This is a genomic window from Lacticaseibacillus boliensis (assembly GCF_054784775.1).
The window spans coordinates 1-42,740 of sequence record NZ_BAAIHN010000025.1; the positions used below are offsets into that span (position 1 = coordinate 1).

The 42,740-nt window shown below is 53.3% G+C and carries 36 protein-coding genes, 6 tRNA genes, 1 rRNA gene, 1 riboswitch and 1 other annotated feature; of the genes, 31 read left to right on the plus strand and 12 right to left on the minus strand.

The features are described from left to right. Window positions 1-8: 8 nt before the first annotated feature. The 9 genes from rrf (at window position 9) to ACYVRB_RS10270 (ending at window position 4,113) form a co-directional block, all read left to right on the plus strand. Window positions 9-125 (plus strand): 5S ribosomal RNA (gene rrf, locus ACYVRB_RS10230). Between the two features lie 12 nt (window positions 126-137). After that, window positions 138-209 (plus strand) — tRNA-Asn (locus ACYVRB_RS10235). Window positions 210-215: 6 nt separating this feature from the next. Further along, window positions 216-305 (plus strand) — tRNA-Ser (locus ACYVRB_RS10240). Window positions 306-317: 12 nt separating this feature from the next. After that, window positions 318-389 (plus strand) — tRNA-Glu (locus ACYVRB_RS10245). 15 nt (window positions 390-404) lie between these two features. Next, window positions 405-477 (plus strand) — tRNA-Val (locus ACYVRB_RS10250). 15 nt (window positions 478-492) lie between these two features. Then, a tRNA-Asp gene (locus tag ACYVRB_RS10255) sits at window positions 493-566 on the plus strand. Window positions 567-634: 68 nt separating this feature from the next. Further along, on the plus strand, window positions 635-1,276 hold the full coding sequence (locus ACYVRB_RS10260) for a hypothetical protein (RefSeq protein ID WP_461215205.1): 642 nt from the start codon (window positions 635-637) through the stop codon (window positions 1,274-1,276). A gap of 37 nt (window positions 1,277-1,313) precedes the next feature. Then, window positions 1,314-1,395, plus strand: a riboswitch (SMK box riboswitch). After that, entirely contained in the window at window positions 1,393-2,577 is a 1,185-nt protein-coding gene (gene metK, locus ACYVRB_RS10265) for a methionine adenosyltransferase (protein ID WP_461215206.1), read from the plus strand. It overlaps the preceding riboswitch by 3 nt. A gap of 66 nt (window positions 2,578-2,643) precedes the next feature. Beyond that, a complete protein-coding gene (locus tag ACYVRB_RS10270; protein WP_461215207.1) occupies window positions 2,644-4,113 on the plus strand; it encodes an MDR family MFS transporter in 1,470 nt (489 codons plus the stop codon). 45 nt (window positions 4,114-4,158) lie between these two features. Here ACYVRB_RS10270 and ACYVRB_RS10275 read toward each other — a convergent pair whose 3' ends face one another. Beyond that, on the minus strand, window positions 4,159-4,803 hold the full coding sequence (locus tag ACYVRB_RS10275) for a phosphatase PAP2 family protein (RefSeq protein WP_461215208.1): 645 nt from the start codon (window positions 4,801-4,803) through the stop codon (window positions 4,159-4,161). A gap of 110 nt (window positions 4,804-4,913) precedes the next feature. Next, window positions 4,914-5,109 (plus strand) — a binding site (T-box leader). 65 nt (window positions 5,110-5,174) lie between these two features. Here ACYVRB_RS10275 and leuS point away from each other — a divergent pair. The 3 genes from leuS (at window position 5,175) to ACYVRB_RS10290 (ending at window position 10,064) form a co-directional block, all read left to right on the plus strand. Then, a complete protein-coding gene (leuS, locus tag ACYVRB_RS10280; RefSeq protein ID WP_461215209.1) occupies window positions 5,175-7,586 on the plus strand; it encodes a leucine--tRNA ligase in 2,412 nt (803 codons plus the stop codon). A 139-nt stretch (window positions 7,587-7,725) separates the two neighbouring features. Next, window positions 7,726-9,363 carry a putative polysaccharide biosynthesis protein gene (locus tag ACYVRB_RS10285; protein ID WP_461215210.1) on the plus strand — a complete coding sequence of 546 codons (1,638 nt, stop codon included), beginning with the start codon at window positions 7,726-7,728 and terminating at the stop codon, window positions 9,361-9,363. 5 nt (window positions 9,364-9,368) lie between these two features. Then, on the plus strand, window positions 9,369-10,064 hold the full coding sequence (locus ACYVRB_RS10290) for a pseudouridine synthase (protein WP_461215211.1): 696 nt from the start codon (window positions 9,369-9,371) through the stop codon (window positions 10,062-10,064). A 719-nt stretch (window positions 10,065-10,783) separates the two neighbouring features. Here the strand turns inward: ACYVRB_RS10290 and ACYVRB_RS10295 are convergent. Next, window positions 10,784-10,867, minus strand: a tRNA-Leu gene (locus ACYVRB_RS10295). Between the two features lie 134 nt (window positions 10,868-11,001). Between ACYVRB_RS10295 and ACYVRB_RS10300 the strand changes: the two genes are divergently transcribed. From ACYVRB_RS10300 to ACYVRB_RS10315, 4 genes are all read left to right on the plus strand, one after another. Then, a complete protein-coding gene (locus tag ACYVRB_RS10300; RefSeq protein ID WP_461215212.1) occupies window positions 11,002-11,826 on the plus strand; it encodes an NAD(P)H-hydrate dehydratase in 825 nt (274 codons plus the stop codon). Between the two features lie 94 nt (window positions 11,827-11,920). Then, a complete protein-coding gene (locus ACYVRB_RS10305; RefSeq protein WP_461215213.1) occupies window positions 11,921-12,187 on the plus strand; it encodes an ACT domain-containing protein in 267 nt (88 codons plus the stop codon). 14 nt (window positions 12,188-12,201) lie between these two features. Next, complete coding sequence (locus tag ACYVRB_RS10310; RefSeq protein ID WP_461215215.1) at window positions 12,202-13,545, plus strand: PFL family protein; 1,344 nt, start codon at window positions 12,202-12,204, stop codon at window positions 13,543-13,545. An 87-nt stretch (window positions 13,546-13,632) separates the two neighbouring features. After that, window positions 13,633-14,682 carry a competence protein CoiA gene (locus ACYVRB_RS10315; protein WP_461215216.1) on the plus strand — a complete coding sequence of 350 codons (1,050 nt, stop codon included), beginning with the start codon at window positions 13,633-13,635 and terminating at the stop codon, window positions 14,680-14,682. 45 nt (window positions 14,683-14,727) lie between these two features. On the opposite strand, the gene ACYVRB_RS10320 is transcribed toward ACYVRB_RS10315, so the two are convergent. Further along, the gene (locus ACYVRB_RS10320; RefSeq protein ID WP_461215217.1) at window positions 14,728-15,327 is read right to left on the minus strand and encodes a DsbA family protein; all 600 of its coding nucleotides are present in this window, start codon (window positions 15,325-15,327) and stop codon (window positions 14,728-14,730) included. A 57-nt stretch (window positions 15,328-15,384) separates the two neighbouring features. Beyond that, complete coding sequence (locus ACYVRB_RS10325) at window positions 15,385-15,942, minus strand: CYTH domain-containing protein (protein ID WP_461215219.1); 558 nt, start codon at window positions 15,940-15,942, stop codon at window positions 15,385-15,387. Window positions 15,943-16,036: 94 nt separating this feature from the next. Between ACYVRB_RS10325 and ACYVRB_RS10330 the strand changes: the two genes are divergently transcribed. The 3 genes from ACYVRB_RS10330 to ACYVRB_RS10340 are packed head-to-tail and all read left to right on the plus strand — an operon-like array spanning window position 16,037 to window position 18,385. Next, a complete protein-coding gene (locus tag ACYVRB_RS10330; protein WP_461215220.1) occupies window positions 16,037-16,699 on the plus strand; it encodes a GTP pyrophosphokinase in 663 nt (220 codons plus the stop codon). A 1-nt stretch (window position 16,700) separates the two neighbouring features. After that, the gene (locus tag ACYVRB_RS10335) at window positions 16,701-17,498 is read left to right on the plus strand and encodes an NAD kinase (RefSeq protein ID WP_461215222.1); all 798 of its coding nucleotides are present in this window, start codon (window positions 16,701-16,703) and stop codon (window positions 17,496-17,498) included. Then, complete coding sequence (locus tag ACYVRB_RS10340) at window positions 17,495-18,385, plus strand: RluA family pseudouridine synthase (RefSeq protein WP_461215223.1); 891 nt, start codon at window positions 17,495-17,497, stop codon at window positions 18,383-18,385. The genes ACYVRB_RS10335 and ACYVRB_RS10340 overlap by 4 nt, the downstream gene beginning before the upstream one ends. A 70-nt stretch (window positions 18,386-18,455) precedes the next feature. On the opposite strand, the gene ACYVRB_RS10345 is transcribed toward ACYVRB_RS10340, so the two are convergent. The 5 genes from ACYVRB_RS10345 to ACYVRB_RS10365 form a co-directional block, all read right to left on the minus strand. Next, complete coding sequence (locus ACYVRB_RS10345; RefSeq protein WP_461215225.1) at window positions 18,456-19,544, minus strand: hypothetical protein; 1,089 nt, start codon at window positions 19,542-19,544, stop codon at window positions 18,456-18,458. Next, complete coding sequence (locus ACYVRB_RS10350) at window positions 19,528-20,037, minus strand: sigma-70 family RNA polymerase sigma factor (RefSeq protein ID WP_461215227.1); 510 nt, start codon at window positions 20,035-20,037, stop codon at window positions 19,528-19,530. Before ACYVRB_RS10350 ends, ACYVRB_RS10345 begins: the two co-directional genes overlap by 17 nt. A 760-nt stretch (window positions 20,038-20,797) precedes the next feature. Further along, entirely contained in the window at window positions 20,798-21,433 is a 636-nt protein-coding gene (locus ACYVRB_RS10355; RefSeq protein WP_461215229.1) for a copper homeostasis protein CutC, read from the minus strand. A 14-nt stretch (window positions 21,434-21,447) separates the two neighbouring features. Beyond that, window positions 21,448-22,269 (minus strand): undecaprenyl-diphosphate phosphatase, encoded by an 822-nt coding sequence (locus tag ACYVRB_RS10360; RefSeq protein WP_461215231.1) that lies wholly within the window; start codon window positions 22,267-22,269, stop codon window positions 21,448-21,450. Window positions 22,270-22,470: 201 nt separating this feature from the next. Continuing rightward, window positions 22,471-23,505: a lactonase family protein gene (locus tag ACYVRB_RS10365; RefSeq protein ID WP_461215232.1), complete on the minus strand. Its 1,035-nt coding sequence runs from the start codon at window positions 23,503-23,505 to the stop codon at window positions 22,471-22,473. A gap of 106 nt (window positions 23,506-23,611) precedes the next feature. On the opposite strand from ACYVRB_RS10365, the gene ACYVRB_RS10370 reads away from it, so the two are divergent. Further along, window positions 23,612-23,983: a PTS glucitol/sorbitol transporter subunit IIA gene (locus ACYVRB_RS10370; protein WP_461215234.1), complete on the plus strand. Its 372-nt coding sequence runs from the start codon at window positions 23,612-23,614 to the stop codon at window positions 23,981-23,983. Window positions 23,984-24,024: 41 nt separating this feature from the next. Here the strand turns inward: ACYVRB_RS10370 and rpsN are convergent, their stop codons facing one another. The 3 genes from rpsN to ACYVRB_RS10385 all read right to left on the minus strand — a co-directional run bounded on the left by rpsN (window position 24,025) and on the right by ACYVRB_RS10385 (window position 26,609). After that, entirely contained in the window at window positions 24,025-24,294 is a 270-nt protein-coding gene (gene rpsN / locus ACYVRB_RS10375) for a 30S ribosomal protein S14 (RefSeq protein WP_461215236.1), read from the minus strand. 143 nt (window positions 24,295-24,437) lie between these two features. Beyond that, the gene (locus ACYVRB_RS10380; protein WP_461215238.1) at window positions 24,438-25,415 is read right to left on the minus strand and encodes a GMP reductase; all 978 of its coding nucleotides are present in this window, start codon (window positions 25,413-25,415) and stop codon (window positions 24,438-24,440) included. 246 nt (window positions 25,416-25,661) lie between these two features. Beyond that, the gene (locus ACYVRB_RS10385; RefSeq protein ID WP_461215239.1) at window positions 25,662-26,609 is read right to left on the minus strand and encodes a magnesium transporter CorA family protein; all 948 of its coding nucleotides are present in this window, start codon (window positions 26,607-26,609) and stop codon (window positions 25,662-25,664) included. Window positions 26,610-26,687: 78 nt separating this feature from the next. Between ACYVRB_RS10385 and ACYVRB_RS10390 the strand changes: the two genes are divergently transcribed. The 11 genes from ACYVRB_RS10390 to rny all read left to right on the plus strand — a co-directional run bounded on the left by ACYVRB_RS10390 (window position 26,688) and on the right by rny (window position 42,523). Then, window positions 26,688-27,527, plus strand: a complete 840-nt coding sequence (locus ACYVRB_RS10390; RefSeq protein ID WP_461215240.1) for a methyltransferase domain-containing protein — start codon at window positions 26,688-26,690, stop codon at window positions 27,525-27,527. A gap of 782 nt (window positions 27,528-28,309) precedes the next feature. Beyond that, on the plus strand, window positions 28,310-28,819 hold the full coding sequence (gene trmL / locus ACYVRB_RS10395) for a tRNA (uridine(34)/cytosine(34)/5-carboxymethylaminomethyluridine(34)-2'-O)-methyltransferase TrmL (protein WP_461215241.1): 510 nt from the start codon (window positions 28,310-28,312) through the stop codon (window positions 28,817-28,819). 53 nt (window positions 28,820-28,872) lie between these two features. Further along, on the plus strand, window positions 28,873-30,930 hold the full coding sequence (locus ACYVRB_RS10400) for a DNA topoisomerase 3 (RefSeq protein ID WP_461215243.1): 2,058 nt from the start codon (window positions 28,873-28,875) through the stop codon (window positions 30,928-30,930). Window positions 30,931-31,675: 745 nt separating this feature from the next. Beyond that, a complete protein-coding gene (locus ACYVRB_RS10405) occupies window positions 31,676-33,958 on the plus strand; it encodes a DNA translocase FtsK (protein WP_461215244.1) in 2,283 nt (760 codons plus the stop codon). Window positions 33,959-33,991: 33 nt separating this feature from the next. Further along, window positions 33,992-35,245 (plus strand): EF-P 5-aminopentanol modification-associated protein YfmF, encoded by a 1,254-nt coding sequence (gene yfmF, locus ACYVRB_RS10410; RefSeq protein WP_461215246.1) that lies wholly within the window; start codon window positions 33,992-33,994, stop codon window positions 35,243-35,245. Window position 35,246: 1 nt separating this feature from the next. Further along, the gene (gene yfmH, locus ACYVRB_RS10415; protein WP_461215247.1) at window positions 35,247-36,566 is read left to right on the plus strand and encodes an EF-P 5-aminopentanol modification-associated protein YfmH; all 1,320 of its coding nucleotides are present in this window, start codon (window positions 35,247-35,249) and stop codon (window positions 36,564-36,566) included. Window positions 36,567-36,661: 95 nt separating this feature from the next. Beyond that, window positions 36,662-37,387: an elongation factor P 5-aminopentanone reductase gene (gene ymfI / locus ACYVRB_RS10420; RefSeq protein WP_461215249.1), complete on the plus strand. Its 726-nt coding sequence runs from the start codon at window positions 36,662-36,664 to the stop codon at window positions 37,385-37,387. A 100-nt stretch (window positions 37,388-37,487) separates the two neighbouring features. Continuing rightward, window positions 37,488-38,438: a helix-turn-helix domain-containing protein gene (locus tag ACYVRB_RS10425; protein ID WP_461215250.1), complete on the plus strand. Its 951-nt coding sequence runs from the start codon at window positions 37,488-37,490 to the stop codon at window positions 38,436-38,438. Between the two features lie 2 nt (window positions 38,439-38,440). Then, window positions 38,441-39,010, plus strand: a complete 570-nt coding sequence (gene pgsA / locus ACYVRB_RS10430) for a CDP-diacylglycerol--glycerol-3-phosphate 3-phosphatidyltransferase (RefSeq protein WP_461215252.1) — start codon at window positions 38,441-38,443, stop codon at window positions 39,008-39,010. Between the two features lie 507 nt (window positions 39,011-39,517). Beyond that, window positions 39,518-40,759 (plus strand): competence/damage-inducible protein A, encoded by a 1,242-nt coding sequence (locus ACYVRB_RS10435; RefSeq protein ID WP_461215253.1) that lies wholly within the window; start codon window positions 39,518-39,520, stop codon window positions 40,757-40,759. A 192-nt stretch (window positions 40,760-40,951) separates the two neighbouring features. Beyond that, window positions 40,952-42,523: a ribonuclease Y gene (rny, locus tag ACYVRB_RS10440; RefSeq protein ID WP_461215255.1), complete on the plus strand. Its 1,572-nt coding sequence runs from the start codon at window positions 40,952-40,954 to the stop codon at window positions 42,521-42,523. Window positions 42,524-42,740 lie beyond the last annotated feature (217 nt).

The window sequence follows — 42,740 nt, forward strand, 5'->3', positions numbered from 1 at the left end:
AAATACAGTGTGGTGGCGATGGCGAGAAGGATACACCTGTTCCCATGCCGAACACAGAAGTTAAGCTTCTCTACGCCGAGAGTAGTTGGTGGGTGACTGCCTGCGAGGGTAGGAAGCCGCCACGCTGTTATATTTATTCCGGATTAGCTCAGTGGTAGAGCACCTGACTGTTAATCAGGGTGTCGTCAGTTCGAGCCTGACATCCGGAGTTGCATGGAGAGTTGTCCGAGTGGCCGAAGGAGCATGGTTGGAAACCATGTATAGGGGCTTTACCTCTATCAAGGGTTCGAATCCCTTACTCTCCGTTGATTGCAAATGGCCCGTTGGTCAAGTGGTTAAGACACCGCCCTTTCACGGCGGTAACATGGGTTCAAATCCCGTACGGGTCACTTATAGACATAAATGGAGGATTAGCTCAGTTGGGAGAGCGTCTGCCTTACAAGCAGAGGGTCACAGGTTCGAGCCCTGTATCCTCCATTTTTTTGTAATTACGGTTCCATGGTCTAGTTGGTTAGGACGCCTGCCTGTCACGCAGGAGATCACGAGTTCGAGTCTCGTTGGAACCGTACCGGATGCGCTCACCACTGGTGGGCGTTTTTTGTTTGCGGTAGAATTGTAGAAAAAGGAGTCTGTGATGACGATCAATAAAGCTTCTGTGGGCGTCTTGAGTTTTTTGCAAATCATTATTCTCCCACTGTTATACCCAGGCGTAGCAACCATCGACTGGTCTTGGCAGTTAGGGTGCGCCTTGGCACTGGTCTTGGCGCTATCACTGATGCACAGCCAATGGCGCCTGAGCTGGTGGTTGATCGCCGCCGGTGGTTTCGGGGTGTTGGCTTGTGTGGGCCAATGGCGCTTATTGCCGTTGGTAATCGCCCAGATCCTCTTAACCGCATTGGTCAGCACCCAAGACTTGACACCGCAATGGGAAGCAACGGCTTGGATGCTGGTCACCTTCTTCGTGCAGGCTTTCTTATTGTATTTGGTCATGCACACCTTGACACTACAGGTGCTCGTGATGCTCGGCTTAGTGACTTTGCCGGTGGTGGTGGCAATTTGGGGAGATCGCATGCCGCTGGTCGTGATGGTGGGGTTGCTGGTCGTGATCACCGCCGTCGGCTACTGGTTGCAACAGTTTACCCTAGTGGCGGCGGTCGGAACGCTCATCGTGGCGACTGTCACCTCAAGCCGCTTTTTGCGCCCGCGGGCATCATGGTATGCTGTCAGTGGCATTGTGATTGCACTTATTTTCATCTTGGCGCGGTTACACGGGTGATAGTCGTCGCCAAAAGACGTGAACAGTGGTATATTAATTAAGTTGCAATACACTTCCCGATGGGGTCCAGATTGGACATGCCTTGTAACCGATAATCATAAGGGGGAAACACACACATGCAGGAACGTCACTTATTCACGTCGGAGTCTGTTTCAGAAGGCCATCCCGACAAAATTGCTGATCAAATCAGCGATGCTATTTTAGATGCTATTTTAGCGCAAGACCCACAGGCGCACGTCGCTTGCGAAACCACCGTCACGACCGGCCTGGTACTGGTCGTTGGCGAAATCTCCACCAGCGCTTACGTTGATATTCAACATATCGTTCGCGATACGATTCGCGAGATCGGCTACACCAAGGAATCTGGTTTCGATCCGGATTCTGTCGGGGTGCTCGTTGCGCTAGATGAACAATCACCCGACATCGCTTTGGGGGTCAACGACTCTTACGAAGCCAAGGAAGGTCTGACCGATCCGCTGGATAAAATCGGCGCCGGTGACCAAGGGATGATGTTTGGTTACGCAATCAACGAGACCAAAGAGTTGATGCCATTGCCGATCCTTTTGTCGCACCACTTGATGCAAAAAATCGCGGCGTTGCGCAAAGAAGGGACGATCAGCTACTTGCGTCCCGACGCGAAGGCTCAAGTCACTGTCGAATACGATGATGATGAAAAGCCGGTTCGTGTCGATACCGTTGTGGTGTCGACACAACACGACCCTGATGTGTCGCTCGAGCAGATCCGTAAAGACGTCGAAGATCAGGTGATCCGTGCGGTGATCCCGGCTGACTTGTTGGATGACAAGACCAAGATCTACGTCAACCCAACCGGGCGCTTCGTTCTTGGTGGCCCGCAAGCCGATTCCGGTTTGACTGGGCGTAAGATCATTGTCGATACTTATGGTGGGTTCGCTCGTCATGGCGGCGGTTGCTTCTCCGGCAAAGACGCTACGAAAGTCGACCGCTCGGCTTCGTATGCGGCCCGCTACATCGCTAAAAACGCCGTTGCGGCTGGTTTGGCTGATAAGTTAGAAGTGCAGCTGGCCTATGCGATTGGGGTTGCCCAACCGGTTTCTGTTTCTGTTAACTGCTTTGGCACCAACAAGATTGCCGAAGACGTGATCCAGCAGGCAATCCGCGAGAATTTCGATTTGCGGCCTGCCGGAATTATCAAAATGCTTGACCTGCGTCGGCCGATCTATAAGAAGACGGCTGCTTATGGTCATTTTGGACGTACAGATGTTGATCTGCCTTGGGAACACCTCGATAAAGTCGAGGCGCTGGCCAAGTACTTAGATTAAACGAGAAAAGAGGCGTTCACCCACCGCGAGGTTGGTGAACGCTTTTTTAATGGAAAAGGGAGGCCTATGAAGAAGAAATCAACGAATGTTGCCGCTGTTACCGTCGCGCTGTTCATCGCGACATTTATGACGGCGGTCGAAGGGACGATCGTGGCGACTGCACTACCGACGATCGTTTCAGAACTGCACGGCGTCGAGCTGATGAATTGGATCGTGTCCATCTACCTGCTGACTAACGCCATGGCGACGCCGGTGTTTGGCAAGTTGGCCGATCGCATCGGGCGCAAGCCGGTGTTTGAAGTGGGCTTGGCGGTTTTTGTCTGTGGGTCGTTGCTGTCGGGGCTGGCACAATCGATGCCGGTGTTGATCGTGATGCGCGCGCTTCAAGGCATCGGGGCCGGTGCCATCATGCCGGTAACCTTCACAATTATTGCAGACATTTATCCCTTTGAACAACGCGCCAAAGTTCTTGGCTTCAACGGGTCAGCCTGGGGGATCGCAGCGCTGGTGGCGCCGCTTCTTGGGGGCTTTATCGTTCAACAATTGTCGTGGCATTGGATCTACTTCATCAACGTCCCGATCGGAATCGTCACGATGCTCATCGTTTGGGTGGCGTTACAAGAAGACTATCAGCCGCAAAAAACGCCGGTCGACTACTGGGAAACGTTCTGGCTCGTCGTTGGGTTGCTCTTGTTGCTGTTAGGTTTTCAGGCGTTGGCGACGCCACACGGGGGCCTCAAATTGCTCGCCTTTTTAGTGGCCGCTGCGATCGCTTTGTGGCAATTCGTGCGCCAAGAGCGCAAGGCCCAAGACCCGATCATCGATCTGCACTTGTTTGCTAATCGCGCGTTTGTGGTCACCAATGTCGTGGCGGCGTTGGTTTCTGGTTTTGTCATCGGCTATGAAACCTATATGCCAATGTGGGTGCAAGGCGTGTTGGGCAAATCTGCGGCGTGGGGTGGTTTTGCCATCACCCCGAGTTCGCTGATGTGGATCGTCGGCTCGTTTGTCGCCGGACGCCTGCTGGTGATGACAACGCCTAAACGCATCATCAACCTGGCGCTGGCCGTCTTGCTGGTCGGCAGCCTGGTGTTGGCACTGGTGCCACAAACTACGCCGTATTGGGCCTTTTTGGTCGTTGCCTGCGGCTTGGGGTTTGGTTTTGGGACGATCATCACCACCACCACCGTTCGCGCTCAAGCCGTGGTGTCTAAAGACACGGTCGGCGTTGCGACCAGCTTCAACACGCTGTCTCGAACGCTGGGTCAGACGCTGATGGTAGCGGTGTTTGGGGTTATTTTGAACCTGCAGATGGTCAACGGTGTTGCCAGCAATCACCACTTGAGCATGGCTATGCTCAATCAGCTGATCGATCCGCAAAAGGCCAAGACGCTACCGGTGGCGTTGGTGCCGGCGCTACAAAAGATCTTGTATGCAGGGTTGCACGGCATCTTTTGGGGCACGGTGGTCGTGGTGGCCCTGGCGCTGGTCGTCAATGCCTTTGACCGCGATCAAGTCATGGTGGATGCAGATTAATGACGACAACAAAGGCGCCTTGCGAATTCGTCGCAAGGCGCCTTTTTAGCCGTGAGGCACGAGTCTTGGCGACATCAGCCACCAAATTAATTGCAACCCGCCCAATGCGATCAAGTAACCAGCCATAACGTCTGTGGGGTAGTGGACGCGCACATAGATGCGCGACAGGCCGATGGCGATGATGATGAGCGTCAGTAGCAACACCGCCATCAAGCGGCGACTGCCATGTTGTGTGATGATTGCCAAGATGATGAGACTGCCACCCAGTGCCATGGCGGCAGTGGCGTGGCCGCTAGGAAACGAGAAGCCGCCGGCGGTCGTGAGTGGGTGGATGGCCGGGTCCGCGATAAAAGGGCGTGGGCGCTGCAGCCAGGTCTTGAGCAGATGGTTAAGCAGATTCAAAGCACTGACATTGATACCGACGAACAACGCCGGCCAATACGCCCGTCGCCAGCTTAGCCACAACATGATGATGATCGTCATTCCCGTGACGGTGGCGGGATTGCCCAGGCTGGTGATGCCAAGCATCACCTGATCCAGCCAGGGGCTACGGGCACTGGTAACCACGGTGATGATCGGGTTGTCGAGAGTCGGTAGCCAGGTTGCGTGCTGATAGACTGCAAGCACTAGCGGGGAGGCCGCCAGCCACGCACATAAGGTGATGAGAAGTGGGGTTTTTGAGCGTGTCATAAGGAACTCCTTTTTTCAAGAAAAGCGGGTCGTTTCGTTCAATCGTAGCATAGTTTTGGCGGCAAAGGCTTGTTTGTCGGTTAAGAGTTTGCTATCATTGACCCAATATCAAACGAACAAAGGACTAGTAATCCGGCTGCGGGACAGCAGGGATCAGGCGGCCACTGCGAGCCTGACGGGCAGAAGATGAACTCACCTTTGCGTTGTAGACGTGAATTCAGTAGCGACTACCGGCAGACCCGTTATCCAAATTAAGCGCTGCGTCAGCAGAACTTAGGTGGTACCGCGGTGAAAGCCGTCCTAATTAATAGGGCGGCTTTTTGTATCCTCATACGCACCGTTCGTTTGACCAATCTTAGGAGGCAATATTGATGGCATACGATCACAAGGCGATCGAAAAGAAGTGGCAAAGGTATTGGGCTGAACACAATGAGTTCAACACAACAACTGATCCTGATAAGAAGAATTTTTACGCGCTGGACATGTTCCCTTATCCTTCAGGTCAAGGGTTGCATGTTGGGCATCCAGAAGGCTATACCGCGACAGACATTACTGCGCGGATGAAGCGGATGCAAGGCTTTAACGTGTTGCATCCGATGGGCTGGGATGCTTTCGGCTTGCCTGCGGAACAGTATGCCTTGAATACCGGTCATAACCCACGGGAATTCACGAAGAAAAACATCGAAAACTTCAAGCGCCAGATCAATAGTTTGGGCTTTTCCTACGACTGGAATCGTGAACTTTCTACGACCGACCCGAATTACTATAAGTGGACGCAATGGATCTTCGAGCAACTGTACAAGCACGGTTTAGCTTACGAAGCTGAGATCCCCGTTAACTGGAGCCCGGATCTGGGTACCGTGGTTGCCAACGAAGAAGTTATCGACGGCAAGACCGAACGTGGTGGTTTCCCCGTTGTTCGCAAGCCAATGCGCCAGTGGATGTTGAAGATCACCGCCTATGCAGATCGCCTGTTGGAAGACCTCGACGATCTTGATTGGCCGGAAAACATCAAGCAGATGCAACGCAACTGGATCGGCCGTTCGGTCGGGGCCCAGGTGACCTTCAAGATCGCCGATTCCGATAAGACCTTCGACGTGTTCACGACGCGCCCAGACACCTTGTTCGGGGCGACTTACACCGTCATGGCACCGGAACATGACTTGGTCGATGCCATCACGACACCGGAACAAAAGACGGCGGTCGCAGAATACAAGGCGGCGATCGAACACAAGTCTGACCTGGAACGCACGGATCTGAACAAAGATAAGACCGGGGTGTGGACAGGCGCTTATGCCATCAACCCGATCAACGGTGAAAAGCTTCCGATCTGGATCTCCGATTACGTTTTGGCCAGCTATGGTACCGGGGCCATCATGGCGGTGCCTGCCCATGATGATCGTGACTACGCGTTCGCCAAGAAGTTTGGGCTGAAGATCACGCCAGTCATCGAAGGCGGCGACATCGCAGATGCGGCTTACACCGGCGACGGTGTGCACATCAACTCCGGCTTTTTGGATGGGTTGAACAAGGCTGATGCCATCGACCGGGCGATCGCCTGGCTGGAAGACAAAGGCGTTGGCGAAAAGCACGTGAACTACAAGCTGCGCGACTGGGTTTTCTCCCGTCAGCGTTATTGGGGCGAACCGATCCCAGTCATCCACTGGGAAGACGGCGAAACCACACTGGTACCAGAAGACCAGCTGCCACTGATGTTGCCTGAAGAAGCCGACATTAAGCCGAGTGGTACCGGGGAATCCCCGTTGGCCAACCTTGACGATTGGGTTAATGTGGTTGACGAAAATGGGCGCAAAGGTAAGCGGGAAACCAACACCATGCCGCAGTGGGCTGGTTCTTCTTGGTACTTCCTGCGCTTTGTTGACCCACACAACAAGGAAGCCTTGGCTGATTACGACAAGCTCAAAGAATGGTTGCCGGTCGACCTGTATATTGGCGGTGCGGAACATGCCGTGTTACACCTGTTGTATGCCCGGTTCTGGAACCTGTTCTTATACGACATTGGCGCGATCCCGAACAAGGAACCCTTCCAGAAGTTGTATAACCAAGGGATGATCCTCGGCGACAATCACGAAAAGATGTCCAAGTCCAAAGGCAATGTCGTCAACCCAGACGATGTCGTCGAGCAATACGGTGCCGACACCTTGCGGCTGTACGAGATGTTTATGGGCCCGCTGGACGCCGGGATCGCTTGGAGTACGACCGGGTTGGCTGGTGCCCGTAAGTTCCTCGATCGGGTCTATCGCACTTTCATCGATGACGAAGGCAAGATGCGCGATCACATCACCACCTTCAATGACGGCAAGCTCGACAAGGTTTATAACGAAACCGTCAAGAAGGTCACCGAAGATTTCGAAGATCTGCACTTCAACACGGCGATCTCGCAGATGATGGTCTTCATCAACGACGCGCAAAAAGTTGACGTGCTACCTTATGAATATGTCGAAGGCCTCGTTAAGATGCTCGCCCCGATCGCACCACACTTGATGGAAGAAATCTGGAGCAAGCTCGGCCACGACCACAGCCTGACCTACGAACTATGGCCGACTGTTGATGAATCCAAGCTGGTCACCGAAACGTACCAGTTGATGGTTCAGGTCAACGGCAAGCTGCGTGGCCACATCACCGTTGATGTTGACACCGATGTCGACACGATCAAGGCGGCGGCCAAGCAGGTCGATAACGTCAAGAAGTTTATCGCTGGCAAGACGATTGTCAAAGAAATCGTTGTGCCAAAGAAGATCGTGAACATCGTCGTTCGTTAATTGAATGCCTAAACCCGTTGCTATCATGGCAACGGGTTTTTTGGTTTGACATGACAAGTCGCCGGCGTGCGTTGAAAGCCGCGGCACTTTCAATTAAAATAGGAAAGATAGTGCATTGATTGGAGCGGCGCGGAAAAATATGGATAAACAAACACAGGCGAAGCGCCCACAGCGCTCGGCCAAAGAACAAATGTTGCGCGGCTCGGCTTGGATGACCGCCGGCAGTATTTTCTCCCGGATCTTAGGGGCGATCTACATCGTGCCATGGCGGATCTGGATGGGGGCGGCGTTTTTGACCGCCAATGCGTTATTCACCAAAGGCTATCAGATCTACAGCGTCTTTTTGATCATTGGAACGGCCGGGATCCCCAGTGCGATTTCCAAACAGGTCGCGCATTACAACGCGATGAATGAATACCGGACGGGGTTGCGCCTGTTTCGTTCGGGTGTGCTATTGATGGCGGTGATGGGCGTCTTGTCGTGGGCGGTGTTGTGGCTGTTTGCCCCGATCTTGGCGGTTCACGATGTGGCGTTGACGCGCATCTTCCGCTCGTTGTCGTGGCCGCTGTTGTTGATCCCGTTGCTGTCGATCTTGCGTGGGTTCTTCCAAGGCTACAATGAGATGGCGCCTAGTGCGATCAGCCAATTCATCGAACAGGTCGCGCGCATCGTGTATATGTTGTTGATGACGTTCATCATCATGCGGCTGGGCAACCATGACGTGGTGGGCGCCGTCGCCCAATCGACGTTTGCGGCGTTTGTCGGAGCGGTATTTGGCCTCGGGTTATTGGTGTTTTATCTCATTAGCCAGCGGCAACGTTTCTCAGAGTTGGCCCAAGGTAGCAGTGATCAAATCAAGATCTCTGTCGGCCAGATCCTGATCGACATCTTCAAACAAGCGGTACCGTTCATCGTTTTGGATTCTGCAATCAATCTGTATTACATTATCGATCAGTACACGTTCAACCCGATGATGCAGTTCCGCTTTCTCGTGTCCAAACAACGTCTGGATGAGATCTACGCGTTGTTTGCCGGTAACGCCAACAAGCTGATCATGATCGTGGTCAGCCTGGCGGTTGCCATGGCGGTGACGGCGTTGCCGTTGCTCGCTGCTGCGGCGACACGCGGCGATCGCAAGGAAGTTGCCGCACAGATCACGAGCACCTTACAATTGTTTTATATGGTGATGATCCCGGCTGCGATCGGGATGGCCGCGATCGCGACGCCGCTTTACGTTGTCTTTTACGGTTACGACCAGCTTGGGATCCGGATGCTTGAATTGTCGAGTCTGCTGGCGATTTTGTTGGGGTTGTTCACGGTGTTGGCGACGCTATTACAAGGTCTGTTTCATAACAAACTGGCGATCGGTGAGATGCTGGTGGGATTTGCCTTGAAGTTTACCTTGCAGTGGCCGCTGATCTACTTTTTCAATGTATATGGCCCGACCTTGGCGTCAATGGCGGGGATGCTGGTGACGTGTGTGTTGATGATGCGCTCGTTGCGTGTCCGATACCACTACAAGGCCAGACAGACCATGCGGCGGCTGGCGGGGATCACGGCGTTTTCGCTGTTGATGTTCATCGTTGTGCGGACGATCATCATGGCACTCAGCCTGGTCGTCTCGCCACAGCGTGCGCTTTTTGCAATTATTATGCTGGTGCTTTCTTTGCCGGCTGGGGTCGCGGTCTACGGCTATGCCGTGTTGAAGACCCGCTTGGCAGACTTTGTGGTCGGCTCACGCGTCGCAGGCATCCGCCGGCGGCTACACATTAGGTGAAAAACATGCGTTTAGATAAATATCTCGCTCATCTGCAGGTGGGCACCCGTTCAGAAGTGAAGCAATTGATCAGAAACAAAAAGGTGACCGTCGATGGTGCCACTATTCGCGATCCCAGTTACGCCCTGGCAGAAGACGCAACAGTTGTTGTCGCCGGCAAACGCATTAGCGGCGAGCTCGATGTGCTGTACATCATGAACAAGCCGGCCGGCGTGATTACCGCAACGACAGATGCCAACGCCAAAACGGTACTCGATCTGATCGCGCCTGACGACCGGCGTCCCGGATTATTTCCCGTGGGTCGCCTAGACAAGGACACGACTGGTTTGTTGCTACTGACGACTGACGGTGCCTTGGGTCACGCACTGTTGGCGCCCAGCCGACATGTCGCTAAGACTTACGTGGCCAGCTTGGATGCTGAACTGACGCCTGATATGATGGCCCAGCTCGAAGCCGGCGTAGTGTTCAAAGATTTTACCAGCGCACCGGCCGAGGTCACCTTGCGCGATCCCAAGACCGCAGCCATCACCATCCACGAAGGCAAGTTCCACCAGGTGAAGCGGATGTTTCATGCTGTCGGGGTTGAGGTCATCACCTTGCAGCGCGTCGCCATGGGTGACTTGCGGTTGCCGGCTGACTTGCCTGCAGGAAGTTATCGGGCTGTTACCACCACGGAACGTGCGCAGCTGACAGCACAGTAGTATGAGTCTCAGACAATCACTGTCCGGCAGCGTCAGTGTGTCGTTGGTAGTAGACCAATAAGCTGACGGGTGCGGGCGAAAGCGACTCCAGCAGGTTTCAATCTGTCGTGGAGAGGGTGCTCGGCGGAGCTAACTTCGTCTGCGACGAAGTGGATCTCCACCTGCGCTTGGCTGTAAGCGACAAGTCGCTAACAGCAATCTCACCACGTCAGATTGACCTGCTTCCATCACTTTCACCCACACCCTAGATTCTGTGTATCAGGATAGTTTGATGTATCGGACAAGGTCTATTCATTCAATCATGAATAGACCACTCACAACTAATATCGCTGGTCGCTATTAAATTTCTCCAGTCTTGGAAACCACCACTTTGAATTTTTAGGACGCAAATGTAAGGACGGGGTGCGCGGAAGACAGATATGGCTCAGGCGCGACATTGTTGTTGGCGGTTTACCGCCTACAACAACGGCGTCGAGGGAGATCCACTCGTAGCGTAGCGGAGAGTTAGCTCCCGAGCGCCGCGCACCGTTCCAGCCATATCTGTCTGGAGTGCACACCGTCCGGCCCTATACCACCCTCCAAAACACATCCCAAAGAAGACTTACGTTGCCGGACAACGATAGCGTTGAATGTGCACCGTTATCTGGAAAGATAACGGTGTTTTTTTGAATAAGACAACAAAAAAACTCCCAGCTTTTAAAGCTGAGAGTTGAACGTTATGCCGCAAACAGGAGTCGAACCTGCACATGGATAACCATACAGCGACCTGAACACTGCGCGTCTGCCAATTCCGCCATTGCGGCATTGCATAACGTTGTTGTGAACTTAACAACGAAAACTAGTATATCAAGGTTTGTGGGGTCTGTCTAGTCCTAAGCGCAAAAAAGTTGCCGCACATGGTTGGGTCGATGCTGTACAATTGGCTTGAGGTGAGCTTATGCAAACAATCGATCGTTCAATCGTAGAAGAAGTTGTTCGCCCGCGGGCGGAAGAAAGTCATAAAGGCAATTACGGGCGGATCTTGGTGGTTGGCGGCAACGCCCAGTATGGCGGGGCAGCGATTTTATCTGCCAGCGCGGCGGTGTATGCCGGCGCCGGCTTGGTCAGCGTCGCCACTGCGGCGGTGAATCGCTCGGCGTTGCACGCACGGCTACCGGAGGCGATGATCCTGCCTTTTGATGATGCTGGTTTGCCTGCGTTGATGCAAAGCCAAGACGTGATCGTCGTCGGCCCGGGACTTGGGGTCGATGCGCAGGCGCTGTCCGTGTTACAACTCGTTTTTGCCAATGTGCAACCGCAACAGGTGCTGATCATCGACGGCTCGGCGATCACGCTGGTGGCTGAACATCACATGACACTGCCAGATGCCAAATTGGTGTGGACACCCCACCAGATGGAATGGCAACGGTTGTCAGGCATTGAGATCGCAGCGCAGACGCCGGCGGCTAATCACGCGGCCGCCGCCAAGTTGCCTGGGGTAGTCATCGTGAAGTCGCACCGGACGCAGGTGTTTGCAGCCGATGATGCGTATCGTAACTCGGTCGGCAGTGCCGCGATGGCCACAGGCGGGTCTGGCGACACGTTGACGGGGATCTTGGCCGCCTTCATCGGTCAGTTTGGTTACCACAGTCGGGTGATTGCAGCAGCGGTCTATACGCATAGCGCAGTGGCAGATGAGCTGGCAGCGACTCAATACGTGGCGTTGCCAAGTCAGGTGATTGCGGCGTTGCCGGCGTACATGGCGCGGGTCAGCGGTAAATAATTGTCGGAAAAAGCCGAACAATGGCAGAATGATGAGAGTAAACGATGCGGTTATGGTAGAATGGCTTTATCATACAAAAAGGTAGGACTACAGGATGCAAGTTATCGTAACCGTAATTGGAACCGACAAGGTCGGAATCATCGCCAAGGTCACCACGAAAATCGCCGCGTTGGATGTGAACATTCTCGATGTATCACAGACGATCATGCAAGGCGCCTTCACCATGATGCTGTTGGCAAAACTGCCTGAAACGGCAGATTTTGGGGCGTTTAAAGGCGAATTACAGACACTTGGGAAAACAATTGGTGTTGAGATCAAAGTCGCGCGCCAAGAAATTTTTGACGCGATGCACAAGCTGTAGAACAAGGAGAGCCTATGGAAACCAATCAGATCAAAGAAACCATCCAGATGATTGCCGAAGAGAATCTGGATATCCGCACCGTGACGATGGGGATCTCGTTGCTGGATTGTATCACTGGCGACACCAAGACAACCGCCCAGAAGGTGTATGACAAGATCGTTACCAAGGCTAAAGATCTGGTGCCGGTGGCAAATGCCATATCCAGTGAATTCGGGATTCCGATCGTCAACAAGCGGATCAGCGTGACCCCGGTAGCAATGCTCGCTGGTGCTGACCCTAAACCTGATTTCTTGCCGTTGGCCAAAGCGATGGACGACGCGGCCAAAGCTGTGGAGGTCGATTTGATCGGTGGCTTCTCAGCAACGGTCCAAAACGGGTGTACGCCGGCCGACTTGGCGTTGATCAGCCAAATTCCGGCGGCACTAGCGGCGACGGATCGCGTCTGCTCCAGTGTCAACATCGGTGCGAGCCGCTCCGGGTTGAACATGGATGCAGTACGCCTGATGGGCGAATGCGTCAAAGACATTGCGGCGATCGATCCCAAACTGGCGATGAAGCTGGTCATTTTCTGCAACGCAGTCGAAGATAACCCGTTCATGGCCGGCGCTTTTTGGGGCGTCTCTGAAGGAGACGTCGCGATCAACACTGGGGTTTCTGGCCCAGGGGTGGTTCAGCGCGCCATCGCTGATCAGCCAGACGCGAGCTTCGAGGTTATCTGTGAGACGATCAAGAAGACGGCGTTCAAGATCTCGCGGATGGGGCAGTTTGTCGGTAAGGTGGCGGCCGAGCGTCTCAGTGTGCCATTTAACATCGTGGACTTATCATTGGCACCGACACCAGCACCTGGCGACTCTGTGGCCGAAATTTTAGAGACTTTAGGCCTGAGCCATGTCGGGACCCCTGGGACTACGGCGGCGCTGGCTTTGCTGAACGATGCCGTGAAAAAAGGTGGCGTAATGGCTGCCGAGCGTGTCGGGGGCTTGTCTGGGGCGTTCATTCCGGTATCAGAAGATGCTAACATGATCAAGGCGGCAGAGGCCGGTCACATCACGTTGGAAAAACTCGAGGCAATGACGGCGGTTTGCTCCGTCGGTCTCGACATGATCGCGGTGCCTGGCGACACGCCGGCGACGACGATTTCTGGGATGATCGCAGACGAAGCCGCCATCGGGATGATCAACAACAAGACCACGGCGGTGCGGGTGATTCCTGTGCCGGGTAAAGGGGTCGGCGAGTCAATCGAATTTGGTGGCTTATTCGGCTCCGCGCCGATCATGGCGGTCAACACCGGCGATGCCTCTGTCTTCGTCAACCGTGGTGGTCATATTCCAGCCCCAATCCACAGCTTCAAAAATTAATTGATAGCACTGCTACACCACGACGATCGTGGTGTAGCAGTGCTTTTTTTCACCTCTGTTTGCGAATTTGTGGTTGGAGGTGAGGAGATGTTTATTGCCATGAACGCCAAGACTCAACTGGTGCAATTGCACACGCACGAAGAAGCGACCCGCTTGCGAGGCAATGCTTTTTATTGTCCTGCCTGCCGGCGCCCTGTGCGGATCAAAAACGGCGCGGTGATGCCGGCGCATTTTGCCCATATCGGGCCTGCGTGCGAAGCGGCGAGTGAAGGCGAAAGCGCAGATCACCTAGCAGGCAAGCGGTGGTTGGCGGGGTTAGGAGAGCGGTTGGGATACCACGTGGCCTTGGAGACGTATTATCCGGTAATCAAACAGCGTGCCGATGTGGTGTGGATTCGCGAAGACACGACGTTGGTGCTTGAGTTTCAGTGCAGCCCGTTGAGTGGCCCGCGGTTACAGGAACGTACCGCTGGTTACCAGAAGTTGGGATTAACGTGTGTGTGGATCATGGGACCACGCTACCACACCAAGCGCCCTGGCAACCTGCAGGCCAAATTTTTGCAGTCGCAACAACCAGGGGATTATCACCTGTGGTTCAGCAAGGGGCAGTCTCTGGCGCGCTGGCAATGGCGATCGGGTGGCTATACCATCACCCGCTATGACGGCGGCCCGGTACAGACACAGATGGTTAACGTGAGCCAGTCCCGTTATCAAGCCGCGCGCCTGGTCGTTAATCAGTTGCGTCACCGCGATCGCCGCGTCATGCGCTTGCAGGCAGAGGCGTACCAACAGCACCGAAATCTAGCAGGGGTGCCATGGGTCGTCCACGATGGCATGGCAGGTGTGCCGGGATTGCGGAAGCCGGAGTGGCAGTTGCGGACGCACTGGTTGTTGCAGTTTGGTGATGGGGATGTTGACCGTCCAAGTGAGCAAGCTTTTTGGCGGGAGGAAGCAGACCCTGCCTTGACGCCGTTGGTCGATGCGCAGGCACTGATGCGGGTCGTCGCAGATCGTTGGCATCACGAGCTGCAACGTGCAGGCTTGTTGGCAACGACGGCCACTGGCTGGCGGTGGTTGCGTCCGGCTGAGTGGTATCCGGACTACGAGCACAAGCTGGCGGCGCTCAACAAGGCATAACGCGACAAAAAAAGCCATCCGCAGATTCGCGGATGGCTTTGGCGGTTACAGGACATGTAGACGTTTTGGCTGCGTGAGCGTTGCCAGTTTGGTACAAACCGTCTTGAGACGTTGATAATTCGGGGTACAACCCAGCCGCCAGCCGGCGTTGTCATCAGCTTGGGGATTGAAGACGACGACGTTTGGTGCTTCTTGCACGCCCATCTCTTGGGCTAAGGTAAAATCGTCGTTGAAACAGTCAGTTGGTGTCAGGCTTTGACGGTCTTGAGCAAAGCCTTCTGGGTTCAGCCCCAGTCCGTGGACACAGGCCGCGGCAAACGCCGGATCATAGGTGAAATCGCCATCGAGAAACATTTCTTGTTCCGCGAGCAACAACGCTCGCGCTTTTTGGTTGCCTTGAAACTGAGCGGCCTTGAAATCCAAGGCCACTTGGGTGGCGGCATCGAAGAGTTGATTGCGTAAAATGAGATCGGTCGTATCTAGTCGTAGGGCCTGCATCAAATCGTCGATGATCCGAAAATTCAGGAGCATGACAAAATGCAAGTCGATGTGGGTATTGGTTTCTTCAGCAAGTCGGGTCACTGCCGCTTCGGTTTCGCGACACTGCGTCCCAAGGGGATTGACGAAAAGGAAAACTTCTAGCACGGCTTGGCCTCCAATGTTAGGTTACCTATACTTTACCAGATTACTGCCAGAAAACAATTATTTTGCTCGAGTGTGCACTTTTGCGCGCTGGATCTTGTTCTGCGGGGCTGAGAAAGTGAGTTGTAGTTGCTTGCCGAGACGCTTCCAGAAATTTTGGGCGGTGGCGGCATCATGATATTCAAGTTCCACCTCCCAGTCGCTAAAGCCGTCGGGATATTGTGTCTGGTCGAGGGTCAAAAGACCGGCTGGTAGTTGGGCCAGTCGGCGCGTCGTGGTCGCTTCTGCAAATGGGCGCAACGACTTGAAGTCGACGCCGAGGCTAACGACTTCCGCTTCGACCTGACCACCAGCAACCAACATGTTGCCAGCAATAGGATCAGTGTATTCCAACAGCTTGCGGTCCGGTCCTGCTGGAACCTTGAGCGTCTGCTCAGCGTGATCAACGAACTGTCTGGTGCGCAGGCCACAACCGCGTTGTCGTAGCGCTTCATCGACGGTATCGAAATACCGATTGGTCTGTGTGAATGGGTCAGCAAACGTATAGAGGGACAAAAGCGTGACGACTTGTGCCGCTGGGAGTAAGGCTTTGAATTCTTGTTCAGCTTCGATCGACATGAGACATCCCTTTCTGTCCGGTGAGAGCCGGTTTTCACGTTGATTATATGGTAAACTAATGAGAGATTAAAGCAAAAGATTCGGAGGCGCGGCAATGCAACGTGATTGGGATAGTTTTTTGATGCCGTATCAACAGGCGGTCAGCGAGTTAAAAATCAAGTTCCGCGGGATGCGCAAACAATTCCAGCAGGCGAATGAACATACGCCAATCGAATTTGTGACAGGGCGCGTCAAACCGGTGGACTCGATCATCGAAAAGCAGTCGCGCAGATTCATCTCTGACGACTTGCTCGAACAAGATATGCAAGACATCGCAGGATTGCGAATCATGTGCCAGTTTGTTGAAGACATCTATCAGGTTGTTGACTTGTTGCACAAGCGCACCGACTTAAAAATCGTCGAAGAGCGCGATTACGTCACCAATGTCAAGCCATCCGGCTACCGATCATATCATGTCGTGATCGAATATCCGGTACAACTCGTCCATGGTGAGAAGAAATTGTTGGCCGAGGTCCAAATTCGGACGATGTCGATGAACTTTTGGGCAACGATTGAACACTCCTTGAACTATAAATACCAAGGTGAGTTCCCAGATGAACTCAAGGCACGGCTGAAACGCGCGGCGGAGGCCAGTTTTATGCTGGACGAGGAAATGTCTGAGATCCGTGAAGAAATTCAAGAGGCTCAGCAACTATTCTCCTATGGCAAAGGCCAAAACGTGCCGATGGCCAGAGATCGGGATAAAAAGGATGACTAGTATGCGGATCGCCATCATCAATAATTCAAACAGTCAGTCCATGGTCGCGGCGGGCGAGCTGACAGAAAAGCTGACCGCCGCTGGCTTCACCATGGACAAAGCCCATCCCGATGTCGTGATTACCGTCGGTGGGGATGGCACCTTGTTGGGGGCGTTTCACCGGTATGCAGAACAGCTCGACACCGTGCGCTTTATCGGGGTCCACACCGGGCATCTGGGCTTTTACACCGATTGGCGCGACTATGAAATCGACGAGTTGGTGCAGGCGTTGAAGAAAGATTCCGGCCAAAGCGTGTCATATCCGCTGCTGGATGTGTTGGCGGACTACGAAGACGGTACCACGTCGCACTACTTGGCCTTAAACGAAGCGACGCTTAAGCGCCTGTCGGGGACGATGCGCTGTGACGTTTATATCAAAGAGAACTTCTTTGAAAGCTTCCGTGGCGACGGCCTCTGTGTGTCGACGCCAACCGGGTCTACGGCGTACTCGAAGTCTAATGGCGGGGCGGTCATTCACCCACGTTTGGATGCGATGCAGGTGACCGAGATCGCGTCGATCAACAACCGGGTCTTCCGGACGCTGGCCGCACCGATGATCCTGGCGCCGGATGAATGGGTGATCTTGCGCCCAGAGCCGTTTCAAGACTACTTGATGGGCATCGACCAGTTCAGCATTACACCACAATTAGTGACGTCGATTCGCTTCCGGATCGCAGATGAACGCATCCATTTTGCTCGGTACCGGCACATGCACTTCTGGGATCGTGTGGAAGATGCTTTCATCGGAGCCAAAAAGTGAGGCTGGCGTGGACTTACACCGACGCGGTGCCGGTGAAGCTGTATGCTTTTTTGCGGGCGCTGGGACTAGCACGGGCGCAGATCAAACGCGTTAAATTTCACGGCGGTGCGATTTTTGTGAACGAGCAACCGGAACATACGAACTTTATCGTACACCAAGGCGACCGCGTGGTAGTTGAACTTGCGCCGGATGTCGAGTCCGACAACGTCATTCCCTATCCGGCACCGATCGCTATCGTGTACGAAGACGAACACTTCCTGGTCGTCAACAAGCCGGCAGGGTCTGCGTCGATCCCAGACGTTGCCAAAAGCCCGGACACGATGGCCAACCGCGTCAAGGCGTATCTGCAGGCTACCAACGCGCCTAGCGCCGCCATTCACGTGGTGACGCGCCTGGATCGCGATACCAGTGGCTTGATGCTGTTTGCCAAGCACAGCCTCGCTCACAGTCTGATCGACGCGCAGTTGCACACAGACAAAATGGTGAAGCGCTATATCGCCTTGATTGCCGCCGGTCGATCCTTGGCGCCTCATGGTTGGCTGGTGTTGCGGCTGGGGCGGACGACCGATTTTTACATGCACCGCGGCGTCGTCCTTGATGGTAAGGTGTCAGTGACGGAGTATCAGATTCAACGCCGCATTGGCGACATGTTGCAGGTGTTGGTGACACTGCACACCGGACGCACACACCAGATTCGGGCACACTTTGCCGCCATCGGGCATCCGCTATATGGCGATGACCTTTACGGCGGCCAGCTCGGTGGCATCGATCGCCAGGCGTTGCATTGCGCAGAACTGACCTTCTGGCACCCGTTCCTGCAACGCCAGATCCACCTTACCGCGCCACTGCCGCCGGATATGCAGGCGCTGATCGCGGCGCAAAGCTGACATGCGAATATGATCAGAGAGCAAAGCCGCCTTAAGACATCGTGTCGCGATGTCTTAAGGCGGCTTTTGGTTATTCCAGTAGCAGCTGGTTTGCCGGGATCGAGAAGCTCGTGACTGTCTGGCGCTGATGATGGCTGGTGACGACCTCATAGGCAAATTGGACGGTCGCATTAGCAGGCAGCGCGTGGCGCTGGCCTTGCGAGTCGCGATACTGGCTGGCAAACGTCGACTGAAAGCGTGCAGTTGTGGTGGCCCCAGTCGTGACTGCCAGGGTGCTGCCACCGACACCGAGATCGAGGTCACCCACGGTGTGGCCGTTGACGAGGACTTTGCCGGTGGAGACCCAAGCGGCTTCTTTGAGGTAGCGCGCCAGCGTGGCGTCGACTGATTGGAAGCTGGTTTGGTAATCCAAGACGAAGGTTTCGCTGGCAGCTTGGACTCGGGTCAAGGCAACCGTCACCGGTTGATGATCGAGCGTGAGCGTTTTGGTAGCGTTCAATAGCCGAGTTTGGGTGCGGTAGTCCGCGGTTTGCAACCCGTTAAAATGCAGCGCGTTATCTGAACCATTGATGTGGCTTAGGGTAAGGTCGAAGTGGGCGAGTTTGACGTTACCAGTAGTCGGCGGATAAAAGGCTAACACTTGGCGGTAGTGACCGACGCTGACCTTGCCAGCAGTGCTTCCGGAGATGTCGTACAGCTTGGCCATGCCAGGGGCGTGGACATCCACGACTGGTGACTTCAACGCATCGGGGTCAATGCCTTGGCCTTGGTAGTCCACCAACACCGCGATCACGCCGGCGGTTGCCAACGTGCCGATCGGTTGGACCTTGATCCCGTTGACAGATTGGGCGGGAACCTTAAGCGCGTGATAATGCTGGGGATTGTCTAGATCACCCAGCACATGGTTGATTGTCGGGTCGAGATGCTCTTCAGTTGTTAACGGCTGATCGAGGAGTTGCTTGTACGCCGGCACAAGGCCACCGGCTTGTAGCGTCACCGGTGCCATCAGTCCGACGGTCGCCATTAAAATCGCGGTGACTAGCAAACCACGACGGATGCGTCGCTGATGGCGCCGCGGCTGGGCCTGGCCGACGCCAGTGGCGATCGCCGCATTGACCAGATTTTCTGGGACGGGAATTTTATCAAAGGCCGTACTCATGATGGACCGCTCCTTCCTTGCGCAAAAGTGCCAACCCACGGTTCAAGCGACTTTTCACTGTGCCTAACGGTAGGTGTAGACTTTTGGCCACCGCCGCTAGCGGCAAGTCGTTGTAGTAATACAAGACGATGACTTCTTGATACCGTCGTGGTAGGCGGGCGAGATCCCGCGTCAGATCCGCGTGCAAGTCGCTGGCCGCTGCCGTGTCTGTGACCGGTGCAGGCGACTGATATGGGGGCTGGCGCCGGTACATTTTGAACGCACAATTCATGACGATACGGATCAGCCAAGTGTCAAAGTATTCGGGATGTTTCAGTTTATGAATATTCAACATCGCCTGCAACGATGCCTCTTGCACGGCATCTAAGGCGTCAGCCTGATTGTGTAAGTACAGATAGGCGGTGCGGTAAAGCTTGTCATTGCGCGCTTGCAACAACGCTACCAAAGCGGCCGTATCGCCTGCTTGCGCGCGGTGGATCAATGCAAGATCCATAGGCTCACCTCCAAGTGATTCAAACACACATTAGTACCACCAATGGTCCAAAAGGTTCCCAATCCTACTCAATTCTTTCGCAAATAAATGATCACTGTCCGGCAGCGTAAGTGTCTGTTGTTTTGTAGACCGGTAAGCTGCCGGGTGCGGGTGAAAGTGACTCCAGCAGGCTTCAATCTGTCGTGGAGAGGGTGCTCGGCGGAGCTAACTCAGCTTCGCTGAGTGGATCTCCACCTGCGCCTTGCTGTAAGCGACAAGTCGCTAACAGCAATCTCACCACGTCAGATTGACCTGCTTCCGTCACTTTCACCCACACCCTAGATTCTACGTATCAGGATAGTTTGAGGTTATGGACAAACGGGTCAACTCGGTGATTATAACTAATCCGTTCTTAGTTAGATGTACTGTCAGCCACTAGTCCATTTCTACTCTCTTGGAAATTGCCGCTTCTGGTGACGCAGGACGCTAATGTCAGGGTTTGGGGTGTGGAGGCCCGAGATGGCTCAGGCGCGGCTTTGTTGTTAGCGGCTTGCCGCTTACAACAAAGGCGTCGAAGGAGATCCACTCGTAGCGAAGCGGAGAGTTAGCTCCTGAGCGCCTCGCACCGTTCCAGCCATCTCTAGGGCCGGAACACACCAAACCCGACCTATACCACTATCTCAAACACATCCCAAAGAAGACTGACGTTGCCGGACAACGATTGCAAGAGTATCTTGGTATGAAAAAACCTCGGGAATCGTTTTCCCGAGGTTGGTTGAAATTAGAATTTGAGGATCTTGGTGCCGTGGGCTTCGTTGACGCCGAGGGTGGAGGTGATTTGCTCGACGTTGGCGGCGGTGATGCCGCCGCCTGGTAAAATAGTCAGCTTGCCTTTGGCCATCGCGACTAGTTCTTGCAGATGAGGGATGGTGGCGTCGATCGATTCTGTCAGCGGTCCACCATGAGTGAGAATGCGCACGACATCGTGGTCTGCCAGCCAGTCGATGGCTTCTTGTTGACGTTGCGGCGTGATGGCATCAAAGGCCATGTGCATGACGACTTCCATGCCGTTGGCCGCAGCAATCAGGTTTTCCATGGCTTCTTCGTCTAGCCACCCGTCAGTGGTCAAAGCGCCGAACGTGACAGCGTCGACCCCAAGCGCTTGGGCTTCGAAGAGATCAGCTTCCATGATCTTCAGCTCAATGTCGTTGTAGACAAAGTTGCCACCGCGCGGACGGATCATCGCGACAACACTGGCATCGTGGTCGTGGATATAGCGTGTGGCTTCTGCCATCACGCCTTTGGAAACCGTTGTGCCACCCGCGGCGAGGTTATCGTTGAGCTCGATACGGCGAGCGCCTGCGGCCAGGGCTTTAGGCAGTTGTGTAAAGTTTTCCACACAGACTTCTTTTAACATGAGAACCTCCTAAATTATAAGAAGAGCACTAACAAGACGACGATCCCCAAGGCGATCCGGTACCACCCAAACGGTTTGAAATCGTGGGTCTGCACGAACTTCAGCAACCACTTGATGGCAATAACCGCGACGATGAACGACACGATCGTGCCAGTTGCTAAGATTGCCCACTGCTCGCCGGTGAAGGTGTTGCCGTTGAGCAGAAACTTCCCAATCTTGAGAATGGAGACGCCAACCATGGTCGGAATCGCGAGGAAAAAGGAGAATTCGGTGGCGACATAGCGGCTGGTCCCGAGCAAAATCGCGCCGAGGATCGTGGCGCCGGAGCGGCTGGTCCCAGGAATGATCGACAAGGCTTGGAAGATCCCGATGAACAATGCAGTCGAGTAGCCGAGGTTGGCTAGCGAGGTCAGTTTTGGGGATTTGTCTTTGAAGTAGTTTTCAATGACAATGAACAAAATCCCGTAGACAATCAAGGTCGTCGCAACGACCAGAGGAGTATGCAGATGCGCATCCATCCAGTCGTTCAGCGGTAGGCCGATGATGATCGAGGGGATGCAGGCGATGATGACTTTGACCCACAACACCCAAGTCGATTTGCGCTCCGCCGCGGACTTTTTGAAGCTGAACGGGTTCAGCTTGTTGAAGTACAACAAGATCACGGCTAAGATCGCCCCGAACTGAATGACGTATTCGAACATCGCCATAAAATCGGCATTCTGTTGGATCTTAACGACTTGGCTGACCAAGTCGATATGGCCGGTAGAGCTGACCGGCAGAAATTCGGTCAGCCCTTCGACGATGCCGATGATAATGGCTTTGAAAATGTCTAACATAATTTCCTCCTGAAGTAGTGGCTCGACCTGCATAGTCCAGTGGGTAAGGTTGAGCACAGATGAAAACCCAGCATTTTCAGTATACCGGTCTTCGTCAATTTTGCCACTAGTCTCTAGGGGGATTTACAGAAATTAAACATTAAATAGCGCCGGCCCCTCACCCTGTTGAAAACTGGGTGATAAGGCGCCGACGCTTGGCGGCTATTCTGCTGGTAAGAAGGTGACGTTCACCGCTTCTGGGGCGGGGATATCAGCTAACAACCACGACAGCTTGCCAGTTGCTTCATCGCGACGGTATAGTGTCGCGTTGTTGGTGTTTTGGTTGGCAACAAGCAGATATTTTTGGGTGAGGTCAAAGTTGAAGTCGCGAGGGAAGGCGCCTTGGACCGGGATCTGTTGGATCAACTCGAGGTGTAAGCCGGCGTCTTTGAGGGCGAAAACGGCGATCGAATCGTAGCCGCGATTGGAGACATAGATGAACTTGCCGTCGTTGGTGATGCGAATCGCGGCAGCACCGTTATGTTCTGTCCAGCTTGCGGGAATCGTCGAGCGGGTGTCGCCAATGGTGAACGCGCCGTCATGATAATGCAAGACGCTAATCTGGCTGGAGAGTTCACCGACGAGATAAGCGCGGTGGGGATCTCCTGGCAAAAAGGCGAGGTGGCGGGGGCCGTAGCCGACCGGCAGGTGTAGCGTCTGCGGCTTGCCCAGCTTGCCACTGTCTGCTAGCGGATAAGTCGTCAAGGTGTCGTTGCCAAGGTCGACGATGACAAGTCGGTCATCAGGCGCAAGAGCGGCGTAGTGAGGATGGCTGGCTTCTTGTTCTGGGCGCGGGCCGCTGCCACCGTGGATAGCGCGATCAGCTTCCACCAGTGTGTGGTCGCTTTGAATCTTGTAGACGTTCACGCGAGCGTCATGATAGAAGCTGGCAAACACCAGCTGACGTTGCTCATCGATGCTGATGTGGGCAGGCGAACCGCCTTTGGCCATGGCGGTCGCGACCACTTTGGCAGGTTGCTGGTTCAGATCGATCGTTGCCACGCCGCCAACGCCGTCGCCTGCCGCACAAGCGTAAGCAAAGTTTGCTTGGGAAACTGCCAGGTAGGTCGGGTTCTTCAGATCGGTGATGTAAGGTTCTGGCGTTGAGATGCTGCCATCAGCGGAATCGAAGGCGGCGCGGTAGATGCCGTCACCACCGTTTTTGGTATACCCGCCAAAAAGTACAGTTTGTTTCATAAGAAAAAGCCTCCCAAGTTTTTGTCTTTATTATATCACGTGCTGAAACCGGATACTGAGCGCATAAAGATGGTAAACTAGAGAAAACAGGTTCTGGAGGTCAATGATGGAGATTACAGCAACGGTAACTGCAATCGGGTCACAGGCGCTCGTCGCCGACGATCCCTTGGTGATTCTCTTCGACGAAAGTGCGACCGTAGCTTTGCGGGATATTGCCGTGGTTCAGCAGTTTGTTTCAGCAACAAACCAGGCTGCGATGGTTTTGGCGGTAGGCGATCAGCTGATGATCGATGCGACAACATACACAATCGCGTATGTCGGCCAGCTTGCCAACACCAATTTGCAGACAATCGGGCATGTCAGTCTGATTTTTGCGCCGGTTCCAGCGCAACCGCTGGCCAACGCCTTGTATTTAACGCCAACCGTCAAACCCAAGCTGGCTGTTGGCAGTCAGCTAACCTATATCACAGCAGACTAAAAAACGAGGTCGATCTCAAATGAGATCGACCTCGTTGTAGTTTACCATGAAGCTTTGCGAACGCCTGGGATCTGACCATCGTGCGCGAGCTTGCGGAAGTTCAACCGTGATAGGTGGAATTTGCGCATGTAGGCATGTGGCCGGCCGTCGAGCACGTCGCGGTTGTGCATGCGCACAGGACTGGCGTTGCGCGGTAAGGTCTGCAAGGCGGCATAGTTGCCTTCGGCCTTGTACTGGGCGCGCAAGTCGGCGTATTTGGCGACCGTCGCCGCGATTTTATTTGCTTTAGCGATTTTTGATTTCTTAGCCATCAAAAGACTCCTTTGTAATCATTTAGATTTACTTACTTCCCGTTAGTAACAACGACACTAGATTACCATGACTGTCTGTCAAATGCAATGCCGGCAACAAAAAACCATCTGTGCCGGAAAAAACTGGGCCAGATGGTTTTGGATTAGTATTGGTCGCCGTTAAAAATTGAGTTTTTGACGATGACGTAATCGACCTTGCGCAATGCTGGCAGGTCGCGGCCACCGGCGTAGGAAACGGCGGATTGGAGGTCTTCTTGCATCTCGGTCAAGGTGTCTTGAATGTGGCCTTTGATCGGAAGCAAGATCTTCTTGCCTTCGACGTTGTGGTGGGCGCCTTTTTGGTATTCAGACGCAGAGCCATAATATTCTTGGAACATCTTGCCGTCTTTTTCGACCTTCTTGCCGGGAGTTTCGTAATGGCCGGCAAAAAGGCTTCCGATCATGCACATGGTTGCCCCGAAGCGCAGGGATTTGGCAATATCACCGTTGTTGCGAATCCCGCCATCGGTGATGATCGGCTTGCTGGCGGCTTTAGCACACCAGCGTAAGGCCGCTAACTGCCAGCCCCCGGTGCCAAAGCCGGTCTTGAGTTTGGTGATGCAGACCTTACCAGGGCCGATGCCGACTTTGGTGGCGTCGGCTCCGGCGTTTTCGAGTTCCCGAACGCCTTCAGGGGTGCCGACATTACCGGCGATGACGAAGGTGTCTGGGAGATATTTCTTAATGTGTTGGATCATGTCGATGACGATCTGAGAATGGCCGTGGGCGATGTCGATCGTGATATATTCGGGATCGAGTTGGTGGCCGGCGAGCTCTTTGATGAAGGCGAACTCTTCAGGTTTGACGCCGACGGAAATCGACGCGAACAGGCCTTTGGCATGCATGTCAGCGACAAAATCCGCGCGCCGTTCTGGGTTGAAGCGATGCATCACATAAAAGTAATCGTTTTCCGCAAGCCACTGGGCCAGCGGTTCGTCGATGATGGTCTGCATGTTGGCCGGGACGACCGGCAGTTTGAAGGTACGGCCGCCAAAGACAACAGTCGTGTCGACCTCTTTGCGCGAGCGCACAATGCACTTGTTGGGGATCAGTTGAATATCTTCATAGTCAAAAATTTGCATGCCGGTCATCCTTTCAGTGAAATACGAACATTCTAACAAAATCGGCGACTAAATCATCACCACGAGCTAATATAGGCTATGTTCGGATAAAAGTCAAACTGCAGTGTGCAAATTATACCAATGTTCGTGATTAATCGACGATTGCCACTTTTATAATTAATTTTAAGATTAATTAACGAATAATCATCGTCAAATAAAAAAGCGATCATCATATGATGATCGCACCGAAAACACGACTGATTCGGATTAGAAGTACTTTTTACGCCAGAATTGGAAGCCAAGCAAGACGCCAATGACAACTGAAATGATGATCGTGATCAGCCACGAGATGTGCATGTTCGCCCAAGGCAACTCGACGTTCATCCCATAAAACGAGAACACCAATGTCGGGATCGTCAAGATGATCGAGTAGCTGGTCAGGAATTTCATGACGCCGTTCATGTTGTTGTTGATGATAGATGAATAAGTGTCGCTGGTTTCATTCAAGATGGAGTTAGAGATCTGTGCCATTTCGCTACCTTGCTGATTTTCGATGATAATGTCGTCGAGCAGGTCCATGTCGTCTTCGTTCAATGCCAGTGGATTAGTGCGGTGCAACTGATCGAGGACGTTGCGATCGGTTTTGATGCTCATCATGAAGTAGACTAAGCCACGCTGAATGCCCATCAAGGCGTAGAGTTCTTCGTTTTTCAAGTTGTTTTGCAGTTTGTTTTCCAGTGCTTCACGTGCCTTGTTGATGTCGCGTAAGTAGGCCAAGTAAGCAACCGTCACTTGATAAAGCATCATCAACGCGGCACGGTTGCGCTTGGCCGGGTCAAAATCAGCGATGCGATTCTCAGCGAACAAGGCGAGCAACGGCTGAGACTGCGAATCGATAGTGATGAGCGCGGATTTGGTGATGATCAGCGCCAGCGGCACGGTTTTATAAGTTGCACGCTGTTTTTTGTCCAAGCCGGCGATCGGCATGTCGAAAATCAACAGGTGTGCGTTGTCGTCTGGTTCGTATTCGTAACGGGCACCTTCGTCGGGATCCATCCCATATAGGAGGAAAGATTCTGGCACAGCGGCTTTTTGCATCAACAGTGCCCGTTCATCCGGGGTGGGGTCGACCGCGTTGATCCACACGCCAGGCGTGATTTTGGTTTGCGTCTTGAGCTTGCCGACGGTATCATCGAACTTATAGATTGCGAGCATGGTAGCCTCCACTAGGTACGAATGTTTGCCTTAATAGTACCCGAAATCGGCTTGAGTCGCACGTCAGGAGCGTTTATTTTGAAAAAAATCGATCAAAAATCTGCTTGGATCGCCAACCAGGGTCCCTTGTTTGCTTGTCCGGTGTGTCATCAGGCGATGACCTTGGAAGACCACAGCTTAGTGTGCCCCGATCAGCATCGCTTTGACTTGGCGAAAAAAGGCACGGTAAACTTTTTGAACACGCCGGTGAAAACTGAATACACGGCGCCGATGCTAGCTGCACGCCGGCAGGTGCTTGATGCCGGGTTGTTTGCCCCTTTTGTCCAGCAGATTGCCCAGGCGCTGACAGGAACGGAGCGGCTGCTCGATGTCGGTTGCGGTGAAGGTACGCCGACGGCAGCGCTGGCTGAGACTGGGGCAGCGGCAGTCGGGTTTGATATCTCTGCGCCGGCCATTCAACTGGCTGGTGCGCTGGACACCGCAGCGTTTTTCTGTGTGGCCGACTTGGCAAAATTGCCGTTTGTGGATGATAGTTTCGATGTGATCGTCGATCTGTTTTCGCCAGGCGCCTATGCAGAGTTCGATCGCGTCTTAAAGCCTGGCGGGCGGCTGTTTAAGGTTATCCCAGACAGCGACTACCTGAAGGAGTTGCGGCAAGGGTTGTACGCCGGCACACCTAAAGGAACCTACAGCAATCAGCCGGTGCTTGATCGATTCATGGCGGCGTATCCCGACGCGACCCAGACCTCGATCACATATGATTTCCCCGTCGATGCCGCACAGTTTGCAGATATTATGGCGATGACGCCGCTGAGCTGGCAAGCACCGGCAGATAAGCGGGAAGCGCTTTTACAGACGCCGCCGGCTAGTATCCATGTCGCGGTTCAATTGTTACAGATGACAAAATCTCGCCCATAGTGTTGCAATTTGCACAATCGGGTGTTAAATTACTCTTAAGCATTTTTATTTCTGGCTTTAATCAGGGCTTGCTTTTGGGAAATTGATTAAAGTTAGCGATAGGAAACTTGATTAAGGTACCGTCTCGCCGTGCTAGACACCGAGGTGGTGCTTTTTTATTGCCTTTTTTACGGTCGCTGTCCGGCAGCGTCAGTCTTCTTTGGGATGTGTTTGGGATAGTGGTATAGGTCGGGTTTGGTGTGTTCCGGCCCTAGAGATGGCTGGAACGGTGCGAGGCGCTCGGAAGCTAACTCGGCTTCGCCGAGTGGATCTTCCTCGACGCCTTTGTTGGAAGCGGCAAGCCGCTAACAACAACGCCGCGCCTGAGCCATCTCGGGCCTCCACACACCAAACCCTAACGTTAGCGTCCTACGTCACCGGAAGTGGCAATTTCTAAGAAAATAGAAATGGGTATCCATGACATCAAATTATCTAGATACGCAGAACCCAGGGTGTGGGCGAAAGTGACGGAAGCAGGTCAATCTGACGTGGTGAGATGGCTGTTGGCGACTTGTCGCCTACAGCCAAGCGCAGGTGGAGATCCACTTCGTCGCAGACGAAGTTAGCTCCGCCGAGCACCCTCTCCACGACAGATTGACCCTGCTGGAGTCGCTTTTGCCCGCACCCGACAGCTTACTGGTCTACCCAACACCGAATGCTCACGCTGCCGGACAGTAAGCGTGTGGTTTGTTGTCGTGGGATTTTCTGCTAGAATGAGTGCAGCGAAGATTATGGAGGCCAACATGGCAAATCACATTGTTTTATTCGAACCACTGATTCCTGCAAACACCGGCAACATTGCTCGCACGGCGGCGGCGACGGATTCTTATCTGCACTTGATCAAGCCACTAGGGTTTGAAACCGACGACAAGCATCTCAAGCGTGCCGGGCTGGATTATTGGAGTAGCGTCAAGATCGTTTATCATGATTCGCTTGATGATTTCATGGCCACGGTGCCAGACAAGCGCTACTTGTATCTGGTTTCGAAGTTTGCGGACAGAACCTACTCTGACGTCGACTACAGTGACACCAGCGTCGATCACTATTATATGTTTGGCAAGGAAACCACCGGCTTGCCAGAGCCGTTCATGCGCGATAATCCAGAAAAAGCTGTCCGGATCCCGATGACGGAAAATGTCCGTGCGCTTAATTTGTCCAACTGCGCCGCGTTGGTGATCTATGAGGCCTTGCGCCAGCAACAGTTTGCCGGTTTGGAGCTCACCCATACTTACGAACACGATAAACTCAAATAAGCAATGATGCGTGGAGAGGAAGCTCTCCACGTTTTGTCTAGAAAGGATGCCCAATGAAATTAGTGCTTGCAGAAAAGCCCAGCGTTGGCAAAGAACTCGCGCGGGTGATGAAAGCAACGGAAAAACGCAACGGTTACTATGAAGGTAACGGCTATATCGTCACCTGGTCGCTAGGCCACCTGTTGACGTTGAAGATGCCGGAACAATATCACAAAGAATGGGCGGAGTGGACGTTCAACACGCTACCGATGATCCCAGAAAAGCTTGAGATCACGCCACTCAAGGAGACGCGCAAGCAACTTGCCGTTGTTAAGGCGTTAGCCAAGCGTGGTGATATTGAAAGCGGCATTATTGCCACTGATGCCGGGCGCGAAGGCGAGCTGGTCGCGCGCTATATTTTCAATTATCTGAAATTCAACAAACCGTTGCAGCGGCTGTGGATCTCGTCGCAAACCGACGCGGCGATCCGCGACGGCTTCAAAGCACTACGACCAGCAGCAGATTTTGATGATTTGTATCAAGCCGCGCTGGCGCGGGCGGAAGCCGATTGGCTCGTGGGCCTAAATGTCAGCCGGGCACTGACGGTGAAATATCACGATTCACTTTCCGCCGGCCGGGTGCAGACCCCAACGTTGGCTTTTGTCGCCGACCAAGAGCAAAAAATCAACGCTTTTGTGCCGGAGACGTACTACAAGCTCAGCGTGCAGACGCCGCTTGGTAACGCCAGCATGGCCAAACAGTTTGCTTCCCAGCAAGCGGCCGAAGCGATGCGCCAGAAGTTAGAAAAACAGCCGCTGAAGGTCCAAGGGATCAAGGCCAAACAAGTCGTTGAACAGCCACCTTTGCCTTTTGACCTCAATGAGCTACAACAAGTCGCCAACCAACAGTATGATTTTTCTCCGAAACAGACGCTGAATATCTTGCAACGCTTGTACGAACGAGAGAAGTTGGTCACCTATCCGCGGACGGATTCGCGCTATCTCACTTCCGATTTGAAAGCGACGATGAAAACGCGACTGGCGGCGATGGGTCGGTATTCCAAGCAAGCAGCACAGCTGGCAATGCACGCCAAGGCGCCGGAATATGTGTATAATGACGCCAAAGTCGGCGACCATTATGGCCTAATCCCAACCGAAGAAGCGGTGGAACCGGCACGACTTGAAGCCGACGAGCTGAAAATCTACCGATTGATCGCAGAACGGTTTATCGGTTTGTTCAAACCGGCCTACCGCGCAGAGGTTTTGACCTATACGCTACGACTTGGGGATGAGACGGTGACGGTGAAAACCACCAGCGTGCAAGAGCCGGGATTCAAGGACGTTGCACCATCGACAGCGCCTACGTTGACCGTGGGCGCGACGGTGCGCGGCAAGCTGACCATTGCGAAAAAGTTGACGACACCACCGGCGCGGCTGAATGAAGCGACGCTTTTGGGAAAAATGGACAAGTATGGCCTAGGCACACCAGCGACGCGTGCAGATATCATCGACAAGCTCCAAAGTGCGGGCTCGATGACCAAGCGCGGCCGGGATTTGATGACGACCAGCAAAGGCCAGGCGTTATTAAAGCTGGTCAATCCTGATCTCGTCAGTCCAGATCTGACTGCGCGTTGGGAAGCACAGCTGCAAGCCATCGAAAAAGGCCAGACGACGCGGACTGAATTCATCACTGATATCAAAGCCGAGACCAAGCGGCTCGTGTTAGAAGTTAAGACCAGTACCAACGAGTACCAGGACCCTAACTTGACCCAAAAGAAGTGTCCGGAATGTGGTTCGCGACTGCGCGAGAAGGAAACTAAGATGGGCGTCCGCCTGATCTGTTCTAACCCAGAATGTCACTACAGCCGTTATCGCGATCCTAAGTTGACCAATCACCGTTGCAGTCGCTGCCATAAGAAGATGGTCGTGCTTACCGGGAGCAAGGGTGACTACTTCAAGTGTCAAAACTGCGGCAACACCGAGCAGATGAGTGCAGCCAAAGGCGGCAAGAAAGGTCGCGTGAACAAGCGCGAGCAGGCACGTTTGTTGAAGCAGTACAGCAAAGACGCTGAGCCAGAGGAAGAAAGTCCGCTGGCAGCAGCGTTGAAAGCCGCAATGAACAAACAGAATTAATCAATAAAAGGGCGACATGATCGCCCTTTTATTGTGCTCTCGCAGCCCGGCAGCGTCAGTCTTCTTTGGGATGTGTTTGGGATAGTGGTATAGGTCGGGTTTGGTGTGTTCCGGCCCTAGAGATGGCTGGAACGGTGCGAGGCGCTCGGAAGCTAACTCTCCGCTGTGCTACGAGTGGATCTTCCTCGACGCCTTTGTTGTAAGCGGCAAGCCGCTAACAACAATGCCGCGCCTGAGCCATCTCGGGCCTCCACACACCAAACCCTGACGTTAACGTCCTGTGTCACCGGAAGTGGCAATTTCCAAGAGAGTAGAGATGGACTAGTGGCTGACAACACGTTTGATTCCGAATAGATTAGTTGTGATCAACGAAGTAAATCAGTTGTCCATGACATCAAATTATCCTGATACGCAGAATCTAGGGTGTGGGTGAAAGTGACGGAAGCAGGTCAATCTGACGTGGTGAGATTGCTGTTAGCGACTTGTCGCTTACAGCCAAGCGCAGGTGGAGATCCACTCAGCGAAGCTGAGTTAGCTCCGCCGAGCACCCTCTCCACGACAGATTGAAGCCTGCTGGAGTCGCTTTCACCCGCACCCGACCGCGATTGGTCTACAGCCAACTACACACTTACGCTGCCGGACAGCGTAAGTGGATGAAAAGTGGTGAAATCAGTCTTTGGTCTTTTTTCATTTTGGGTAGTGCTCGTGTATAATAGACGGGTTAGAGACAGACGAGGAGGCAGCGATGGCAACCAGACGCAAAACCACAGCCCGCAAGCGCAAACCAGCACGGCGTGGCAAGAAAACTCAAGATCACACCTTAAATTGGGTGGGGGTCATTTTTGTGGTGCTTGGCGGTTTGGCGCTGTTCCGGCTCGGACTGGTCGGGGCAATCTTGGCCAATTGTTTCCGGTTGCTTGGTGGCAATACCTTCATGTTCCCAGCGTTGCTTTTGACGTTGCTTGGGGCGTGGTTGGCAGCGGCTGGGGCATTGCCAAGCGTGCGCCCAAGGTTTTTATGGGGTGGGGCGCTGGCTTACATCAGTATTTTGGTCGTCGTGACCGGCATCACAATGAATCTGCTAGCGGTACACAGCCATTACCTGCTCGCAATCTGGCGTACGTTGCAAAATGATTTTGCCTTGGTGACCACAACCAGTGATGTTGGCGGTGGGTTAGTCGGAGGCGCCTTGTATGGCGTGTTCGCTCCGCTGATTTCAGGGATTGGGACGCAGATCTTGTTTGGCTTGTTGACGGTTGTAGGCATCTTGATCATCTGTGGGGTGTCTGCAGAGCAAGTGTTTGCGGTTATTCACGCGATCGGCCGTGGCGCCTTGCATGCGTTACAAGGTATCAAAGCGGGTATCTCAGAATTGCAAGACCGCCGAGAGGTGAAACCAAAAACCTCTAAATCAAAGAAAAAAGCGGCTAAGCCCGACGTCGATAAAGATCTGCCGACACCGGTGGTGGAAAAAGACGATGATTTCACCATCAATGCACCGGCAACAGCGACTCAACAGCCGGAACTGCAACCAAAGCAACCGGCTAAGCCGCAACCTGAGCCGAAAATTCCGGAAGAACCAGAGTTGGATACGGCAGGTCAAGCGACGGCAGATTACGTGATGCCACCAGTGACGTTGCTGTCACCGGTTGAAGATGTCGATCAGTCTCATGAATATAACTTGATCAAGCAAAATCGCGTGAAACTTAAAGAGACCATGGACAGTTTCGGGGTCGATGTCTCAGTGAAATCTGCGACCTTGGGGCCGTCGATCACGCAATATGAGATTCAACCGGCCACTGGGGTAAAAGTGTCCAAGATCGTCAACCTTTCCGACGACCTGGCGCTGGCACTGGCTGCCAAAGATATCCGGATCGAGGCTCCGATCCCTGGTAAGTCGTTAATCGGGATCGAGGTCCCGAATTCACAGGTCGCCACGGTCGGGTATCGTGATGTCTTTGAGCAAACGCCTAAGCATCCCGGCAAGCCGCTGGTGATCCCGCTGGGCAAAGACGTTAACGGCCACGTCCAGACGATGGATCTAACTAAGATGCCCCATCTGTTGATCGCCGGGGCGACCGGTTCTGGGAAGTCAGTGATGATCAATGTGATCATCACCAGCATTTTGATGACAGCCAAGCCCAGTCAGGTGCGCTTGATGCTGATCGATCCCAAAAAAGTCGAGCTATCCGTGTACAACGGGGTACCGCATCTGTTGACGCCAGTGGTAACCGAAGCCAAGCAGGCGCCATCAGCCTTGAACAAGGTGCTGAAGGAAATGGAGCGACGCTACGAGCGGTTTGCCGCTGCTGGTGTCCGTAACGTAGGGGAATATAACAAAAAAGTTGATGCTGCTGAAGACGACACGCTCTTGCGGATGCCGTTTATTGTGGTCATCGTCGACGAGTTGTCTGATTTGATGATGGTGGCAGGCAACGAAGTCGAAACTGCGATCGTGCGTTTGGCACAGATGGCGCGTGCTGCGGGGATCCATATCATCATCGCCACCCAGCGGCCGTCTGTCGATGTCATCACCGGATTGATCAAAGCCAACATCCCGTCACGGATCGCGTTTGCAGTTTCCAGCGGCGTGGACTCGCGGACGATTCTCGATGCGAACGGGGCCGAGAAGCTACTCGGGCGGGGTGACATGTTGTATAAGCCAATCGACGCTTCCAGTCCAATGCGGATCCAAGGGGCATTTATCCCAAGTGTCGATGTCGAGGCCGTTGTGTCGGCAATCACCGATCAAGTTGCACCAGAATATGTCGATGACATGGCACCGGTCGATGCTGATGAGGAAGCCGGATCAGGTGACTCTGACGATGAGCTTTATGATGAGGTCAAGGCGTTCGTCATCGCCCAACAAGGCGCTTCGACAAGCCTGTTGCAGCGCCGGTTTAGAATCGGCTACAATCGCGCTGCGCGGTTGATCGATGATCTGGAACGTAATGGCATTGTCGGCCCTAGTCTTGGGTCAAAGCCGCGGAAGGTGTTTGTGCAACCGCCACAAGATAGCGACGAGTAACCACTGCCCTGATATTTTATGAAGGAGATTTTTATGCGAGTGCAATTAACGCAAGGCGTCAATTTATCAGTCGTGAAGACGACAAAGTTCAAAACGACGCGGGTCGCGGTGCATTTTCTGGCGCCACTGGCTCACGCTGATGTGTCTGCACGCACGCTACTGACCAGTGTCTTGGAGACAGCTTGTGCCGCCTACCCGACACAGGCTGAGTTATCTGCGCAGCTGGAGGCAATGTTTGGCGCAAGTTTTGGCATCGGCGTTGGCAAGGAAGGTCAGTTGCACCGGGTGACGGCGACGCTAAACCTGCTGAACGACCAATTTGCTCAAGAAGACCTGTTGACGCAGGGCTTTGCGTTGTTGCGGGCAGTATTGCAGGCGCCGTTGATGAACAAAGGCAAGTTTGATGATGCTGTTTATCAGCGTGAACAACACAATCTCAACGATTATCTGGAGAGCCTCAACGAAGACCGACAAACGCAGGCCAGTCTTGGTCTACAAAAGCTATATTTTGAAGCAGATACCGCCCAGGCGATGCCATCGTTCGGGACACCGGAGACCTTGATGAAGGTGACACCTAAGCATTTGGTAGCGACCTACCGGCACATGCTGTCCAGCGACCAGATCGAAATCGTGGTGGCAGGCAATGTCGACGCTGATGCGGTATTGGCCCTTGCCAAACGGTTTGACTTCGCCCCGCGACATGGCTTGACGGTGCCGTTGGTGATGGATGTCGCACTGAGTGATGTCCGTCATCTCGACGAGTTCGCACCAGTGATGCAGGCCAAGCTGAACCTTGGTTATCACGTCGATGTCGACTATTATGGGCCAAAGCATTACGCCGCACTCGTTGCCAACGAGTTGTTTGGTGGATCGCCACAGTCGAAGCTGTTCATGAACGTTCGCGAAAAAGCTAGCTTGGCGTATTATGCGTCGAGCTCACTTGATGCTGTGCGGCATTTGGTAACAGTGCAAACCGGCATCGATGCTGAAAATCAACAGCGGGTCAGCGACCTGATCGCCGTGCAGTTACAACAGGTGCAAGCCGGGGACTTTAGCGATGCACTGCTTCAAGTCGTCAAAGACGGCCTGATTTCTAATCGCGCGACGGCCTTTGATGCCCCGCAGTTCATCGCCCGTCAAGCGCTTTTGCAGGCGTTGTTGCCGAGCCAGCCTGCGGATTTGGACACCTTTGTTCAAGGCATCCAGGCGGTTACGAAAGAACAAGTGATGGCAGCCGCGGCGACGTTTAAGTTGCAGGCCAGCTATTGCCTGCGTGAGGGGGAGTAGCATGCAAGCACATGAATATGAAAAAATTGGTGAAACGCTCTACACCCAGACGTTGGCTAATGGCCTGAAGGTCTTGATCGTGCCAAAGCGTGATTATCACGAGACCTATGCGCTGTTTGCCACGAATTACGGCAGCATCGACACCCGTTACGTACCGCTGGACGCCAAGACGTTTGTTCAAGATCCTGCCGGCATCGCACATTTTTTGGAACACAAGATGTTTGAAAAAGCTGATCACGATGCATTCGACTTGTTCGGTGCCAATGGCGCTAATGCCAACGCGTACACCAGCACAACACGCACGGCTTACCTTTTTTCGACGAGCACCAAAGTTGCAGAAAACATCGAGACGCTGTTAGACTTTGTTCAAGACCCTTATTTCACCGCGCAGACCGTTAATAAAGAAAAGGGCATCATCGGCCAAGAAATCCAGATGTATCAAGATGATCCTAGTTGGCGGCTGTATCTTGGGTTATTGGGGTCGCTGTATCCGCACCATCCGGCTTCTGTTGACGTGACTGGTAGCATTGATTCCATCGATACGATCACGGCTGAGATGCTGTACCGAGCGCATGCGCGCTTCTATCAACCCAGCAACATGACGCTGACGGTGGTCGGCAATTGCGATCCCCAAGCGGTGATCGATGTCATCACGGCTAACCAAGCGGCCAAGACCTTTGCCCCGGCGACACCGATCCAGCGAGGCGTTACAGGCGATTATGACGCCAAGGATTTGTTGGCACACCGCGAGCTGAGCCTGCCGGTTATCCGGCCCAAGGCGATGGTCGGTATCAAGGGATTGACGGCAGTGGATGAGTCCGAAGCCGGTGTCCGGTTCCAGATCGCGGCACGGGTGCTGTTAGAAGCCTTGTTCAGCGATTCGTCACCGTTGTATCAAGAATGGTACGACAAAGGCTTAGTTGATGATTCGTTCGATTATAGCTATGAAGCACAGCGGACCTTCAACTTTGTTTCTCTGGGCGGGGATGTCCAGGACCCGAGCGCCTTTATCGAAGCGGTCCAGGGGGTTATCGCCCGCGGTGCTGACCAGCCGCTACTGACACAAGAACGTTTTGCGCGGCTACAACACGCCGCATTAGGTAAGTACTACATGTCGTTGAATTCACTTTCTGGTATCGCCAACGCTTCGAGTTCCCAGAGCTTTGGGGCGGTTAACCTCTTTGATTACGGCCACTTGCTACAACAGTTGACGTTAGAAGACGTCCGTGAAGTAGCCAAGATGTTGTTCGTTCCAGAAGCAGTCGCCAGCGTGGTAATCTACCCAACCCAAGAACCCCAGAACGAAGTGGCGCAGTCTTAGCGAGTCGGGTAGCGTCGCTAGCCGTACTCGCATTGCGCTAAGCTTGACGGGGATGTTCAGAGTGAAGGGCCGTATCGCACATGAGGAGGAAAGCAATGCAAGCAGCCTTAATTATTGGTGCGTCTGGTGATATTGGTGGTGCCATCGCGCGACGTTTGGCTGCGTCTGGTTGGTCGCTGTATCTGCATTACAACGCCCACGTTGATCCTGTGACAACGCTTGTGAATGAATTGAGTGCAGCGTATCCGCACCAAGACTTTATCCCTGTGCAATATGATCTGCTAGATGCGACCCACCTCGACGATTTGTGCGGGCAACTTTTCAGTCTCAATGCGGTAGTGTTTGCCGCCGGGCAGACATATTATCACCTCTTTAAAGACACGACGGTGGCGGAATTGACAGCGCTGATGCGCGTGCACCTGCTGACACCGATGGCGTTGTTGACGCGTCTGCAAGACAAGCTTGCGCAAAGCCACCATGGCCGCGTCGTGTTCATCGGCTCGGTTTATGGCGGTGCCGGCTCCGCGATGGAAGTCGCTTACTCGACTGTCAAAGGCGGGCAATCGGCGTTTGCGCATGCATATGCCAAAGAAGTCGCCAGTCTTGGCATCACCGTGAACGTGGTCGCGCCAGGGGCGGTGGCGACGAAAATGAATCAGATGTTTGATGAAGACACGTTAGCTGAGGTGCAATCTGAGATTCCAGCGGCAAGATTTGCTCAGCCGCAAGACGTCAGCTACTATGTGGCGACCTTGTTACAACCAGAGGCGGCCTATCTGACCGGACAGACCCTTTATGTCACCGGTGGGTGGTTACAATAGCGCTTTCGCGCTAGACCTCAACAATTTCTTAATTCATGACAACTTGTTTTCATGCTATACTGAAAACAGACATTAAATATTTAGCGGGTGAAGAAAACAAATGGATGAAATTGGGCAAAAACTGCGCACGGCCCGGATTGAAAAGGGCTATACGCTTGATGATCTGCAACAGATCACCAAGATTCAAAAACGCTATCTGATTGCGATCGAAGAAGGCAACTTTGATGCGCTACCAGGCGATTTTTATGTGCGCGCGTTCATCAAACAATTCGCGGATACCGTCGGCCTCGACAGCGATGCGTTGTTGACGCAGTTCCAACAAGATATCCCGGATACGCAACCGCAGGAATATGTGGAACAGTCGGTTGAAAATCAGTCTCGCAAGTCACGGGCAGACGGCGCAACACCGGCTAATAAGGTGCGGCGGTACATGCCTCAGATCATCTTAGTTGGGATCGTGCTGGTTATTTTTGCTATTGTCTACGGCGTGACGATCCACAACAGTCAAAACTCTAAGCCGGCGATTCCTAACGACTCTAGCTCCGTTACGGTATCCAGTGAATCTAATACCAAGAAGTCTTCGAGCAAAAAGTCATCATCGAGTACTGCAAGCAAGAAGTCTGATTCTTCAAGCAAAGCCACGTCTTCAAGCGTGAAAGAGTCTTCTTCAAGCAAAGCCTCGTCTAGTTCTAAGAAGGCGACCAAGCAGTCCTCTAAGAAGTTAAGTGTCAACGTCGCCGCTGATAGCAACTCAACACAAGCTGTTACAGTGAAGAATTGGCCAACGACGGCCAACACTGTGACCCTAGCGGCAACAACCAAAACGGCCTGGGTCAGCGTCATCATCAATAACGCAACGACTTGGCAAGGGACCTTGACTGCTGGTGCTAATCACACTGTGACCTTGCCAGCAGGAACCACTAGATTCTCTGTGAAGTCTGGTAACGCGACTGCGACGACAATCAAGCTGAACAAGACCAATGTCGATATCAGCAAAGGCACGAGCATCGTCCGGACAATCAATTTCACAACAGAAAGTGCGGGTAATTAAGGGTGAATTTACCAAATAAACTAACGTTGATGCGAATCGTTTTGATTCCAATCTTCACGTTGTTGTTAGTATTCAATTGGCCGGCCGGAGATGTTAGCGTCTTTGGCGAGCCAGTGGCAACCAGTTGGTTCATCGGGGTGATCATCTTCATCGTGGCATGTCTGACGGACTTTGCTGATGGGCAGATCGCCCGGAGTAATCACTTAGTGACCAACTTCGGGAAGTTTGCGGATCCTTTGGCAGACAAACTGTTAGTGATGACTGCGTTCATCTTCTTAGCCGTACGCGGTAGCGTGCCCGCTTGGGGCGTTGCAATCATCTTGTGGCGTGAATTAGCGGTAACCGGCTTACGCCTGCTACTTGCTGGCTCTGGCGAAGTGCTGGCGGCGGCTTGGCCTGGGAAGATCAAGACCAATGCGCAGATGTTTGCCATCATCTTCTTGATGTTCAACAACTTCGGTATCGGTTTACGCATCGACCTGATCTTGTTTTATATCGCTGTCTTCTTCACGGTTTACTCAGGTTGCGAATACTTCTACAAGAACCGTAGCGTATTTTCAGATAGTTTCTAACCAAAGCCACGGCGCTTCTTCTAACGAAGAGGCGCCGTTTTTGTGTCCTTGCCGTATGCGCGTCGTGGTAAAATGATCCTGATACAGATCATAGTTAGCGCTTATGATTGCTGTCCGGCAGCGTAAGTCTTCATTGGTATGTGTTGGGGATAGTGGTATAGGTCCGGACGGGGTGCACTCCAGACAGATATGGCTGGAACGGTGCGCGGCGCTCGGGAGCTAACTCTCCGCTGCGCTACGAGTGGATCTCCCTCGACGCCGTTGTTGTAGGTGGCAAGCCACCTACAACAATGTCGCGCCTGAGCCATATCTGTCTTCCGCGCACCCTGTCCTTACATTTGCGTCCTAAAAATTCAAAGCTGTGGTTTCCAAGACTAGAGAAATAGAATAGCGACCAGCGATATTAGTTGTGATTGGTCTACAGCCAACTACACACTTACGCTGCCGGACAGTGATGACGAAGTTTGTTGTTAATGAATATGAATATAGAATAAGGATGGTAGCGCGATGCAAGCAGAAATTATTGCAGTAGGCACGGAGATTTTGTTAGGGCAGATCGTCAACTCGAATGCGACGTTTCTGGCAAAGCAGTTTGCTGATCTTGGAATCGATAGTCTGAATCAGCAAGTCGTCGGTGACAATCCTGAGCGGCTGGAAGCCGCGATCGCATTGGCGGACTCACGCGCGGACTTGATTGTGTTGATCGGAGGGCTTGGCCCGACGGCAGACGACATCTCTAAGCAGATTTTGGCTAAGCACCTGGGCGTGCCACTGGCGACAGACGAGCCTGCACACGCTAAACTGGCGGCTTATGCGAAACAACAGCATCACACGATGACGGCCAACAACTGGGTCCAAGCACAACTGCCACAAGGGGCGACACCGCTGACTAACCGTGTGGGACTGGCTGTTGGGGCTTTTATGCAGACGCCTGCGCACCGCTATGTGTTGTTGCCAGGGCCACCTAAGGAGTTCAAACCCATGGTGCTCGACCAGCTGGTGCCTGCGCTCACCAAGATCCTCGGTGGTGGTGCGGTGTTGGCGAGCCGCGTCTTACGATTTTTCGGAATCGGAGAGTCGGCGCTGGTGACCAAGCTACAAGACTTGATCGACAACCAAACCAATCCGACGATTGCGACTTACATTAAAGATTGGGAAGTGACGTTGCGGATCACTGCCAAAGCCACGACAGAAGCGGCAGCGTTTGCGTTGATCGCACCGATGGAAAAAGAAGTTCAGTCGCGCGTTGGGCAGTATTTTTACGGCTATGGTGACGACAACTCGTTGGCCAAGGTTGCTGTGGTTGCATTGGCGGAGAGACAGTGCACACTGACGGCGGCAGAAAGCCTGACCGCCGGTGCTTTTCAGTCGGCACTAGGCGATGTTCCTGGCGTCTCGGCTTGGTTCAAAGGCGGCTTCGTGACTTACAGCAACCACACAAAAGCACAGTTTCTGCATCTAGACGAAGCGCAGATCGACACCGACGGAGCCGTCAGTGAAGCCACTGCCAAAGCGATGGCACAGGGCGCCTTGGAACGAGCGGAGGCCGATATGGCGGTCAGCTTCACCGGCGTGGCAGGGCCAGGACCAGATGAGGGCATCGAAGCCGGCACCGTATGGATCGGATTGGCGCGTCGCGGGCAGGCGCCACAGGCGACATTGTATCATCTGCCAGGTGCGCGCGCTGATGTGCGCGGCCGGGCGGTGAAGGCTGGTCTCTTTACGGTTTATCGGGCCTTACAACAATAGGACAAAATTTTCAATGAAGCGGCTGACTACGGATGCAGCCGCTTTTTTGAAGGTATGGTGAGAATCTGTCAAGTTGACTTAAACTGGTCGATTCGCTACAATCGAATAGTGTCAAATAACTAATAATAATAGCATCAGTAACCGTTCAACGAATCCATTGAACAAACGCTATGATGATGCGGAGGTGAACAGATGAGCTCAGGAACACTGGTCTCAATAATCCTCGTCGCGATCATCGCTGTAGCGGTCGGATTATTGATTGGTATGATTATCCAGAAGAACAAGCATCAGCACAGCTTGGATCAGGCACATGATAGTGCCGCGGGAATTATTGAGGCCGCCAACAAAGAAGCAGCAACACTGAAAAAAGAGACCTTGATTGAAGCGAAGGACGAAGCCCATCGCTATCGCACCCAAGTGGAACAAGAGCTGCAAGAACGCCGCAGTGAAGTGCAAAAAGCCGAGAGTCGTAATGTCACTCGTGAAGCAACTCTGGATCATCGCGATGATACGCTTGATCGTAAAGAACAAAGCCTGGCGGATCGCGATGCCAATCTTAATCTCAAGCAGCAACAGCTGGATGATAAAGAAGCCAGCATTACTGCGGTCATTGCTGAACAACAAGCCACATTAGAGAAGATTGCGGAACTGACGAAGAGTCAGGCTCGCGAACAGATTTTAACTGAAACCAAAGCTGAGCTTGCCCATGAGCGGGCAAAGCTGATCAAAGAAAGTGAAGTCGAAGCCAAGGAAACTGCGGATAAGCAGGCGAAGGTACTGATCGCCCAGGCGATCCAGCGCTCGGCTTCGGATGTCGTCGCAGAAACGACCGTGACCGTGGTCAATCTGCCTAATGATGACATGAAAGGCCGGATCATTGGTCGTGAAGGCCGGAACATTCGTACTTTGGAAACGCTAACAGGCATCGACTTGATCATCGACGATACGCCAGAAGCCGTCGTGCTGTCCGGGTTTGACCCGATCAGACGCGAAATTGCGCGCATGGCGTTAGAGAAGCTGATTCAAGACGGCCGCATCCACCCAGCGCGCATCGAAGAAATGGTCGATAAAGCACGCAAGGAAATGGATGATCGGATCCGCGAAATCGGTGAACAAGCGATCTTTGATATTGGCATCCACAATATGCACCCGGACCTCATCAAGGTCTTAGGGCGCCTACATTTCAGGACTTCTTATGGGCAAAACGTGCTCGACCATTCTATCCAAGTGGCGAAACTCGCCGGCGTGATGGCGGCCGAGCTAGGCGAAGACGTGACCCTGGCGAAACGCGCAGGATTGTTGCATGACATCGGCAAGGCCATCGACCATGAAGTCGACGGTTCTCATGTCGAAATCGGCGTCGAACTGGCGACGAAGTACAAAGAACCACAGACGGTTATCAATACGATCGCCTCTCACCATGGTGACGTACCGGCAACGAGTGTTATCGCGGTGCTGGTTGCCGCAGCAGATGCAATTTCTGCTGCCCGTCCTGGTGCCCGTTCAGAATCCTTGGAGAACTACCTGCACCGATTGGAGAAGCTGGAAAGCATCGCCAACGCGCACAAAGGCGTCGATCACAGTTTTGCGATCCAAGCCGGCCGCGAGGTGCGTGTGATCGTCCAACCCGACAAGATGACCGACGAGCAGTCTGTTGTCTTGGCGCGGGACATCCGCAACGAGATCGAAAAGGAACTTGAGTACCCAGGCCACATCAAGGTGACGGTGATTCGCGAGAAGCGAACTGTCGAATACGCGAAGTAACCTGGCTTATAACAACAAAATATTACCATTCAACAAATGTTGGGCGGTTTTTATTGGCTCTGCGTCAACTGGTGTTGAAGAATAAATTTATGGCTCTGCGTCAACTGGTGTTGAAGAATAAATTTATCTTTTAGGAAAGTCTCCATGATAGGAGGCTTTTTGTTATTTTAGGCAGTTAATTGGTAGATGCGATTGAAGAAATTGGTTTGATTGCGAA

Bases quoted from the DNA above. Each gene is read 5' to 3' on its own strand.
- ACYVRB_RS10260 (WP_461215205.1), top strand. From the start codon at position 635: ATGACGATCAATAAAGCTTCTGTGGGCGTCTTGAGTTTTTTGCAAATC.
- metK (WP_461215206.1), top strand. From the start codon at position 1,393: ATGCAGGAACGTCACTTATTCACGTCGGAGTCTGTTTCAGAAGGCCAT.
- ACYVRB_RS10270 (WP_461215207.1), top strand. From the start codon at position 2,644: ATGAAGAAGAAATCAACGAATGTTGCCGCTGTTACCGTCGCGCTGTTC.
- ACYVRB_RS10275 (WP_461215208.1), bottom strand. From the start codon at position 4,803: ATGACACGCTCAAAAACCCCACTTCTCATCACCTTATGTGCGTGGCTG.
- leuS (WP_461215209.1), top strand. From the start codon at position 5,175: ATGGCATACGATCACAAGGCGATCGAAAAGAAGTGGCAAAGGTATTGG.
- ACYVRB_RS10285 (WP_461215210.1), top strand. From the start codon at position 7,726: ATGGATAAACAAACACAGGCGAAGCGCCCACAGCGCTCGGCCAAAGAA.
- ACYVRB_RS10290 (WP_461215211.1), top strand. From the start codon at position 9,369: ATGCGTTTAGATAAATATCTCGCTCATCTGCAGGTGGGCACCCGTTCA.
- ACYVRB_RS10300 (WP_461215212.1), top strand. From the start codon at position 11,002: ATGCAAACAATCGATCGTTCAATCGTAGAAGAAGTTGTTCGCCCGCGG.
- ACYVRB_RS10305 (WP_461215213.1), top strand. From the start codon at position 11,921: ATGCAAGTTATCGTAACCGTAATTGGAACCGACAAGGTCGGAATCATC.
- ACYVRB_RS10310 (WP_461215215.1), top strand. From the start codon at position 12,202: ATGGAAACCAATCAGATCAAAGAAACCATCCAGATGATTGCCGAAGAG.
- ACYVRB_RS10315 (WP_461215216.1), top strand. From the start codon at position 13,633: ATGTTTATTGCCATGAACGCCAAGACTCAACTGGTGCAATTGCACACG.
- ACYVRB_RS10325 (WP_461215219.1), bottom strand. From the start codon at position 15,942: ATGTCGATCGAAGCTGAACAAGAATTCAAAGCCTTACTCCCAGCGGCA.
- ACYVRB_RS10330 (WP_461215220.1), top strand. From the start codon at position 16,037: ATGCAACGTGATTGGGATAGTTTTTTGATGCCGTATCAACAGGCGGTC.
- ACYVRB_RS10335 (WP_461215222.1), top strand. From the start codon at position 16,701: ATGCGGATCGCCATCATCAATAATTCAAACAGTCAGTCCATGGTCGCG.
- ACYVRB_RS10345 (WP_461215225.1), bottom strand. From the start codon at position 19,544: ATGAGTACGGCCTTTGATAAAATTCCCGTCCCAGAAAATCTGGTCAAT.
- ACYVRB_RS10350 (WP_461215227.1), bottom strand. From the start codon at position 20,037: ATGGATCTTGCATTGATCCACCGCGCGCAAGCAGGCGATACGGCCGCT.
- ACYVRB_RS10355 (WP_461215229.1), bottom strand. From the start codon at position 21,433: ATGTTAAAAGAAGTCTGTGTGGAAAACTTTACACAACTGCCTAAAGCC.
- ACYVRB_RS10360 (WP_461215231.1), bottom strand. From the start codon at position 22,269: ATGTTAGACATTTTCAAAGCCATTATCATCGGCATCGTCGAAGGGCTG.
- ACYVRB_RS10365 (WP_461215232.1), bottom strand. From the start codon at position 23,505: ATGAAACAAACTGTACTTTTTGGCGGGTATACCAAAAACGGTGGTGAC.
- ACYVRB_RS10370 (WP_461215234.1), top strand. From the start codon at position 23,612: ATGGAGATTACAGCAACGGTAACTGCAATCGGGTCACAGGCGCTCGTC.
- rpsN (WP_461215236.1), bottom strand. From the start codon at position 24,294: ATGGCTAAGAAATCAAAAATCGCTAAAGCAAATAAAATCGCGGCGACG.
- ACYVRB_RS10380 (WP_461215238.1), bottom strand. From the start codon at position 25,415: ATGCAAATTTTTGACTATGAAGATATTCAACTGATCCCCAACAAGTGC.
- ACYVRB_RS10385 (WP_461215239.1), bottom strand. From the start codon at position 26,609: ATGCTCGCAATCTATAAGTTCGATGATACCGTCGGCAAGCTCAAGACG.
- trmL (WP_461215241.1), top strand. From the start codon at position 28,310: ATGGCAAATCACATTGTTTTATTCGAACCACTGATTCCTGCAAACACC.
- ACYVRB_RS10400 (WP_461215243.1), top strand. From the start codon at position 28,873: ATGAAATTAGTGCTTGCAGAAAAGCCCAGCGTTGGCAAAGAACTCGCG.
- ACYVRB_RS10405 (WP_461215244.1), top strand. From the start codon at position 31,676: ATGGCAACCAGACGCAAAACCACAGCCCGCAAGCGCAAACCAGCACGG.
- yfmF (WP_461215246.1), top strand. From the start codon at position 33,992: ATGCGAGTGCAATTAACGCAAGGCGTCAATTTATCAGTCGTGAAGACG.
- yfmH (WP_461215247.1), top strand. From the start codon at position 35,247: ATGCAAGCACATGAATATGAAAAAATTGGTGAAACGCTCTACACCCAG.
- ymfI (WP_461215249.1), top strand. From the start codon at position 36,662: ATGCAAGCAGCCTTAATTATTGGTGCGTCTGGTGATATTGGTGGTGCC.
- ACYVRB_RS10425 (WP_461215250.1), top strand. From the start codon at position 37,488: ATGGATGAAATTGGGCAAAAACTGCGCACGGCCCGGATTGAAAAGGGC.
- ACYVRB_RS10435 (WP_461215253.1), top strand. From the start codon at position 39,518: ATGCAAGCAGAAATTATTGCAGTAGGCACGGAGATTTTGTTAGGGCAG.
- rny (WP_461215255.1), top strand. From the start codon at position 40,952: ATGAGCTCAGGAACACTGGTCTCAATAATCCTCGTCGCGATCATCGCT.